Source organism: Sulfuriroseicoccus oceanibius (assembly GCF_010681825.2).
Classification (GTDB): domain Bacteria; phylum Verrucomicrobiota; class Verrucomicrobiia; order Verrucomicrobiales; family SLCJ01; genus Sulfuriroseicoccus; species Sulfuriroseicoccus oceanibius.
In genome coordinates, this window is record NZ_CP066776.1 from 2,362,452 (window position 1) to 2,420,122 (window position 57,671).

A 57,671-nucleotide genomic window follows, 5' to 3' on the forward strand; every position below is an offset into this window, starting at 1 on the left:
AAATTCGCAGCACTGACACTCACAACCCTCGCACTAGGCACCAGTATTCTCTCCGCCGACACCTGGACCCGCGCCAGCGATGGGCGCACCATCACAGCCGACCTACTCGCCTTCAACGCTGAGACAAACCGCGTCACTTTGAAACTCTCATCCGGCAAGGAAAGCACGTTCGACGCCAGCATTCTCTCACCTGACGACCAACAACGCCTCGCTCAGTTCGCCGAAGAAGAAGCCAAGCGCATAGAAGCCTCAAAGCACGGTCGGATGGAATCCCTCACTCCTGAAAATGGAGGCGGCCATAAAATTCACATCTACCGCCCACCCGGCTACATCGACAACTCAGCCGACAGCAAGACCAGACCTGTCGTGTTTGTCTACCACTATCGGGGCAAATCCCAGGACATTGTCGAACACATGAAACTCACCGCCGACGAACTCGGCTGGGTCGTGGTCGGAGTCGACGCCTACACCAACACAAAATCCCTGGAAGATCGTTACGACGAACGCCTCGCACAAACCAAGGCCGCATTCGCCTGCGCCCAGCAAGCCGTCAACTTCGACCCAAACAAGATCGTATTCACCGGCATGTCCGGTGGGTCATGGTGGTCCTTCCAGTCCACCGCCGAAATCGCACCGGAAGCCGCTGGTGTGATCTCCCATGGCGGCTGGATGGGCAATATGTACGACCAATCCTACCCGCGCAAAATGGCGGTCGCTATCATCAATGGCGACAAGGACAAGAACGCCATCTCCTACGAAACCAAGGATACCAACTTCCTGGAGAAGAAAACGCGCGCGAAAGTTCGCGCATGGCACTTCCCCGGCGGGCACGTCATGCCCACACCCGAACTCACCCTCGAGGCCGCCCGATGGATTCATGAAACCAAAGGGTTCTAGCCCAAACAGATCCCCGATCTACGCGTTGGCGCCCCCTCTCCCCCGGCGCCAACCGTATTAGCCCGGCTTTTGCTCAGCCGCCAATTGGCTCATAAACTTCGCAAACCTCCTTTGCCGGGTCTCCGGACGCTTGGCGCTCGTCAATCCGTAGGCAATCGCATACCGACTGGATTTCGTCAGCGTCTCATAGAAACGCCTCGCCACCGGCTCATTCTCCAGCGCTGCGAGGAAATCCTCCGCCACTTCCATTTCGCTCGCCACATAGGCATTCTCCCACCGGCCATCCGCTTGGGCCGCACGCACATGCACCAGACCAGGCTCCTTCATCCGCCCCTCAGCAATTAACCGCTCAACGTGCTCACGGTTCCGCTTCGACCAGTTGCTCTTGGCTTTCCTCGGCGTGATCCGCTGGAGATACGACATCTCATCCAGCGACTTCTTCACCCCGTCGATCCACCCCCAGCACAACGACTCGACGACCACCTCATCCCACGTCACGCTGGCAACCCCAGCCCCCTTCTTGAACATCTTCACCCACAACTCACTCTCACTAGCGTGGTTCACCTCAAGCCACCGCCCGAGATGGTAAGGGGAAGCAAAGGACAGAACTTTCGCAGGATCGGGAACAGGCATGGTTTGGAACCTACAGCCTCCTCGCAATCGGGCAAGGCGCGAACCCCGGCCCCATTGCTCAATGGCAGCACTGGTAAAATAATGACACCCTACCTGCGCCTGCGACGAAGCAACACACTTCCAGCCAGAGCTAACAAGCTCATCGACATAGGCTCAGGAACACTTGCGATAGTGACAGGACCGTTAGACACCCCGCCGCCGCCGGTACCGAACGACAGTCTGAGCGAGACAAAGTCAGCGGACTGCAGAAATGCGATGGGATCCGTAGAGAGAGCCGTGCTATCAGTTGCCGAAAGGTCGGATACCGACTGCATGGTGAAGCTGATACTATTGAGCAGATTCTTGTCCCCGCCCAATCCGCCCGACAAATCGGAGAGAAATGGCGTTGGTGTCTGTGGGTCAGCGTACAAGGAATAACCATCCCTAGTTCCACTCTCGTCTGTGAAATCGTTCCTCACCTGAAGGTTAAGTCGGTTATAGGTGCGGCCATCACCGTCAAAAAACGAAACCGTCTCACCTCCGGCCGTAAGCTCAACTTTGATCGGTTCATACTGACCTAGCGACGACAGCCCGCTCTGATCCAACAATCCGTCATCAAAGGAATAAACCACCCTGACTGCCTCAGTCGCACTCAAGCCCTGGCCGCTAAGATCAACCGTTGTGTCGATTCGGTAACTAATCGTTGCTGCCTGTGCTGCACTAGCAAGTGCGCCTGCGGTAACGATACTGGTGATGAGACGCTTGGATTTCATAGGGAATATCAGGGGCTTTCGCTACAGATTCACTACCTCCGCCCAGCCTAGTCAGCGACGCGGAGTGGCCCACTTTAGGACCATGGCACCGAGTTTCAATCAACAAACTCGACACCCTCATGTCGAGCCACCAGAGCCCCCTTTAAAGCTCGGCTCCTGCTTGAGGCGAGTTATGCTCGATTACGCCCCTATTTCACCCCACCGAAGTGGTTGCCGAATGGGAAATAAACAGCAAAAGCCGGGCCGACGAGGTTCATCTCCGGCACATAGCCCCAGGCGCGACTGTCGAGACTGTTGTTCGAGTTGTCACCCATTGCCACGAAAGCTTTGTTAGGCACTTTGCCGCGATAGTGTGGGTACGGGCGCCCCTCGTGCGGTGAATATTTCACGTAACCTTTGTACTCGCCCTCAGCACCATTGACCCGTGCGATACCCTCTTCTTCAGCAGGCTTGCCATTGATCTCCAGAATATTGTCATCCGTGACTTCAAATTGGTCGCCAGGCACCGCGACGAGGCGCTTGATGTAATGTTGCATGTCCACTTTCGGATCGGACGACTGCAATTCAGGAATGCGCTTGGTTGTGAACACAAACACCTCACCACGCTTTGGCTTGCGGAAGTGATAGGAAATCTTATCGACCAGCAGCTGGTCCCCGGCCTGCGAGTAACCTCGGGCAATCACTTCACCTTCGCGCACCTGCACCGCATGCGCCGGTTTACCATTCGGCCCTTCAACTTTGAAAACTCGAGGCGCGAGTCCAAATCCGGGATCACTCAAAATGGCGCCCGCCGATGTATTGACGGTCATTTTTTCCTCCTGCTTGGTGACAGGATTCACGAAGTGGAGGCTCGCCAGCGAGATCAATGGGAGCGATGTCTTGTCGCTCACCATCATCACCGAATCAAACGGCGCCTTGATTTCGACGTAATTGCGCCCATTCCACAACCGCTCCCACGTACGGGTGGCAAAATTCGGCACCTCTGCCGGGTCGTCCACCGACTTTGCGATCATCCCATTCAACGTGGGATACATCGAATTGGTAGGGATCTTGAATGGCTGGGCAATGTACGCACGGATCCCGACCATGATCGCGATCACCACAAACAACATCTCCACGTTCTCGTAGAGGAAGCCACTGCGCCTCTCCGTGGGTGGCGTCAGTTTGTCAGAAACCTGCTCGACTTCCTTCATCAGTTCCCGCGCCTTATCATCGTCGCGCTCACGTCGGGCGGCCTTCAGATCGGCCTCCAACTGCTCAAGCTGGTCGATTTGCTCGGGCTTGAGCAGGTCGCGCTTGTAGTGAATGAACTTGCGCAACCCTTTGATAGTCAGCTCCGCTTCTTTCTGGGTTTTGGTCTTGAGCATCGGACGGTCTGGGGGATGGAGGAAAATGTCGTGTACGGATGGAGGATGCGCCGATTAGTCGGTCGACTTCAACACTTGAATGAACGCTTCCTGCGGAATGTTCACCCGTCCGATGGATTTCATCTTCTTCTTACCCTCTTTCTGCTTCTCAAGCAGCTTGCGCTTACGGCTGATGTCACCACCGTAACATTTGGCGGTCACGTTCTTACGCATCGCGCTGATCGATTCACGCGCCACGATCTTGCCACCAACCGATGCCTGGATCGCCACGACGAACAACTGACGCGGAATCACCTCGCGCAACTTTTTGGCGAGCTGACGTCCGTAGCTCTCGGCTTTTTCGCGGTGCACGATGGTGCTGAACGCATCCACCGGCTCGCCGGAGATGTTCATGTCCATCTTGACGAGGTTGGCGGCGCGGTAACCGTCGTGCTCGTAGTCCATCGAGCCATATCCACGCGTCATGCTCTTGAGACGATCGTTGAAGTCGATAAGGATTTCGTTGAGCGGCAGCACCGCGGTGAGCATCACTCGCGTGTCGTCGAGAGTTTCGGTATTCACCACCTCGCCACGCTTCTCCATCACCAGCTGCATCACATCGCCGATATTATCGTTCGGGATAAGAATGAAGACCTTCACCACCGGCTCACGGATCTCTTCAATTTCCTGCGGCTCCGGCATCTGGGTCGGGTTGTCGATGGTGATGCTGGTCTTGTTGGTGAGATCCACCTCGTAGATCACGCCCGGGTGGGTCGAGATCACGTCCATGTCGAACTCGCGGCGCAGACGCTCAAGCACGATTTCCATGTGGAGCAGTCCGAGGAAGCCACAGCGGAAGCCGAAGCCGAGGGCGGCCGAGCTTTCCGCCTGATACGAGAGCGCCGCATCGTTGATCTGCAACTTACCCATGGCGAGCTTGAGTTGCTCGAAGTCGTCGGTGGTCACCGGGTAAATACCAGCAAAAACCATCGGCTGGATTTCCTTGAAGCCTGGCAGCGGCTCGGAAGCCGGCTTAATCGAATCGGTGATGGTGTCGCCGATCTTCACGTCGGAGGTCGACTTCACGTTGGCGATGATGTAGCCCACGTCGCCTTCGTTGAGAGCATCCTGCTTGAGCATCTTCGGAGTGAAAACACCCACCTCTTTGACTTCGTATGTCTTGTTGGTGGCAAGCATCTTGATGCGCTGGCCACGGGCAATGCTACCAGACATCACACGGACGTAGGAAATCACGCCACGGTAGGTGTCGAACACAGAGTCAAACACGGAAGCACGCAGGATATCGTCGTCCCACTCCTTCGGTGGCGGCACGCGCTCGACCACCGCTTCCAGCAAATCTTCGATACCAATCCCCGTCTTACCAGAGGTGAGCAGCGCTTCTTCGGCAGGGATGGCAAGAATGTCCTCAAGCTGCTGCTTGCACTTGTCCACATCGGCGCTCGGCAGGTCGATCTTATTGATCACCGGCAGCACGGTCAGGTTTTGATTCAACGCCAACTGCACGTTGGCCACGGTCTGGGCTTCCACGCCCTGAGCGGCGTCGATCAACAACAGCGCACCTTCACATGCCGCAAGGCTTCGCGACACCTCATAAGAGAAGTCCACGTGGCCCGGAGTATCGAGCAGGTTCATGCGGTAGGTTTTCCCGTCCTTGGATGGGAACGCCATGGTCACAGGGTGGGACTTGATGGTGATACCTCGTTCACGCTCCAAGTCCATCGAGTCGAGCAACTGATCCTGCTTCTCGCGCTCGGAAATCGTTTGGGTCAACTCGAGCAAGCGGTCGGAAAGGGTCGTCTTCCCGTGGTCGATGTGTGCAATGATCGAAAAGTTACGTGTCAGCTCTGTGCCCATAATGAATCAAGTTCGTGTCCCGAATGGTTCGGGAGGCTGAAACCTACCCGCGCCGCGCCGAAAGTAAAGGGCTCAAAGACGCCATCTCATTGCCACATTGCCACCGCGTATTCGTCAGCTCCGCTGGTATTCCGCGCCCGCTCGGTCCTTGCGCGCCCTACCTGTCAGAAACCACGTGCGAATTGCCCCCACGCCCTTGAGCTCGATCTCCCCACGCTCATCCAATGAGAATCCATCGCCAAGCCGCTCACGCACCTCGGCACTGACTTGGATCCGGCCCGGCACCGACGACGACTCCAGCCTGCTGGCCGTGTTCACCGCAGCGCCCCACAGATCGTAGATAAACTTACGCTTGCCGATCACTCCGGCCACCACCTCTCCGCTGTGGATTCCAACCCTCAATTCCAGATTCAGATCGTGGCGACGGTTGACCGCGTCGATCACCGGAAACATGTCCAACGCCATGCTCGCAATCTTCCGCGCGCCCTCGGGATCGGCAGTCGGCAGCCCGCCACAAGCCATGTACGCATCCCCGATCGTTTTGATTTTCTCCACCCCATGCGCGTCGGCCAATTCGTCGAAGCCGCTGAAGATCTCATTCAAAACCGGAACCAAGCGGGCTGCGTTCATCTGCCCCGCCAGATCGGTAAACCCCACCAAGTCTGCAAACAAAATCGCCACGTCCTCGTGACGTTCGGCAATCACGGAGTCCCCCGCCTTCAGCCGATCCGCCACCTTCTCGGGCAAGATGTTGCGCAACAACGCATCCGACTTGGCGCGTTCCTCGCGGATCTTGCGCTCCCTGGCCTCAATTCTCCGCTCATACCGCGCGCTCACCCGCCGCGCCGCCACCGATGCCGGAATTGCGATGACGAATGCCAACACAGCACCAACCCCGAAAAACATCGCCCGCGTCGCGTCCATGTTCGCCTGAATCCGGTCCGTGTCCGACGCCGACACCACAACCCACGGCTGCCCGATGACGAATTGGACCATGATCACGTCATTCACATCGTCGGAGACCAAGGCTCCAAAACCAGTCGAATCGACAATATCGTCCCACGTTTCAATCTCCTTCATCGGCATCGGCTTGCCCTTCCGATCCTGCAAGGCATAGCGTGAAATATCCCCCTGCAGCACAAACCCGACAAAGCTCTCGTCTGGATGACACACCACCGTCGATGTGTTGCGGTCAACCACCGCACTGAACCCATTGGCGTCCTTGGCAGCTGTGACAATCCACTGCAATTCCACCAACACGTCCTTCGGGTCGCGTCCATCACTCAACTGCCTCTCGGCAAACCGGGAAAGCGCCCGCGCCCGATGCTCAAGCCGCTGGTGCACCAACGCATGGTATTGCCGCTCATAGCGCTTGAGCATCATCGGGATCACCACCAGCGCCACACCGCCAATCACCACCACGATGGCCACAAACGTCCAGATCGCGAGCGCATACTTGGAGTAGATGGCCCGCGCTTTGGTCATAGTTGCATCAGCTATCGGTTAATCATTTCCGTTCTCTACACGCGGCCCTCGTAAAAGCTCGGCCAACCATCGATCCGCAGTCTCTGCGGCCTCGGCACTCATGAACAAATCATTGTGTCCTACACCCTCTACGATCACGTGGGTCACATTGGTCAGCGATTCTGCCAAGACCTTGGAGTGCGCCACAGGGATAATGGTATCCTCCGCGCCGTGTAGAATACGCACCTCCCCTTGGTAGTCCTCAAGGGCCTTCATGTTGTTGATTTTGTTGCGGATCAAAAATCCTGGAACCCCCATGCGTTTTGCTACCGCCGCCACCGAGTCGAAGGGCGCACAAAGCACCAACGCGTCGACCTCCCGTTCATCCGCGACCAAACACACCATCCCCGAACCGATTGAGAATCCAAATCCAACCACCCGCGGAGGTTGTCCACCCACCTGAGCCTGCGCCCAGTCATACGCCTTGCTCCCTGCATCCCGCATCCCGGCGGCAGTCGGCTTCCCCTCGCCCGCTGCATAGCCCGGCAAGCCGACAATCAACACATCCGCGCCATCACGAGCCAGCGTGCGCGCCGCAGGCAAATGGTCATCCAAAATCTCTCCATTCCCGTGACTGATGACCAATAACGGTGGCTGCGGATCACGCACCCGATGACGTATCAGCCACGCCTCGGCGGTCGCGCCATTGGCCACTTCGTGCAACACACGGGTCTCGTTGGCCGCGATGTTTTCCCGATTCGCGGTTGTTGGCCGCGACGCCCCGGGAAACAACATGGATGTTTCACAAGAACTCAGGATCATCAGATAAACTCCGTACAATAGTGAAAGCCTGAACAACTGGATCATTACTTTTCTCCACCAAGGTCCTTTCCATTTCGCACCAAACAGATTCATAGCCCCATCAATATCCTGGTGCTCTCACCCGACCATCCTCACGGTCATCACGCATCCTGCGCGTGATCCGGTCAGCAACCTCGGTCACCATTTCATCCAATAACATGCGCAGATGACTCCCCCCCCGGAAGTCGGACGGCGCGATGTGCTTGACCCGCTCGGCATGAGCCGCCAGCTGGAAGCACTTGCGGAAGCTCTTTCCACTGCCGTCGTTCGGGTTGTAGACCGCAATCGCATGCCCGCCATAGCGCTTCATCAGCGTAAAACACGGTACATCGGTCGGGCCGTCGCCCACGTAGATCATGTTCTCGAACGGAACCGGCCGCTGCTCCGCGGGCATGTGATCATTCACATCGTCCCGGTGGTCGAGCATTCCCTTGTTAATCCGGAACAAATACTGGGTCTTGGTGGTGTGGCTGATCACACGGCGGGGAAAAGCAATGGCTCCATTGCTGCCCTCGGCAAACTCACATCCGAAAATTGCCTTCACTTGAGGCGCCAGACGACTGCCATCGAGCAACGCCTTCAGCCCACTGGAAACGATATAGTGCTCGACCTCCACACCGGCAATCCGATGCTGATCGGTGAGCACACCGTTGAGCTCGTCGAAAAAGCCAGGCACACCAGGCGAGAAGTGCAGCTTCGCACCAAGCTCCTCCAGATCCCGGTTGGTCGGCCGGTCGATGTCCAGATAATCGAGGATCACCTTCAGGTACGCCAGCTCGTTGTCGTACCCTTCCTCCTCAACCAAAGCATTGCACTGGAGCCAGAATTGCTTCGGATCGATCCCAAAGTGGGGAAACAACACATCGTCCTGCATGTAAAGCGGACTCAGCGTCAGGTCGTAATCGTAGACGATCGCGATTTTGTTTTGCGGTGCGGATGCCATTCACCCGCCACCATGACCAATGCGCCACAAGCGGTGCAAGCGGATAATCCCGCAGTCGCCCATATCCACCAATCTAGCGAACCGGCACCGCCTTGCGATGCGCCCGCACACTTTCAATCGGGAAATGCGGCCCCGGACATGGCCTGCGGTTATATTCCACATGGTCGTGACCGCGCACCTGATCGAGAGCAAACTCACCCAGACGACTCTCAAGCACCGCCAGCAACTCCCGCAATGCGAGCATCTGTGCCTTGGTCGGAGGGTCTTCCGAAAAATCCCCCACCAGGCAGATGTCGATCCGCGGCACCGAAGACTCACGCACTGCTCCGCCTTCCTTCCCCTCGAGCCAGCGACTGCCCACCGCAACACTACCGTCCGCCGCGCCCCGGCCATTGCCGATCACAAAGTGGTAGCCCATTCCCTCGTCAAAACCCAACACCCGCTCGTGATAGTACCTGAATGCAGCCGCACTGCCCGCGGGCTCACCCGATGAATGAATCACCACACCCCGCCAGTCAGGACGCCCATTCAATTCGATTCCCTGATCAATGAGCGTGCGCACCTCAGCCCCCAACATCTCAAAGCCGGTCACCGGCTCGCTCATATCCACCGTCGATTCAACTTGGATGGCATTCTTTTCACGCCCACCCAAGCCGGCGTCTCCATTAACCTTCACCACTTCCGGATACACGGGTGCCACCGTTGCACCACCCTGCGCCTTCTTCCCCGCATCGCCGCAAGACACAACGCCAAACAACACCAGCCCACTCCACACGGACCACCGGAGGCCGGATGCCGCTCGTTTTGCCAATGGAGTCTGTAGAAGGGAAATTTCGCTCGCTTTGATCACAATGAAGACAAACTACGCACGTTCCGGCCACGGATCAATCGCGCGCTCACACCGCTCCCAACAATGCACGAATTCAACGCAGCCGATGATTGCATTGAGCGGATTATCAGTCACACTCCCGTCGGCCTGACTCACCCCTTCCAGTCATTCTGCTGCCCATGCAAACCTCCGCAACCCCATGTCCCAGCCCAGCCCCTGCGGGATCCGGACGCCGTATCCTGGTATTAACCGCAGGTTTCGGCGAAGGGCATAATGCGGCTGCCCGTGCAATCGTTGCTGCCCTGGAAGCCGAAGCCCCGGGCTGCAAGGTCCAAATGCTCGACCCTCTCCATGAAGGACGCCCGCGCATCAACAAGCTGGTAAAAAAGCTCTACCTGCTGACCATTCACCGCACGCCGAAGCTGTGGAAGCAGATGTACACATTGTCGGATAGAACCAGCGACGTCAGTCGCGACCCATTGATGGTTTTGCGCCGACCGAAAAAGATGATCGAGCAAGCCATCCGCGACTTCCATCCGGACACCATCATCTCGACCTACCCACTTTACCCATTCATGTTGCGGCGCGCCGGCCTCTACCGCGAACACGCTGACAACCGGTTCAAACTCATCACCGTCGTCACAGATTCGGTAACCATCAACTCCGTCTGGACCAAGGGACCCGCCGACAGCTTCGTGGTGACCGACCCGCTAACCGCCAAGCACGTCGAGACGGCAGGCGTAGATCCTGCGCGGATCCATCCCTTTGGCTTCCCGGTCCATCCCAGCATTGCCGAGGCAGTGGCCACGCAATCGCCGGAACATGATGCCGCGCCGTCGCCATTCAAGATCGCACTTTTCCCTACGGGTTCGCGCACCCAGGCCTGCGCTTTGGTCGAACAACTCGCCGCCATCCCAGCCTCCATCAATTGGCGCGCCACTCTGGTCATGGGCAAACATGAACCCACGTTGCGCGAGCCTATCGAGGAGCAAATGAGGCTCTCGGGCATCTCGAACCGTGTTGACCTCCTCGGCTGGACCAACCAAGTCCCCGAAATCCTAGCCTCCCACCACCTGCTCTGTGGCAAGGCGGGCGGCGCCACCGTCCACGAAGCCCGCGCTGCAGCATGCCCTATGCTGATCCACTACGTGGTACCTGGTCAGGAAGAAGGAAACGCAATCCTTCTTGAGTCGGAAGGGGGCGGATCCTGCCTCAATGAATCAACCAAACTCAGCGACGCTATCGTTAGCCTCGCGGCAAACGACTTTGAGCTGTGGCACAAACAAAGAGCCGCATTGAAAAAAGTCGCCAAGCCGGATGCCGCGCGCAACATTGCCCGCTGGCTGGTACAATGATCAACCCACCCCATTGCTTTATGGAAAAGACCATCCTCTTTGATATCGGTAACGTTTTGCTCTTCTTCGATTTCCACCGTGCGCTCACCCGCCTGGGAATTCCGGATCCGAACAAAGACCAAGAGCTGATGGAAAAGTTCTACACCTTGCGCGACCAGGTGGAAATGGGTGGAATCGCCCCCGCTATCTTCATCGAAAAGCTCGCCGAGCTGCTCGACTTCAAAGGCACCGCAACCGAGCTCGTCGATGCCTATAGCGATATCTTCATGCCAAATGACGCGATGTGGAAAATCGTGCGTGAAACCAAGGGCAAGTGCCGCCGCATTTTGTTCTCAAACACCAGCGCGATCCACATCGACTACATCTTCGAACGCTATCCGGAATTCTCGCTCTTCGACGATGCGGTCTTCTCTTTCAAAGTCGGCGGTTCAAAGCCTGCTCCCCCAATGTACGTCGACGCCGTCGAACGTCTCAACGTCGATCCCGCCAACACATTCTACATCGACGATGTGTTGGAGAACATCGCGGAAGGCGAACGCCATGGGTTCACCACCCACCACTACCAGCCGTCCACCCACGCCGAGCTGGAATCCGAACTCGCCGAGTTCCTCGCCAAATAATCGAGAGCCAACCAGCCCTCAGCGGGTCAGGTCCCCTTGGAACAACACCTTGTAACCATTGCGTTGCAGCACGTTGATCCCAAACGGGGTGTCCTCAACATGCATCACGATGACCGTGCCCAGCCCGGGACGGTTCATCAGCGGGTAGGAGAAGAGTAGGTTCACTTCCCCTTCCAACAAGGCGGACAAACATCGCCCCAGACCGGCTGCGCCATCTGCCAACTCCACCGCTATCATTTCCAAGCTGCTGAACGGAATCCCCCGCTCGTAAAAGAGCTGCTCGACAATGTCAGGGTCGCTGACCACCACCCGCACCACTGTCGCATCCGTGGAGTCATGGAGGCTCATCCCCAACACCTGCACGTGAGCTCCTTCCAAAAGCTTCACCAAGCGCATCAACGTCCCAAGCTTGCTCGGCAAAAAGACAGAAAACTGCATCACAGGATCACCGGGCTGCTTTACAATGGGCGAACTCATAGCGAATTGATGGAGAATTCCTGACAATCTCGACCCGCCCCCACATCAGGTACGGACCAACAACGGACACACCGTACTCAAATTAGCACGATCGCGCAACCATCGAACTCACAGCCCGCATGATCCCAGATTTCCCATCGGACCGCCCGGTTTTAGCCCTCGCTCCCATGCAAGACATCACGGACCGTGCCTTCATGCGCGTGATCTCACGGCTCGGCGGGCCGGACTACTACGTCACGGAGTATTTCCGCGTGCACCGCGACTCCCATTTGGAAAAGCATATCCTCGCGGCGGTCACCGACAATCAAACGGGTCGACCACTCTTTGCTCAAATGATCGGGATGGATATCCCTGAAATGGTGCGCACCGCCCGCCAGCTCTTGGAGCTCCCTGTCGCCGGCATCGACCTCAACCTGGGCTGCCCCGCTCCTGTCGTTTGCCGCAAAGACGCCGGCGGCGGACTCCTGCGTCTGCCCGAACATACCGACCGACTCATCGGCACACTGCGCGAATCAATCAACGGTAAGTTCACCGTAAAAACCCGGATCGGGTACCATTCGGAAGAGGAATTCCCAGCCCTGCTGGAAATCTTTCGCAAACACGGTATCGACGCCCTCACCATCCACGGGCGCACCGTAACCGAACGCTATCAGTCCCCCGTTCACACCGACTGCGTGAAAGCCGCGGTAGACGCACTCGACTGCCCGGTGATCGCCAATGGCAACGTCGTCAATGCCTGCAGCGGACTGGAATACATCCAACGCACAGGGGCCGCCGGCTTGATGATAGGGCGCGGCGGGATCCGCAACCCGTGGCTTTTCGACCAACTGCGCGCCGCATTCGCAGGACGCCCGATCCCCAAACCAACCCACCGCGACCTGCGCGAGTACATCCTCGCGCTCCACGCGGAACTCGAAGCCGTCGGCCGCCCACCAACACCGGAACGCATCATCCACCGACTCAAGAAATTCCTCGTCTTCATCGCCCAAGGCCTGGATCCCGACTTCGATTACCGCATTCGACGTGTCTCCACCAAGGAGGAATTGCTGGCATGCTGTGACCTGCACCTTGATCACGACACCCCACTGCCAGACCTCCCCCCGGAGAACTCCAAGCTCTTCTGCGGATTCTCGGACCTCCTCCCGCCCAACCGAGGCTAAAGCGCTGCACGGCGATTGCGATACCGATCACGTATGCCATCGCCCACAGTCAGCTTTGCGATGATTCCACAGGGACCGCGCATGAGGTGCGCCCGTCACTCAATCGCACACCCTATGAACGGCTGGCTCGCGCCCCCGAACGAGACCTAGCAATCACACGCCACTAACGTTGCGAGAATATGTTTTAATTTCGAAACAGAGAGCACAATCCGCGTGACAATCCGAGGGGATTGCACCAAAAATCCCTCCGATGACAAACAATGATCTCGAACATCAAGTTCACGTCGCTCTCGATCAGACGCTCGCCATCGTCATGGGCGGCGGTGCTGGCACCCGACTTTTCCCTCTGACCAAAGACCGCTCGAAACCTGCGGTGCCACTCGCCGGCAAGTACCGCTTGGTGGACATTCCAATTTCCAACTGCATCAACTCGAGCGTCCGCAGCATTTACGTGCTCACCCAGTTCAACAGCGCCTCGCTGCACCGCCACATCAGCTCGGCCTATAAGTTCGACCGCTTTTCCGATTCATTCGTCGAGATCCTCGCAGCCCAGCAAACCCCGGGCAGCCAGGCCTGGTACCAGGGCACCGCGGATGCCGTGCGCCAGAACCTGCGCTATTTCACCAGCGGGCGCTACAAGTACTACCTGATCCTCAGTGGTGACCAGCTCTACAGCATGGACTTCCGCAAGATCATGCGCGAACACCTCAAGAGCCAGGCTGAACTGACAATCGCCACCCTGCCGGTCGAGCGCGAGCCGGCCAAGTCGTTCGGCATCATGCTCACCACCGACGACGGAGACATCACCCGCTTCGAGGAGAAGCCATCGGATCCAGCAATTCTCGATGAACTCAAAATGTCACCCCAGCGTTTGAAAGAGAACAACCTCCCAGAAGACAGCGAGCATTACCTCGCATCGATGGGCATCTATCTCTTCAACCGCGACGCCATGCTCGACGCGCTGGACAACGACAAGATCGACTTTGGCAAGGACGTCATTCCAACCACCATCACGCGCAAGAAAGTCTTCAGTTATATCTTCCAAGGCTACTGGGAAGACATTGGTACCATTCGTTCGTTCTTCGATGCCAACTTGGACCTCACCGAGAACGTCCCTGCCTACAACTTCTTCGATTACCTCCACCCGATCTACACCCACGCACGCTTCCTGCCGGCATCAAAGATCAACAACGCCGAAATCAACAAAGCCGTTATTTCTGATGGCTGCATCGTGACCAAAGCGAAGATCAGCCGCTGCGTGATCGGCATTCGCTCGTTCATCGACGAAGGTTCGGAAATCTCCAACACCATCATCATGGGTGCCGACCACTTCGACGATCGAGCCAAGGCCACAGAGAACAACGTGCCGGCACTCGGCATCGGCCGCGATTGTAAGATCGATCACACCATTATCGATAAGAACGCCCGCATCGGCGACCGCGTTCATATCTCACCGGAAGGCAAGCCCGAGACATTCGACGGCGAGAACTTCTTCATCCGCGACGGCATTGTCGTGATTCCAAAAGGTGCGGTGATCCCATCCGACACCTGGATCTAGGATTATTTGTCATCATCTGCGGGAGACCATCCCCACAGACACAAAAAACGCTCCCGTCGCCACATGCGCCGGGAGCGTTTTTTTATTTCAATCCATCTAGGATCTGCTTCCGAGAAGCAAATGCCTACATTCCCTTGCGCTTCAAAAGATCGGAAAGCTCGGCTTGGAACATACGCAAGTCGTCCTGCGATGGCTGATAGCCTTCGGTCTTCGGTACCAACGAAAAGCGCCCCATTTGATCGATCATCCAGGATGCCTGCTCACCGTCACTGAAGCTTACCTTACCACTGACCACAGCCCCTGGGATCACGAGTTCATCCAGGGACACCTGCACGCCTTGAGGCGCGATCACCTCGGGCTCGAGCTCCTCCTCGACCACCTCAGGCTGCGGCTCAGCCGCTTTTTTCGCCGCCTCAATATCCGCAGGTTCCAAGACCTTCAACCCAAGGTCCAATGCGAGAAAACGCGTGTCCATGTACGTCATGCGCACGCCGAACTCGGCTTCAATCCGCTTCTGCATCCCGGAGAGCCCGATACCCTCGGACGCCCAATCGGCGAGTGTCTGCTTCTGTTCGGTTGTAAGAGATTTTGAAAAGCTCATGGCGATGACGGTGGGTCACGGATCACAGTGCGTCAAGAGCGATGAACACGCGTGTCGATCGCCGTCCCTCCAATCTGTAACAGCCTCCTCGCAGTCACCATCTCCTAAGATCTACCTCAAAAAATCATACCCTTCCGGATGATCCAATAAATCCTTGGTCAACCGATAACCCACTCCATCTCCAGGCGCAGACAACTCGGAAAACAACCGCGAAACCCGACGCTTCGCATCCGCCTCCAGGAATCCTACGATACGCTGCAACTCCTCGCGCTCTCTGGACTCGATTCCGCTGCCAATCTGAGCAGCCGCACGCGAAGCAGCACAGCCGAGCACAAACAACTCGGTCGCTATGTCAACGATCCGCCCGAGCATCAACTGCTGGTCCGCAAGCTTCGGCCCGTAACGCGCCATGCCATGAAACAACGAGCGCGACAGCCTACGCGAGCTGCGGCAAATGAACCGATCCACACTGCCAAATGTCGCCCCTACCGACCCCTCGCGCGGGAGCGGCAACCACCGCGACGGGTACCACCACGCATAGTGCGCCGCTGCCTTGGCTCCGGCCATCGCACGCTGGGCCATCGGCAACTGCGAGTTCACCACCGCAGCACCAATTTTCAGATGCGGATCCAAGGCCTCACGCGCGATAAACAAACGCATGATCTCCGACGAGCCCTCAAAGATTGTGTTGATCCGAGAATCCCGGAAGAAGCGCTCAACCGCAAAGCCCGGCTCACCCCGCGCTTTCAACGAATCCGCAGTCTCATACCCTCGGCCGCCACGGATCTGCATCGTCTCATCGACAATCTCCCACGCCACTTCCGTCCCCCACATCTTCGCCATCGCAGCCTCAATTCGAATGTCCGCCTTCTTATCGCGGTCGACCAGCGCACAAACATACGAAGTCATCGCTTCGAGCGCATAAACCCGCGCCGCAATCCTTGCCACCTTATCGGCTATCGCCGCGTGTCCGCCGATCCTGCGCCCCCACTGCTCGCGCTCGCCGGTCCATCGCCGAACCTCTTTCAGACAGGCCTTCCCCATCCCGAGACAAGCCGCAGGAAGCGTCAGCCGCCCGGTGTTCAGCGTGGTCAACGCCACCCGTAACCCTTTGCCTTCCTCGTGCAGAATCGCATCACGGTGCACCTTCACATCGGTGAAGCGAACCACACCGTTGTACAATGCGCGCAGCCCCATGAAATGGCAGCGGTGCGTTACCTCCACCCCCGGAGCATCCATCTCCACGATGAATGCGGTGATCGGCCGCCTTCCCGACTTGCTTCCCTCGGGCGCCGGCGTGCATGCCATCACTACGATCACACCGGCCTTCACGCCATTAGTGCACCACAGCTTCTCGCCGTTGATGATAAAATGTTCACCATCCGGATCAGGCTCGGCCATGGTCTTCATTCCGGCGGGATCAGATCCCACTCCAGGCTCGGTCAGGGCGAATGCGGAGATTTCGCCCTCTCCGAAGCGCGGCAGATATTTCTTCTTCTGCGCTTCGGTACCAAAGGTAAGCACCGGTTGAGGGACCCCAATCGACTGATGAGCAGAAAGCAGCGCTGTCAGGTTTCCGCACCACCCGCCCAATAGCTCGGCAGCCCGCGCGTAGTTGGTCTGGCTCAGCCCGAGTCCGCCATACTCCTGCGGTACTTTGATCGCAAACGCCTTGAGCTCTGCCAATCCAGACAACACGTCATCCGGAATCTCGCCCTCACGGTCGATTGCATCCGGGTCCGTCGTCTCCAAGAACTGCTCCAACCGACGTAGAAATGCATCGCCTTCCTCCTTGTCCGCCGCATGCTGGGTCGGATAAGGCGCTACTTGCGAGAACCGCGGCGACCCGAGAAACAAAGACGCCGCAAATCCGCCGCCGCCAGCCGCCACTTCCTCCCGGGCGGCCTCCGCCGTTTCCAAAGCGGCGCGCTCGCCGGCGTTCATTTTCGATGTATCAATTACGGATCCCATAAGCCTCTCCTGGTTCACGATTTAAAGATGCACGATGTGTTCGCCATCAGTGCACAAGGTTTGAAAATCTCGCGTTCGGTGGACTCGTAAAGTTCCTGCAATTGTTCGGCTGTTTTCGCGACTCCGCGAGTGTCGCAGTGGCGCAGTGGCCCACCTAAAAATGGAGCAAACCCAGTCCCCAGCACCATCGCCAGATCGATTGACTCCGGATCCGCCACCACCTTCTCCTCAAGGCAGTACATCGCTTCGTTGCACATCAGCAACGAGAGCCGGCGCCTCAAAGCCACGTCATCGCTCATCCCACCTTCATCGGGCATCGCACGACACTGCAGAGCCTCCGGATTTACTTCCGGCGGCCGTTTGCCTCGACTCTTGCCATAAAGATAAAAGCCCGCACCGGACTTGCGCCCGAGCGCACCACGGTCCACCAGGCATTGTAAAACACGCGGCACCGAAAACCGTCCAGGCATCGCTTCCGACAAAGTCGCCGCCACATGCAGCGCCACGTCGAGCCCGACTTCATCGAGCAAGCGTAACGGCCCCATCGGCATTCCAAAATCGAGCATCGTCTCGTCGATCAAACGCGCCTCGGTGCCACGCGAGAACAAATGCCCCGCCTCGATCAGGTACGGCATCAGGATACGGTTCACCACGAACCCCGGCCGATCGGCGCACACCACCGCCACTTTTCCAATGCCCTTGATCCAATGGAACGCATCGTTCAACAAATCCGGGTCGGTATGCTCGGTATGCACCAACTCCACTAACGACATGCGGTGAACCGGGTTGAAGAAATGAATCCCGAGCACCGCATTCGGCCGTGACGTCGCCTCGGCGATCTTGGTCACGGGGAGCGCCGATGTGTTGGTCGCCAGAATGGTACCCGGCTCTGTCACGTCCGCCAATTCTTTGAAAATCGCGCACTTGAGATCCAAGCTCTCAACCGCCGCTTCGATCACCAAGTCGGCCGTGCGCATCGACTCGATCCGCAACGATGGCGTGACCCGCGCCAGCGCCGCCTCGCGCTCGGCCCGCGACAAGAGCCTGCGGTTGAATGCCTCATCCACCCGCGCATTCACAGTCCGCATTCCTGCCGCCAACGCCTCGGGTTTGACGTCGCGCATCACCGTGGGATGACCGCGCGTCGCACTCCATTGGGCAATCCCGGCACCCATGATCCCCGCACCAATCACTCCCACCCGCTCCAGCGTCTTCGCATCACGAGTAGGCTCACTGGGCATCTTCGCCTGCTTCGCCCCCTCGCGCAGGAAGAACAAATGCAACAAATTGCGGCAGGCATTGGTAGAGGCGAGATCACACAATGCCTCGCATTCAGCGGCGAGCACTTGTTCGTGGGTCATCGTCAAGCCACCAACCATCACCTCGATCACCCGCTCCACCGCGGGATAGTTGCCCCGCGTCTTCGCCTTCGTTTTGTTGGTCGCAATATTTCCTATCAACGTGCGCACACCAGGCAGGTTGGCCCGCTTGGTTCCAGACCTCTCCCGCTTCCCTCTCGCTACCAGCTTCATCGCCGCCGCATCGAGGTGCTCGCGTTCCACCGCCAGATCGACAATCCCCAGCTTGCGCGCCAGCTTCGCCGGATATTGCTTGCCTGTAGTCGCGGCTGCCAGCGCCCGGTCAATTCCAATCAACCGAGGCAAACGCATGCAACCACCCCACGCAGGTAAGATGCCCAGCTGAGTCTCAGGTAGGCCGAGCTTGGTCACCTTCGCCACCGACGCCACACGCCAATCGCACGCCAATGCCAGCTCAAGCCCTCCGCCCAAACACGCACCGTGCACCATCGCCACCGTCGGCACAGGCAGCTCCATCACGCGGTCAAACAATGCCTGACCGCGCCGGATGAACTGCTTCAAATCATCGCGATCCGTCGCCGGACCATGCACCGACTCCGCCAAGCGCTTGATGTCAGCTCCCGCCACGAAAATGCGCTCGTGCTCAGATCGGATCAATACCGCCGACAACTCACCGCGACCTTCCACCGCTGCGAGCAACTCCTCCAACTCATGGATTGTTTCCTCGTCCAGCCGGTTGGCTCCGCCGTCATCTCGCTTGAACGTGATCGTCACCACGCCATGCGCATCGATCGCGTAATGAACCGTCCGGCGTGTTGCCGCTACATCTTTGCTTTGTTCACTCATTCGCCCCCCCTTTCTCTGCCGACATCAAAACCGCCACGCCCTGGCCACCTCCGACACACAACGATGCCAGAGCCCGCTTGCCCCCTCCACGCCGCAAGGTTTGCAGCGAGGTTAAAAGAAGTCGCGCTCCCGAGGCTCCAACCGGATGACCTAACGCGATCGCCCCACCATTTGGGTTGAGTTGATCCGCCCGCACCGCCAGCCCGTCATTTTCAAGCTCTTTGAGCACCGCAAGCACCTGCACCGCAAACGCCTCGTTGATCTCCACCACATCACAGGCGTCAGGTTTCACCCCTGTCTCTTTGGCAATCTTCCGGATCGCATGCACAGGACCAAGCCCCATCCGCGCCGGATCACAGCCCGTCACCGCAAATGCATCCACCCGCCCGAGCACCGGCCAACCTTCACTCCGCGCCCTTTCCTCGGATGCCACTAACATGACCGCAGCTCCATCGGAGATCTGTGAACTATTACCTGCTGTCACTGAGCCAAAACTCCGGTCAAACACGGGACGCAACCGCCCCAGCCCTTCGACACTCGAATCCGATCTCACCCCGTTGTCCGTCGTCACCGCCTTTCCCTTCGCGGTATAAATCGGCGCAATCTCCGCGGCGAATTGTTCCGCTCCCGCAGCCGCCTTGTGATGTGACTGGTTGGCGAACTCATCCTGAGCTTCGCGGCTGATCCCATACTCTCTTGCCAACAACTCGGCAGTCTGCCCCATCCCCAATCCAGAAACCGGATCGGTCAAGCCCAACTGCAATCCGATCACCGGCGCAAAGTCCGACGGTCGGAACGCAGCCATCCGCTTCAACTTGCCCAACGCTCCCCGCTCCCGCGCCAGCGCCGCGAACTTCTTCGCCGCTTGCGCCCGGAACAACAAAGGCACGGTACTCATTGATTCCACACCACCCACCAAAAACACATCACCACAGCACGCTTGCATCCGCACCGCCGCGGAAATCACCGACTCCATACCCGAGGCACAGTTGCGCTGCACCGTGACCGCCGGACGATCCATCGGCACACCCGCACGCAGCGCCACCACTCTGGCTATGTTCGCCGCGTCAAAGGGCTGGCACACACACCCCAGAATCACTTCGTCCACCACGTCCATCCGGATTCCGGCATCCGCCATCATCGAGCGCATTGCACCCGCTGCCAGGTCCACCGCCGACACAGCAGCCAGATCGCTCCCCATCTTGCAAAATGGCGTGCGCACACCAGCCACCACCACCAATTTCTTACTCTCGTTCATGCCTCCTCCTGTTCTTCGTTGTTCTCACTTCCACCACTTGCGTCATCAAACTGGGGCCGCCGGTCAACCACCCGCTCCTCTTTCAACGCAACCCCTACGCCAAGCCGCTCGCTCAGCTCATCCATTGTCACAAAGCGCACCTCGTTCGGATGAATCTCGGTATCCTTGTCAAAGCGATCATAGACAGCCCGCTCAACAGCCGCCGATTCCTTGCCACCAGCAGTCACGCAATACACAACAATCTCATCCGTCTCCAACGGATCATCGCGATGTTTGCGTAACTCGATCTGCCACGAAGCCAGGCCACTGACATCGTCAAGCAGCACCTCCAGCGCATCGAAGTCTACCAGCGTGCCTTTCACCTTCCCGATTTGCAGGCGTTTGCGGTTGGATACACGCGAAATTGAGCCCATCAAGCGAGGGCAATTGCGTCCGCAATGCGGGCACATCGTGTACTCAATCCCGCCACTGATCAGATCGCCGGTACGATAGCGCACCACCACACTGCCGCGCGCTTGAAGCGGCGTGACCACGATCTCTCCGGGATGTCCTTCCGGCACCGGTACTCCTGACTCCGGATCCACCACCTCAACCAGAACCAAATCCGGTGACAAATGATATCCGGTACCCTCGCTCCCGGGCGCAGCCGGGCACTCGGGCCAAGCCATCTTCGCCTCGGTCATCCCGTAGGTTCCCATGATCCGTACGTCTTCAGCACCCATCGCCTCAAGCATTTCATGCAGCTTGCGGCGCATCCCCAGCGGCACCTTTTCTCCACCTAACACCACCCGCTTAATGTTGGACCAGCGCAGCCCGTTCTCAGACGCCTGGTGCAACAGATGATAAAAGAACGTCGGCATCGAGATCACCGCGTCCGGGTTCACCCGGTCCACCATCTGCAGGTTCTTATCCAATCCGATCGCTTTGCCCCCACCTGTCGATAACATGAACGTGCGAAACCCGGTGCCGGCATAGTGCGCCTGCCAAAACGCCAAATGGGGAGCATAAGGAAACAAATTTACGTGGCGGAACTCCGGGCTCGACTCGCAGATCTCCATCATCCGCGTCCCCGTCACCGACAACAGATCCAAATCCCGTCCGCTGTAGACAAATGGAACCGGCGCTCCCGAGCGGCCCGTGGTCGAAGTCATCATCACCGGACGGAACTCATGTTCCAGATGCGCCTTCGCATTGCGAGGTCCCCGCACCAAGCCACGCGCGATGGTCATGGGACGACGCGCCAGCTCGGCTGGCTCGGGTTGAAGTACAATGTCCCGTGGGTTTTCCAAATCACGCTTGCGGGTAAATGGCAGGCGTTGGAGATCCGCAAAACTCTTCAAGTTGTTGATCGTTCTCGCCGTGATCCGCTCGCGGTAATACGGGGAAAATGGCACCACCGCCTCGCGCAGATGTTTGCGTAACATCGCCATCTGGCGCTCTTCCAGCCCGATCCCGCCTAGGTTCGCCCAATCGCGGAACAACCGCAGCCCATTACCAAAAATCCGACTCATAATTCGTCCCTCTCATCGTCTTGTTTCCGAGCCGTAGCGGCAGGCTGCCACTCGGCGATCACGCGCTTTACTTCATCGATTTTGGCCTCCGCGATAGCGCGTCCATGTTCGATGTAATGCTGGTGGTTGTGGTAGTCGTGCCAATGGTTACCGGTCTCCTTCAGATGCATGCAGACATCCGCCTTTCGCGATGCCTTGTCCGCCAAGCGGATCTGCAACGCCAGCACCGAACGCGACAAGGTGTCCCCAATGTTACCGGGAGCCGCCAGGTTGGCCCACTGCCCCAGCCAACGTCCCAATTGCTCGATCCGCGACTGCTTCGCATCTGGATCACGGTCGACCATTGCCGAGGCACCCAGATCACCCACCGTTGGGATTGTGTTCACAGCCAACACGATGTCACACCCCTCGGTATGGCGCAGAATCGATACCGGCAGCGGATCCACCACCGCACCATCCACATAACGCACACCTCCATACTCGTATGGGCACATGACTCCCGGGATGGAACAACTCGCCCGCACCGCTTGCAACACCGGCCCCTGGGAAAAGACAACCCGCTCCAAGGTCTCTAGGTTCGCCGCCACCACGTACAAGGGCAGCCGCAGATCCTCAAAATGCAATGACTTCAACTCGCGCCTGAAAACATCCTCCACCTTCTGCCCCTTGAGCAGCCCCTTCACCGGAGGCAACTCCACATCCAACACCCCAAGCACTACGTCAATGGTCTTGATCCGGCGCGCCATCAACTCCATTTGCTCACTCCGATACCCTGCTGCAAACAAGGCTCCGATATAAGCCCCCATACTCGTTCCCGCCACCGCATCGATCTTCACCCCCGCCTGCTCAAGCACCGCTATCACGCCCACGTCGGCTAACCCACGCGCGCAGCCGGAAGACAAAGCCAACCCGACCTTGGGCCGGGTGCCCTCGCCACGCCCGCCACCGGATTCCCCTCCGGTACCTTCGCGCCGCATCAACCAACTGGATCCATTCGCTTGCATCGTAATAGCTCGAATACCGGGCGGCCGGAATCTCACGCGCCAACCGCCTCATAACGCACCGCCGCCTCCAGAGACCACGGCACGTCATATCCAATACGCCACCACGTCCAATCCAAGACGCACACCACACTAACACGAATGGGTTCAGCCCTCGCACCGGGACCATTTCCCACGCCCCGGCAATGCGTGGCTGCGCCGCGGGAGTCCTGCCTATCCGCTCCATTCTCCCGGCATCGTCGATGCGAGCCGCCGCATGACTCCGCCGCCCACCGGCGCTCAGTAGAGATTACTCTTCGCCGTCGACCATCAAGGTCTGCACTTCAAGCCGCCGTTGCTCAAACAAATCGGCGTCTTTGGTATTTTCCACAGGCTGCAATGGCCCGATCACCACCTCGACTTTGCTGAACGGCTTGGGGATACGGAACGCATCCCAAGTCTTGAGTTCCCAGCAATTGTCGTAACGCACGCGGAAAGGTAAAAGCGGCGCACCTGTCATCGCCGCCACCTGCACCGCACCCGGATTCAGTCGGTATTTCGGCCCACGCGGACCATCCGGCGTGACGCACAAATCGCACCCACTACGCACCAACTTCACCATCTCACGGAGCGCTGCAGCGCCGCGCTTGTTACTCGACCCACGGATTGCTCCGACACCGAACTTCCCAATCACTTGGGCCAGCACTTCACCATCGCCGCTCGGACTGGTAAGAACCGAGCCTTGCCGCGAACGCAGGTGCTTTTTGTAAACCACCGGCATCACCAGCAAGCGATTGTGCCAGAAAAGCCAGATCATAGGTCCGTGCTCGCCACCCGCCACATTGTCGGGATCCTCTACCCGGATCCTCAACGTGCTGCCGAGCAATTTGATCATGCCGGCAATCAGCGCAGGCATGGCCTTGGCGGCGACCGCGCGGCGCGCTCTTCGGATGGATTTCTTCAAACTCACGGGATGAAAGGAATGGATCGGCTGGCCTATCGTTTTTCGCGCTCGAGTACGACCACATCAGTCGTCCGAGCATCCTCGACCAACACCCGGTTCGGCTCAATGTCAATCACGCGGTAGCGCTTAGGCTCATCTGGGGTCGAGCCAAAGGTATCGCCACGCATCACCTTGAACAATGCCCCGCCCGTGCGCTCGAGGACCGCGTAAGGTTCACCGGCCGTCCCCTCCTCCCCGGCGGTGAGGTGATAGCGCTCACCTGTTTCGATGTTCTCAAAAGTCACCACTGAGGCATCGACCATCCCGCCCCCTTGGCTTGCTTCGCGTTGCACATACTTGCGCTTCACTCCGTAAACCAACAACGGCAGCCTGTCGATACAGTCTCCCTGGGCCGCCACCACCTCCCGCTGGTCGCCGTATAGCAGACGCACTGCCACCGCCCCATCCCGCGTCACGCCCGTGACCATCACCGGCATTGGCTTTTCCCGGTATTCTATCATCTGCAATGCCTCACCCAGCGCAGCATCCTCACTACTCTCCGTAACCTCGGCCACCGCCGACAGCTCACCGCTTCCCTCGGAAGTCACGACCACGCTCGAACTGCCGCCGATCACCGCACCGTCGAGCCGCTCGCCAATGCGCACGCGGTCGTGAAGCTCTGGCGTCTCTTCATAAGGCAAACGACCATCCGGTCCCACGGTCACCACTTCCCGGTGATCAACCAATGTTCCGGCCACCTCGAACCCCACGCCCTCCGGCATTCCATTCAACAATTCAGCCAGTGTCGCCAAATCCGCTACCCGCCTTGCAGCCACCTCTTGCTCGACGGCGTCCCTATGCACGTCCACCGCATAAGCTCCTGCGGTACGCCCAGTCTCAAGCTCCACTGCATAACGGTTGGCTCCATTGTCCATCAACAAACGGGCCATCTCCAAGTGCCCACGCCGTGCCGCATGCATCAAGGCGGTGCGCCCACGAGCATCGCGCGCGAGCACTGATGCCCCCCGTGCCAACAACAAATCTGCGGTCTTAACGTCGCCCAACACAGCAGAAAACAACAAAGCGTCATCCAGCATGTCGCGACTGGCCCGACGCGACAGCAGCTCGACCACCTCGCCATGTCCAGCAACCGTTGCCAATCCCAGCGCGTGGTACCCCTCCTCATCCCGTTCGTTCGGGTCACACACATCACGGGCAAGCAACACCTGCACCACATCATCCTCACCAATGGCGGCAGCCATCATCAACAGATTGCGCCCTCCATTGTCGACCAGCGACGCCCCGTCCGCCCCATGATCGATGAGAAAGGTCACCGCTCCGGCATTTCCGGCCAAGGCCGCGCTAAGCAGCGCTGTGTTCCCCTCCACATTCGTGACGTCCACCGCCATGCCAGCGTCCAAGAATGTCTGCAACGCAGCCACATCCCCAGCGGCTGCCGCACGGTGATACTCTCCCACGGAAAACGCGTAACCACGCGAAGTCAGATCGCCGATCCTCGAGTTCTCACGGTCGCCACAGCCCACAACCATCAGGCAACAACACGCGACAACCACAACTCGCCACCACGAAAAATCTAGAAAATAGGAGGTGGAAAATCGGTCGTCTCGGGGCATCGCCAAAACCCCTACCACCAATCACACCAAGAACGCAACGCCAACCCACAGCGAATCATGCCAATTGAGCCAATCTCAGGCCTCACCACCGCCCCGAATCCCACACCCCGCACAGAGCCACGCCGCCGTGACAGATCCCGCACATTCCCGCTCGTCCGTTGCATCCCGCCCCAATCAACAGTACCCGTAGCCCACTCCCACCCCACGGACCCATCATGACTGACCTCGACCACCTGATCGACCACGACCTCATCGACGCTGTGATTTTCGACTGCGATGGCACATTGGTCGATACCATGCGTGCCCATTTCGCCGCTTGGAACCACGCCCTCGCCGTCAACGGCGCCGAGTTTTCCATCGATTGGGAAACCTTCCGCCAATGGGGAGGCATCGCCGCCACCCAAGTCGTGCGCATGTTGAATGATCAACACGGCGTGATGCTCGATGCCGAATACGTCCGCGTGGCCAAGCAGTCCCACCTGGAGCACGCCCTCGTCAACACAGAGGAAATCGAAGTCATCGCCACGTTCGCTCGCAAGCTCTTCGGCAACACCCCCATCGCCGTCGCTTCCGGTGGGCATCCAGCCAACGTCAGCGCGTCACTCACCGCAGCCGGCCTGCGCCCGCTTTTCCCCGATGAACTAATCATCACTCCATTTGATGTCGAACACGGCAAGCCGGCTCCGGACATGTTCCTGCTCGCTGCCGAGCGTCTGGGCATTGCTCCGGAACGTTGCCTGGTAGTGGAAGACGGCCCTCCGGGAATCGAGGGCGCGAAAGCCGCTGGCATGCATTGGCTCTTCCTCGACGAGCACGGCACCCCGGTGGAAATGAGCGCCGGCCTCCACGCCTAGCTCGACGGGACATTGATCCCCTTTCACCTCACCACAAAAATGCGCCGGAAGGACTGACTCCTGCCGGCGCATTGCTCACATCTGTGATGAATTCACTGTGATGCGCTCGACCTAGCGCGTTGCCTCAGACGGGCATCGGTATTCGTTGGTGCTAGGTGCGATGCGGCTCACTACCACGATCGCCAGCCAGGCGAGCACAAAGCCGGGAATGATCTCGTACACCCCCGGACCACCGAGGAACGAGTCTCCCCAGCCCAGGTTGATCCAGGCAATCACAGTCACCGCTCCAGTGACCATCCCGGCCACAGCTCCAGCGCCAGACATCTTCTTCCAAGTCAGCGCCAGAATGATCATCGGACCAAAGGCCGCGCCAAACCCGGCCCATGCATTGGAAACCAGTCCGAGCACTTTCGAGTTCGGATCGCCTGCCATCAACGCGGCAACAATGCCCACCAGCAAAACGCAGATGCGACCAATCAGCACCAGCTGTTTCTGGCTCGCATCTTTGTTCATAAACAGACGGTAGAAATCCTCGGTCAGCGACGAGGACGAAACTAACAACTGACTCGAAATCGTCGACATGATCGCCGCCAACAACGCAGCGTAAAGGAAGCCTGTCACCAGCGGGTGGAACAAGAATTCCGCCAGCATGATGAAAATGGTCTCCGGATCCTCAATCGACATCCCATTGCGCTCGATGTAGGCACGACCGAAAACCCCAAGACCAACCGCTCCGAGCACTGACACCGCCATCCAGCTCATGCCAATGTTGCGCGCTGTAGCCACCGCTTTGATGGAACGCACCGCCATGAATCGCACAATGATGTGTGGCTGGCCGAAATAGCCCAATCCCCAACAGACCGCCGAAAGAAATCCTACAAAAGTCAGCCCCTCGAACATCGAAAAGAAAGTAGGATCAATCTCACTCAAACGATCGGTCGCAGCTCCCACTCCCTCTCCTTTGCCTGTGGTCAAGATGACAATCGGCATAATAATCAATGCCAACATCATAATACAACCCTGAACAAAGTCGGTGAGACTCACTGCAAGAAACCCACCCACCACTGTATAAGTTAAAACAATCGCCAGCGTAAACCACACACCAAATGCATAGTCACTCATAAAGCTCAAATTGATCAAATCCCCGAAGGCGCTGGAGAACAATTTACCACCTGCAACCAAACCTGACGCGGTGTAAACAATGAAGAATACCACCACAATCACCGCCGAGGTCATCCGCAGCGCCATCGCCTTTGTCGGGAAGCGGTTCGCTAAAAACTCAGGAATCGTTAACGCGTTGTCATAGCGCTCGGTCTGTTCGCGCAACCGCGGCGCCACCAGAATCCAGTTCACCAGAGCGCCAATGAATAGACCAATACCAATCCAGGCCTCCACCATCCCCGTCGCGTACAGCGCACCGGGTAATCCCATCAACAGCCAACCAGACATATCCGAGGCCCCGGCTGAAAGGGCCGCCACCGCCGGATGCAATCTCCGGCCACCTAACATGTATTCCTCTGAGTTCGAAGTAGACTTCTTTGCCGCGTAAAAACCAATCGCGACCATCAATCCAAAATATGCTATTAAACTAATCCAAATCCCTATATCCATGTGTGCTCTTTCTATGTTCTATGTGTTAATTATCGTCAATGAGAGGTGAGCGCCGGCACACTGACACGCGACCCATTGACAAATCAAGTGACAATTTGATCTTTTTTTTTCAGAACACAGAAGTCCACACACACAACAAAGCACACAATCGAAACCGCCAAACAACCTTAAAACAACAACACCAAACTAGAATACACAGAATTAGCCTATCGGCATCAACACATCACCCGATTCAAATACAAGTCGCGCATCTTCCCAAACCATCACTTGGTAATCACCTCCCTGCCCCAGGGCTTCCACCAAGGCATCAAAGTGCGCTCCCCCGCCCACCGCGAAAGCCGTGGCAAAAGCATCGGCTACCGCAGCTCCCTCGCGGCTGACCACGGCCACCACGCGGTTCCCATCGACCATCCGTCCTGTTAATGGATGCAACCAGGGCGCCCCCGGACGTACAGCCGACACCGCCATCCCGGCATCGGCAAACTCCACCAAACCGACCAGCCCGGGTTCGCCAGCGCCGTCCTCACCGCTCACGCCCAGCATCCACGGGCGCCCATCAGGATGCTCACCGATCGCCCGGTTTTCGCCCAACTGCAACAGCGCGGAGCGCACCCCATTACGCTGCATACTCTCAGCCACTCGGTCGGCAAGCAAACCTTGAACCAGCGCGTTGAAGCTCAGCTCGGTGTCCGGGTTGGTCACGCGCACGCTCCGCCCATCGGTTTCCACAAAACGCATATCCGCCGCACGCAAAAGCCCCGCCCGGAGGCTTCGATCGTCGCGTTGCTCCCACGCCTTGCGCAATGCCGGCTGGAACAACCCTCCCGTGCGCTCGACCAACTGCCGACTTTGCGCCAGAACACTCAAGAAGACCGGCGAGGCCGATTCCAATACCCTCGACTGATTGAGCCGACTCAGCTCGGATTGGTCGCTGTACAAACTAAAAGCCGCCTCCAACTGCTGGATCGTACGCTCTATGGTATTACCAACATCCGCAGCCCCGGAGCTGCCCGACCACTGGGCCTGCATCTCGATGCCAAACCCAATCCCGCTCCACTGCCCCCCATCGGAAGCTGCCGCCGCCCGCTCCCGCCTCCCGTGCCGGCAACCGACACCGCCCATCCCCGCAACCAACGCCAGTGCGCCCGTGCGCAGGAAGTGCCTTCGGTTCACAGCTTGAGTCATGCCTTTTGCCCATGTGCTTTGGCGCGGCGCATCGTGCGCACCTGCAACACAAGCCCCGAGCCAATCAGGCACAGCGTACACAACGCCACAAAATCATAAAAGTACGCAGACCACGGACCTAGAAAATGTCCCGCATGCAAGTCGCGCACCAACCGGGCCACCGGGATCCCACCGCCCGACCAGTTTCGGCGTAACTCATCCACTTGATCAGAGTTGCTCAACGCAGCCAACCCGACTTCGTTCGCGGGCTCGTCCATCGCGGTGAACTCAATCCAATCCTCATCGATCACAGACCATCCCTCGGCCGTCGCAACTGCCAACCGCTCGTCCGCCACACCGGCAGCCATCAACGGCGTGCCCGGCAAACTCAACTCATCCAGCCGCTCGACCACCTCGCCATCCAGGCCCACCCGCACGACCGCATCATCATAGACCAACGCAAAAGATCCACTCAATGGCACCGCTGTCACCAGATCGCCATCCCAGGGCATCGCCTGCGAATCCCAAAACACCACGCCATCCCAGACACTTAACCGATGGCCATTACCCGCAACCTCGCGCGGCTCACCCGCCGGACTCATGCCATACATCGAAAGTACCCAGGAAGCACTGACCTTGCGCTCGTTGAGCCCCCAATCCTCACTGTGGTTCAACACCACGCCAGTCAGCAACACCCACACCAACGGCAAGGCCACAATCAGCCCGAAAAACCGGTGCCCCGGCCGAGCCTTGCGCTTTTTGCGCATCGCCGGCTTGCGCCTCACCACATCACACACGGGCGAACACCCGGCTTGAAAGGAAATTTTTGGATCCTGTTCGTTGTTTGTTTCTGACATTCCGGCTCGGCTCTAGTTCCCAACTTGCTGCGTCAGGTACAAGGCCGCGGCCCCCACCTTCTTCAATGCATTGACCGACAACGTCGCGCCGACAATACCATCCACTCGCGTGCTCAATCGGTCGCCCTTCAGCGAGGCTCCCACAAATTGCTTGGTAAAAAACGGCCGGGTCACCTCCCAGCCATGGCTCTCCCGGTAAATCAGCACCTTAAGCTCGCTGATCTTCCCATTGCGCACCACCACACCGGTTGTAATCGGCTCGCTCTTGCCGATCTCCTGCAGGATCCACGCCGTGCGCCCGTTGCCCTGCCAATACCGGATCTTCTTCTCCGGATACTTGTGCCCGAAAATCTTCTTCAACCCCGCCGACTGCTTGGCATTGAGCTTCAACACCTGGGTCTTGGGCACCCCACCGAAATGACGCTTCATGAACGCCGACGGCTTCTCGTACACCTTCTCCTGCGCACCCGCCACGCCCACCGACATCACACACCAACACAAAACAAACGCCCTACCCAAAAGCGGTAGAACGGATCGGCTCAGACGATGGCGCATGCTCACTCCCATACAAAACAACATGGACTGGCTGCCCTGCGACAGCCAGTCCATGAAAGGATTTTTTTAGAAATACCAGCCGAAGCCCACATTGTAGGTCTCGGTGGTACCAGGCTTGCCGGCCTGATCAGCGTTGAGATAGTCGGCCTTGAGGACGATGTTCTCTGTCAGCCAGTAGTTCACACCTGCGTTCAGCTCGGTCACTTCCTTGAGCGCACCGCCGGTGAAGTACTCGTACTGAGATGCACGGCCGAACACACCGATCTTACCCACTGGGGTTTCCCAAGTGTAGGACGGCTCGAGGTATCCCCCCCACTGCTCGTCGGCGGCACCTTCCACGTCCAGGTTCCAGTAAGCGGCAAGACCGACAAACTGGAAGCCGCCCTTGCGGTAGATGCCGTGGGTGGAAAGCAGCAGACCATCTTGGTCGCCGTCCACACTTCCATCGACGTCCGACTGGTACTGAGCCGAGCCAGCCAACTCAACACCGGCGATTCCGGTGTACTTCACACGGGTCGTTGCAGCCCAGCGGTCGCCATTGATCGCGAACTCCTCAAACTCGTAACCGGAACGACCACCGCGGATGCTGTCGCCTTCCATATCCAACCCCGAGTGCACCAAGGCATCAATCTGCCAGCCGGTGTCGTAGGTCTTCACCACGCCACCACCAAGCTCGGTCCAAGTGGTCGGCAAAATGTATTTCTCCACGTTCGGGCGCTCCACACCGAAGAAGGTTGTCGGCTCGTGCACCTCGTTGATCACGCCCACAGGCAGGATGATCAAACCAGCCTTGGCAGCGAGCTGGTCGGTCAGCGCGTAGTTGAAGTACGCTTGCTCGATCTTGAATTCCACGCCATCGGCAGTCCAGCTGGAGCCTTCCTTCTTGCGCACCAGGTGCTCGATCTCGGTCTCGGTGACCAATTCAAGCTTATCGGTGAAGTGGACGTCGGCAAAAAGCACTGCGCGATGCAGGTCGAGCGTCTCGGTTCCGTCGCCAAAGTTGGCGTGAAACTCACCATAAGATCCAAACGAAAAATGATCCCAGAACGACTTCTCCTTGGTGAAGGAGGCGTCGAGATCTTCGCTCGCCGTGCCGGCAACCGCCGATCCAGCGATCCCCATTCCTGCTGCCACTACTAGTGCCTTGTTCATCATATCGTGTGCTTGATTTGCCCCGCTCAAATTGGGGAGCGGACAGATAGCGAGACTGAATCTCAATAGCAAGGTGTTTTTTGTCCGTTTTGCCACATTGCCCCCGTCTCCAATTCCTCCCTGCCAAATCGCCCCAAACCAATCCCAATGCACCCGCCGCCGATCACCGCCCCCGAACTCAAGAACGCAATCGACCTCATCGTACCAGCCGAAGCACCCCACAGTCGGACCTCCTGCGCGTTCTGTGCTCATCCCTCTCTTGTATCCGCGGTCATCAACTGCCATGATCCGCATCCCGTAGATGAAGCATCTGATTTCCTTACTTCTCACCGCCCTTGTGGCATGCACAATCGCGCCCGCGCAAATTACTATCGCCACTCGCGGCGAGCCGGCCGACTATACCATCGTTCTTCCCGCTCAGGCCTCCCCAGCACAACATCACGCGGGACGCGAACTACAACGCTTCACCGAAGAGATGACCGGAGTGCGGCTCCCCATCATCTCCGACGCACACCCCCTCCCGGAGCATGCCATCGTACTTGGCTCAACCCGCCACACGGAAACCATCCTCGAAAGTTCCTCCGATCTGGCATCACTCGGCCCCGATGGATTTCGCATCACCACCAAGCCTCCCCATCTCTTGATCATCGGAGGTCCTGAACGAGGCACGCTTTACGGAGTATACGAAACACTCGAACAATTTGCCGGATGCCGTTGGTACAGCAGCTGGCATCATGTCATCCCGCAGCTGGAATCCTGGACTCTGCCCGAGATTGATCAAACCCAACGCCCGGCATTCTCCGTGCGCGAGCCTTTGTGGTTCGATTGTTTTCATGGTGACTGGGCGGCCCGTAACAAAATCAACGGCAGTAGAATGGAGCTGGGTGCCCATCACGGCGGCAAAGTCCGCTTTGGCCGAGGACTATTCGTTCACACTTTCAACACACTGTGCCCACCATCCGAGTTCTTCGACCACCATCCGGAGTATTTCAGCGAGGTCGACGGCAAACGTATTCATCACCGTACCCAACTCTGCCTCACCAACCCGGCCGTCGTACGCATCGTTACGCAGCGTCTATTAGAACACATCCGCGAGGATCCCGAGGCCAAGCTCTTCAGTGTCAGCCAAAACGACTGGGGCAACCCATGCACCTGCAGCTACTGCAAGGCGATCGACGACCGAGAGGGCTCGCACGCGGGGTCGCTGATCCACTTCGTCAATCAAGTGGCAACCGCGGTGGAAAAGGAATTCCCCGACGTATGGATAGAAACCCTAGCTTACCAGTACACCCGCACGCCCCCAAAGACGGTCCGCCCACGCCACAACGTCGTGCCCCGGCTGTGTTCTATCGAGTGCGACTTTTCCCAACCGCTGGCAGTCAGCAACTACCCGCAGAATGAGAGTTTCGTCTCCGATCTTCGAGGCTGGAGCAAAATCTCCCACCAGCTCTTCATCTGGGATTACACCACCAACTACCGCCACTATCTGGCACCATTTCCCAACGTCCTCAGCCTCCAGAAGAACATCCAACTCTTCCGCGATCAAGGCGTCGTTGGATTGTTGGAACAGGGAGCCTACCAAGGTAGGCATGCCGACTTCGCAGAGCTCAAAGGCTGGCTGCTCTCAAAGTGGATGTGGAATCCTGACCTCCCCGCAGAACCGTTGATCGACGACTTCTTCAGTGGCTACTACGGCGCTGCAGCCCCATTTGTTCGCCGCTACTTCGACGAACTCCATAGCTTCTATGACAATCCAAAATCCGCACCTCTTCGCATTTACTATCACATCTCCGACCGCGTGATCCCTGATGCTTTCTACGCCCGCGCCGCGAAACTCTGGCAACAAGCCGAAGCTGCTGTCCATGATTCACCGGCGCATCTCTACAACGTGCGGATGGGTGCCTTGCCTGTGCTCTATACCCAGCTCATGCGGATGCCCAACCCCGACCAGATCAAAATTTGGGTGACAGAGGCACCTCAGCTCTACCAAGCACCAGCCACCCGCCACGCCCTCGCCACAGAAGTACTCAAGCGCATGGACGAAGCCGGTGACATCCGCCTCTCGGAAGCCTGGCACTTGGAACAAAAATCCCTGAATCAGTGGCGACACTGGGCCGCCACACCGAAAGCGCCGTCGGTCCCAGCCCCTCAAACCAAAGCCCTCGTGGAAGACACCGTCCTGGACCTCACAAACCGCGGCGTCTGGGGAGACACCATATCCGACAACCGCACCAACGACGGCTACGCCCTAAAACTCTTCAACTCATACGGCAAGCGCCCCGCCACCCTCGACTTCCATCACGTCGCATTCGATCACGGCAAAACCTACCGTCTCCGGATCCGGCTGCGGGGGAAAAATCACTCGCAACAAAACGCGCCGGCATTCACAGCTGGGATCTATGACCCAAGGTCCAAAAGCGCGATTGTCGAACTAAAGCCCGAGTCTTCAAGCACCGACTACGCGTGGTACCAACTCGAAGACTGGATACCAGAGGACCACCACATATTCTGGATCGCCCCCGCTCGTGATCCCGCCGACACGACAGCCAGGCCTGCCGTGTATCTCGACAAAATTGAGATCCTCAGGGTCGATTAGCACGAACCTCCGACAACTCATTACAAAGCGGCAACAAGCCTTTGCTTTTCCGCTCATGGCACATTAGAACGGATCAGACCACAGTCTGACAGCCCTAAGATTTATCATGCGCACGTTTCCGTCCTTCTTCCGCGCCCACTGGTTGCTCACCCTTTTGTTGAGTCTCATTTGTGTTGGAGGGCTCAGGGCGCAGACTCCGGTGTCGCGTGATGTGCCTGACGTTTACCGGGAGCTAATTGACCAGCGCCTCACCAAGCTGGACGATCTGCTGGAAGGCGGTCATCCCGAGAGCAAGGAGTCCATCGATGGCGAGGTGCTCCTACGCGAATACCTTTATTGGGTGGACGAGGACGGCAAGTCCCACCGCATTTTCCACACTGTTTACCACGCCCACACCCAGGACGGCGTCGAGGCCATGGCTCAGGACCGCTTCGCCTTCGATGCCAAATTAACCCGGGTGCATCTGGCGGCCGCGCGCACCATCGGCGCCGACGGCACAGTCAAAGAAGTCGCGGATAACGCAGCCTTCATCGAACGAGGACGTCAGGAAAATGCCACCCAACTCTACAACTCCGACCACTCGGTGGTCGTGATCTACCCGGATGTGAAAATGGGGAGTCTGGTCGAAACCATTCTCGTCTATGAAGAGGTCGAACAACAAATCCCCGGTGAATTCACCACCGTCCTCGGCTTTTCCACCGGCTGGCCCGTAACCCACGACCGCCGCGAGATCGATCTCCCGACCCCGCTCTTCGAGAAGCTCAATCAGGACCAGCTAGGCGACGACGTCCCTCAGATGGAAATCGTCAGCCAAATGGCCGGCCGCACACGTCTGCGTTGGAGCGCCGACCACCTCGATCGCGGGTTCAGTGAGCGCTCGGAAGCTCCCAGCTCGCAGACCGGGCCTTGTGTGTTCCTTTCCACCCTCCCCGACTGGGATGCCTTCACTACGTGGTACAGCGGCGTGCTGGCGGAGCGCTCGACACTCTCGGATGAGCTCAAACAACAAGTCGACAGCTGGACCGAAGGCCTCGACTCCGACGAGCAGATCCTACGGGCACTCTTTGAAAAGGCCGCCAACGATGTGCGCTACACCGGACTCGAATTCGGCTTCTCAGGCCTTCGTCCCTATGCCTGCAACACGGTGTGGGACAACCAATATGGCGACTGCAAAGACAAGTCCAACCTCCTGCGTGCCATGCTCGCCCACAAGGGGATCAACGCCTACCTGACGCTCGTGCAAACCAGCCACGCCGGCCTGGTGCCAAAAGGAGTAGCGGACTTCCGCCGCTTCGATCACGCGATTCTCGCCGTTGAGCTCAAACCGGGGAAATGGATCTTCTGTGACCCAACCATCGAGCACGGCCGCCCGGGCACGCTCAGCCCGTCGAGCTCGGACCGCGAGGTGCTGGTAGTGGTGGGCGAACGTGCCCAGTGGATGCGCACGCCACCAGCCACCGGGTTGAAGTACCACTACGCGCTCAGCTTGGACTTGAGCGACAGCTACCAAATCACCGGCACACTCGAAAGCACCGGCTCAGGCTACTACTCGATCAGCGAACTCAGACGCCACAGCGGCGCCGGCCGCGACGCAGCTTTGGGCAATCTGCACGACCTCGTTGGTGCCTTCTTCCCCAGTGCGTGGGCCATCGATTACCAAGAGCCGGAAACCGACGTCATCACCGCGCCTGACACGTTCACCAACCGCAGCTATCTGATCACCCCGTCGCTGCAAACCGATTCGGAGAACCGCATCCACCTTCCGTTCCCGATGCCGCGTGGACTACTCTACGATTACGGCCACACGGAAAAGCGCCACACTAACTACTTCCAATGGCCGGAAACCACCGAGATCACGGTCACTTTGCGCCTTCCAAACCACCTCACCCCGGCCTCGCTCCCGGCACCTCTGGAATCGATCAACCCATACTATGCTGCCCGGGGACAGTGGACATTCGATAAAGCCACCCATACTCTGGCGGCCACATTGACCAACACCACCGGCCGCTCGGTGATCCCGAAAAACCAGGTCGCCACGGCATTGGAAACCACACGCGCATTGACCACCTGGGTACAGGCACCGGTTATTCTGGAACCGAAAGAACCAGCGGACACTGCCGCCGACCAGCGCCAGACGCTGAAACTTCCAACCGCCAAGGGACAGCTCGCCTACATCGACGCGCGCTTCCCCATCCACGGCGATCGCCACGCACGCCGCGACCAACTCACCGCCGTGCGTGCCGCCTACCCTGACGATACAGCCACCCAGTATCAGGTGCGTCACGAACTCGCGATGCTTGATTTCTACGCCAATCGGTTTGACCAAGCCATCACGACATGGAGCGAACTGGTCGCAAACCGCCCCGCCGACATCCCTGACTCAAGCGCGCATTTCTCCCGCTACATGCTGGCGCAAGCCCACGCCGACAACGGTTCCCATGACGAGGCCTTCGCCGCGCTGCGCCCGTTGCTGGAGACCAAAGGAGTCAGCGACTACCGCCTGGGCTGGAGCCTCACGTGTGCCGGTGAGTTCGCGATCCATGGAGCCACCGTTGAGAACGCCGATGAGTACCTGCGCCGCGCCTTGGAGATCGACGGAGCGCACCGCGACCAAGCGAACGCCCTGTTGTTTGTGCTGCATTGCTTCGAAGCGAACGAGGAAGCGGCAACACAATGGCTGACGAATGCTCTGCGCCGTCCACTGGCCGAGTTCGAGCCGGTCATGCGTGCGGCCTACACTGTTTTTGACGAGTTCCGCCCCGAGGAAGATGCGCAGGACGCGCTGCTGCTGGCGGCCCGCGTGATCGACTCGGTCTGTGCAGCCCCCGCAGGTGATGAAATCGAGGAATCGCAGAACTTCGCCACCGCCTACCCCGCGTTCTTCAAATCAATGCACGCCGCGCGCCACGCAAACCTGGTGCTTGGACCACAATTCCAGAAGTTCGTCGCATCAAACCGTGAACGCCTCGTCGCCTACGCTCCGGATTTGGACCCACTGGCCAACGCCAGCGCCGATGAGCACAAAGCCCGCATCGAGAAGCTGATGACTGCCGACGACAAACAGATCGTCGCCGCGATCGCCCACTACGTGAGCCAACACCCATGCACCGACCTGCCTGAGCAACTCTGGCGCATGGCAGCATTTGTGAGCTCGGAAGAACTCAAACAATCGCCTGCAACCCCGCTGACACCACAGCTGATTGCTCTCGGCGAGCAGATCCCGTTCAGCAACAGCAATCGTTGGGAGTTCGACTTCATTCGCGCCAAGTGGCTGTTCCACGACAAGAATTGGCAGCAAGCCATTGAGATGTTCCAAGCCCAGCGCGCCCATCCGGAGTTCAACACCGACTTCCGCTCCTCCTCCATCTACCAGGAAGGCCAATGCCACGAATTTCTCGGAGCCTGGGATAAGGCGATCGACTGTTATCTCCAGCTCAAAGGCTCCCACACCACGCTGCCAACCGCAGCCACCGCGGTGATGCGCGCCGGTGTGTTGCAAGCGCGCGAGGGACGCCACGACGAGGCGTTGGCGACGTGGACATTGTTGCACGACGTACCGGAATCAGTGATCACCCGCTCCAGCGCTGAAGTGGACTTGAAGGAGGCGATCAAGCTGAGCAAACGCCCGGAGGCGCTGCTCAACTACTGGAAGGCAGCAGAACAATGGTGGCAGAAAGTAGCGCGCCGCCATCTCGGGGCCTGTGGAGTTTCAGTCAAAGATCACCGCATCGAGCCTTATCTGAGCGCTACCGCACCTGCCCTTGAGTCCGCGATCATGAGAAGCGCGCAAGGCAACGACGGAGAGGCCTACCTGACCGCTTTGCTGCCGCTCATCGACTACCTGCGTTGGTCGCCAAATGGGCTTGAGCTGATCTACAATCAGTTCCAGATCGCAGCGATCGACAACAACCCGAGGCTCAAAAAACACACCAACGTAATCGCTCAATCGATCGCTGGCGCAGTGGTTGACTTCGGCGATCCGGAGCTGATCCCCTACGCCCAGCGCCTGAACGTCGCGCTTCTCATTGATGGGGGGCAATCGGATCAGGCGCTGCCATTGGCTCGCACTTACGTCGAGCAAATGCAACGCTACGACAGAAACCACATCGAACGTCTGATCTGGCTCTACATGATGGCATCCGTCCAGTCGGGAGAGAACTTGGAGGAGTCCTCCGCCGAGGGCCTGAAGGTGTGGCAAAACGGGATCAGCCAGATGGATCCCCACCAGTTTGGCAATTCGCTGGGCTGGGCATTGAGGGAAGCCGGACGCAACGACGACGCTCTCGCCGTGGCACAAGCAGCTCTCCAATTACAGACGAACACACCGGCATACACCAACCTCTTGAGAAAACTGGTGACCACCATCCAGGCGGAAGCCAAATCATCGGGCGAGCTGAACACCGCATTGCTCGATTGGGCACAGCAGAACCGCCCGGTCTGGTACGACTTGGTGGAGGCCCCGACTCCAGACTCGTTGGAGTTCGCCCCAACCGCAGCGAGTCTCAAGTTCCACCTCCAGTTGGTCGCAGACGAATCTGCTCCTGCCGCACAGCGACTCAAAGCGTGGCAGGACGCCGTGCTCACCATTGCCGAGCAGGAGCCTCAGTGGGCAGGTTTTGTCGACGTCGTCAGCCAGGCCGCTCGACTTGAAGCCATCCCCGCCACAACGAAAGCCCAGGCCATTTGGCGCGCATACACCTACGCTTGCTATCAAGGGCACCCCCGCGCCGCACGCAAATTGCGCAACCTGCCCGCCTTCCAACAGCTCAACGCTCACATCCTGACCGATCTCTCGCCACGGCTGATGGACCACGCCGCCGCCGTGCGCTACCGCGACGCTGACCAGCACCTAGCCAATATCGACAGCCTCACGCAAGTGGATGAAATCGATGATGCGCTGCGTGAACTCATCAGTACCGAGTTGCGCGGGCTGTGGATCCTTGGAGAAGTGGAAGCTGCCGAGGAAGTCATCAAGTCGGTGAAGTCATGGAAGCTCAGCGATGACTCGTTTACCTTCAAACTAGGTCTCCAGATGGGGCTGCGCAAAGCGAGTCATCAACTCCAGCACGAAATGGCGCTGGCAGATGAATGGACTACGCTGCTCCAGCCTCAACTGGAGCTCGCTGCCACCAAGGCACCGCGTGACTGGCGGGAATGGCGCTCAAGGACCACCATGCACAGTGGTCTCCCCTTCACCGGTCTGGATGAAGCCGCTATCGACGGCATCCTGGCAAAGCGGATCCTCGAACGCTCGATGATTCACTCAACCCCGCATCTCTCGCAATTCCTCATGTCCCCAAGGCTGTGGCCCGCCGCCAGCGACGAAGGTGCAGCGGAAACCTACGGAGCCGCAGTGAAGGCAATGATGGAATCAAAACTCGAATCCGACCTTAAAGCCGACTGCCTGATCCGATTCTACAGTCTCGTGCCGCGCGACCGTGCGATGCGGAAGCACATCGCCGATGTGCTTGAGCCGCACACCGAATCACCACACAAGCACCTGCGCGCCATGGTGACTTGCATTCGGACCGGTTTCCTGGCATCCGCTGGAGAAAAGCCCGCGCCTGGATCTCTTGATGCACAAGAACTCAATGCGTTCAGGGAAGCCATCGCCCACTTCTTCCAGCCGACTCTGGCTTTGGCTTACGGAGACGAGGCCACCCGCTCAGCCACGCTTGAGACGGTACGCAATACGGAGGCAACATCCACAGAGCCGGAACTCGGAAAACTCATGGCGTTGGCTCTTCTCACCGACTCCCCGGTCGCTGACGTTGCGAAGGAACTGAAATTATCCGTGCTGGATCAGAACATCGACCGCTGGTGGTACGAAGCCCCTGGAGCGATCAGATCACAGATCGCCTCGCTTATTCTCACCGGCCGCAGCGAAGAGATCCCCGCCGAGCTTCTACCCTGGCTGATCTCCCGCACCAACGCCACGACTGCCCACACGCTTCACGCGCTCGACGCTTGGCGCCGCGGTGATTTCAAGACCATGCTCAAGCACACTGCCAAGGCCCAACTCCACGACCAGGAAACCGCTACCTTGCTCCACGCCATCGCGCTGGCAGGCACCGGCCAAAAGCAAGACTCCCGTGTACTTTTGCAACACCTCACCTCCGACCTCTACCTCGACAACGACGTCTGGATGGCCGCCAAACTCGTGCTGCGATCACTGAGCACACAGGAAACCGCCGCAGAATAATCCAGCGTCGATCCGTCCGATCCGTCCGAGCCGTCCGAGCCGTCCGAGCCGTCCGCCCATCCGCCCATCCGCCCATCCGCCCATCCGCCCATCTGCACGACTGCACGACTGCACGACTGCACGACTGCACGACTGCACGACCGCGCCGGAGGCGCTCCCCAACGCAGCCCATGGCAACGCCATGGGGTCCGCCGCAACAATCTCACAGAGCCCTGCAAGGGCGGTCCAACCTACCGCAAGTACGGGTTGCTCGTCTTTTCGGTCCCAACTGATGTCTCCGGCCCGTGCCCTGGAAGAAAGCGGAAATTGTCCGCAAGCGTCAGCAGATGCGTCTGGATCCCGTGAATAAGCAACGGATGCGATCCCCCCGGAAGGTCAGTACGCCCAATCGACCCGGCAAACACGGTATCCCCCGAGAACACGACCTGGCGCCCCTCGCTGACGAAACACATGCTGTCGGCCGAATGCCCCGGCACAAACTTGAGCACAAATCGCTCACCGGCGACCTCCACCGCAGATTGCCCGGCCAAAACATTCTCCACCTCAAATGGCTCCACCTCCACCGGCATGCCCGCCGCGCGCAGCATCGGCTCAAGCGTCAGTGTGCTGTGGTAATCCGAATGCGCATACACCGGGCACCCGTGCGCCTCGGCCACCTTTGCCGCATCCATCACGTGATCATAGTGCTGGTGGGTCAGCACCAATGCCTGCAGCTTGATCCCTTTCTGCTCGAGCCACGCGGCGACGCCCTCCGGCGCGTCAAAAAGCACCCAGCCATCGGGAGCTTCAATCAAATAACCATTGGTCTGGGCAATGCCGCCGGTGAATACGTCGATCGCTTGTGTCATGCTGGCAACATGCACCATCGCATTCAAAGCTGCAACGCCTGGCTGGACACGACATGGCCTCGTTAAACCCAGCAAAGATTCCGATGATCCGCGCAGCATCGCGTGTCCTATCCCCCGTTGGGCGACGTACTAAATGCCCGCGAGCGTAACATTTTTCCTTTTTACAACCGAAGGCCTTGCCCGTCTCGCTTGAATTTGCACATCATTCCCATTAGCACGGACATTCTCTCCCCCCTGCCCGACTTGCATCAGCCCATGGCGGAAAGCACCACACCACCCAGCAACTCATCCTCAGGCATGAAGAACTCGGGATTGCTCCCGAAGAAAGGCTGGCCTGAACGCAACTATCGCTTCCTGCGCCACCAGATCGTTCCCGGTATCTTCCGCAAACGCAGCGGCAACACGGTCCGCCCCGACTTCCATCCCGTGGCGGGAGAATCCGTGAGCATCACTTGGATCGGCCACGCCTCGTTCCTCATTCAGTTCGAGGGCATGAACATCTTGATCGACCCCAACTGGGCGCTGTGGCACGGTATCGTCAAACGCACCCGCATGCCAGGCATCCCGATCGACCACCTGCCGCCGATCGACCTGATTCTCGTCAGCCACGCGCATTACGACCACTTGCACAAGAAGTCACTGCGCATGATCGACTCGCGCTACGGCATCATCGTACCCAATGGACTGCGCCCGCTGGTCAACCGCCTTGGGTTCCCTGCGGTCTTTGAAATGGACTTGTGGGAGGAACTGCAGCTCGGTGGTGTGACCATCACCCACACCCCATCCCACCACTGGGGCGCACGCATGATTCACGACACCCACCGCAACTTCGGTGGGTTCATCCTCAACGCAGGCGGAAAGATCGTCTACCACGCCGGAGACTCCGCCTATTTCGACGACTTCAAGACCATCGGTGCCCGACACAATATCGACATCGCGATTCTCCCCATCGGCGCGTACGACGCCCCAAGCGGCCGCGACGTGCACATGAACCCGGAAGAAGCACTCCAAGCTTTCCAAGATCTCGGTGGCGAAACCATGATCCCGATGCACTACGGCACCTTCCCTCTGGGCAACGAAAGCGCCCTCGAGCCCGAGCAACGCCTGATCGCCAACGCCCACCACAGGGGCATTCACGAACGGGTAGTGGTGATGGAAGAAGGGACTCCCATGGTTTTTTAGCCCGAGCCCACACCCGACGCACAGCATCCCTCCTCAGCGACGCTATGCAGTCATCCAATTTCCCAAAATTTACATGTAAATCATCGACTTGAGCCGGGGATTCCGGCATAAGTCCCAACCCAGCGGCTGCAGGCCCAGCGCCTCTGCCCATAATTCCCAACCATTCATGAGATTGAGATTTCCTAGGATCCGCACCGCCATCGCCTGCGCCTTGGTGGCGATCACCAGCCTGACCGCGCCAAGCAAAGCGGTCGCGGCAACCAACTACAACGAAGTGGGCCGGCAGCTGCTCATCATGCTGCGTAACATGCACTTCGAGAAGCGGCAGTTCACCGCCGATTTCCAGCGCGAGCTGCTGACCTCGTATCTTGAGTTTGTCGATATGAACAAGCTCTACTTCCTTCAGAGCGACGTCGATGAGTTCCAGCGCAAATACGGCGGGCAGATCCTCGTCAGCCTGCTCAAGTCCGAAGGCGTTGACGCCGCGGCCGAAATCCACGAACGCTTCGTCAAACGCGTCACCGAGCGCAACGACAAGATAACCGAATTGATCAAGAATGGTGAGTTCAACTTCGATGGCAACGAAACCATCGAACTCTCGCGCGAAGACGCCGATTGGCCGGCGGATGCTGCAGAAGCCGACGCCATCTGGCACAAGCGCATCGAGGAAAGCATGCTCGAAGAGGTACTGCGCCAGCTCGACCAATCCGTCGGTAAGGAGAGCGATGACCCAATTGACCCGGCCATCGCTGAGTCGGGCGAATGGAAGGAACACGTCGATCTCGCCGATGCTCGCGAAAAACTCCTCAACCGCTACCGCCGCATTCTCGAGAACGTCCAAGACACCAACCTCGAGGACGTCGCTGATATGTTCTTCTCATCCATCGCGGGCATGTACGATCCGCATTCGGACTACTTCTCGTTCTCTGAGGAGGAGCAGTTCCGCACCAGCATGGAGAACAAATTGACCGGTATCGGTGCGCTGCTCCAGTCCAATGACGACGGCAGCACCCAGATCAAGGGCATCGTCGTTGGCGGCCCGACCGACAAGGCAGGCGCTCTCGAACTCGATGACAAGATCATCGGCGTCGACCACAACAATACCGGCGAAATGGTCGACATCACCTACATGAAGATCGACAAAGTGGTCGAACTCATCCGTGGCGACCAGGGAACCACCGTCCGCCTCAAGGTCATCCCTGCCGCAGACGAAACCACCATCAAGGAAGTCACCATCGTGCGTGACACCGTCGAACTGAAAGACAACCTCGCCACCGGTGAACTCATCCATTGGCAAGGTAGCGACGACAAACCAATCAACGTCGGTTGGATCACCGTCCCATCGTTCTACCGCGATTTCGACAACGGCACCACCAGCCTCACCCGCGACGTCCATCAGATCCTCAAACGCCAGATGGCCGAAGGGATCGACGGATTGGTCATCGACCTGCGCGGCAATGGCGGCGGCTCCCTCGACGAAGCTGTGGAGATGACCGGTTTGTTCATCCCATCGGGCCCGGTGGTCCAGGCCAAGAACACATTCGGCCACGTCGAAGTGCGTCGCTCAAGCAACCGCTTCCCCGTCTACGATGGTCCACTCATCGTGCTCACGGACAAAACCAGTGCCTCGGCATCCGAAATCTTCGCAGCCGCCCTGCAGGACTACAACCGCGCACTCATCGTGGGTGACAAGTCCACATTCGGTAAGGGCACCGTGCAAACCGTAGCGCCGATCAAGCGCGCCATGCCGCTTTTGGCCCACGGCGACCGTGCCGGCACGCTGAAAGTCACGATCCAGAAGTTCTACCGCATCGCCGGTGGATCGACCCAGCTCAAAGGCGTGGAGCCGGACATCGTCCTGCCATCCCGACTCGACGCACTGGAGATCGGGGAAGACGCACTGACCAAGCCGCTGCCTCACGACAGCATCAAGCCACAAACCTACAAGGCCTACGACCCGAGCTCCCTCGCCCGCGACCTGCTCGCCAAGCGCAGCGCCGAGCGCATCGCAGCCAGCCAGGAATTCCAGTACATCGTCTCGGACATCGACCGCCTGAAATCGAAGGTCGAGGAAAACGAACTGGTCATCAACCTGCGCGAGCGCCTCGAAGAAAAGGCCGAAATGAAGGAGCTGCGTGACGCCCGACGGGCCGAGCAAAAAGCACGCTTCGCACAACTTCGCGCCCACCTCGAGAAGTCGATGGTCATCAAGGAAGTCTCGCTCGACACCCTCAAGGAAGACGAGCTCCCGGTCGTCACCGACTTCACCACCGGCACCCAGACCATGCGTCAATCGCCCACAGAGGATGCCGACGACGCCGAGAAGCTCGAGTATCCGTTCGGACTCAGCCCTGCCAAGCGCGAGGCGCTCTTCATTCTTTCCGACATCCTCAAGCTCGGTCAGAAACAAGAACTGCCACCGGTCACGGCACAGCTGACCGCTCACATCGTCGACAAGGCCAACTAGGCCACACCGGCCCGCTATCTGAAAATTATCGACAACCCGCGCAACCGGACACCGGTTCGCGGGTTGTTTGCTGCATGACTTCGACGGCCGCCGCGCAGCCTGCCTCCCATTCCCCGGCGATCAGGCATTGCCACGCAACGTCGCCATCCAGTACCCTCGCGACCAACGTGGCCCCCAAACAAGACGCAATTCCTTCGCACCGCAGCGGCGAGCTCACAGACGATGAGCTCGCAGCCCGCGAGAATGCGATCGACCTTGCCTTGATGCAGCGGATTGCCAACGGCGACCACGGAGCCTTCGCTGAACTCATGGCGCGCCACCAACGCGCGGTCATCGGCACCATCGCCAAGATGCAGGGCGACTCGGCGCTGGCCGAGGACCTCGCACAGCAGGTCTTCCTTCGTGTCTGGAAGTCCGCGCCTCGCTACCAGCCTACCGCCAAGTTCACAACCTGGCTCTACACCATCGTCAGAAACCTCGTCTTCAACGAGTCCCGCCGCGCTTGGCGACGCAATGAGTTCTCCGTAGTAGACGACGACGGCTCGACACCCGATTTTCACGACACCCGCCAAGCATCACCACAGGACGACGCCCTACTCCACGAGCTTGAAGGGAAAGTCGACGCCGCACTCGAGTCGCTGCCGGAAAAACAACGCCTCGCCGTGATTCTCCGCTGGCGCGAACATCTCGCCTACGAGGAGATCGCCGACATCCTCGAAGCCTCGGTCTCATCAGTAAAAAGCCTCCTCTTCCGCGCCCGCACCCACCTCCGCAACCACCTCGACGGCTATCTAGCCGATGAACCGGAGGGCAACTAGACCGCCGATCACCCCGGGCCGGCTAGTGAATAATGCTTGCATGATCGCCCCACCCGCAGTCTCCTCCTCGCATGTCGAAATCATCCCGATACGGAGGCGAAAAGGTGCTGGTGGTCAAACGCGCGCTCTTTGACGAGCTCGGCGCATTCAACGGCTTCGAGCCCGACAGCGGCCGATACTTCCACACGCTGCTCTCCGCAGAAAACAACTTCTTCCTCGACCGCGACGACGCCGAAGAGGACCCAAGCCACAAGCAGCTCATCCCATACTGCATCTTCACCCATAAAGGGAAGATCCTCCACTACACCCGCGGCGGCTCCGGCGGCGAAGCCCGCCTGCATGCCAAGGGCTCGATCGGAGTCGGCGGCCACGTCAACCTCTCCGATGTCGATGCCGAAGACGGCCACCTCGGTGAAGCCACTTACAACGCCGGAGTCGACCGCGAGATCCGCGAAGAACTCGCATTCGACGGCGACTTCACCCACAAGGTCATCGGACTGATCAACGACGACACCAATGACGTCGGCAAAGTCCACCTCGGCATCGTTCACCTGGTCGAATTCACCGCCGACTCACCAAACGTCAAAGCCAACGAAGATTCGATCGCCAACCTCGCATTCCACGACCCAGCGGACCTGGCCGGCGACGACTTCCCTCTCGAAACCTGGTCACAGCTCTGCATCGAAGCCCGCGACCAGTGGCTGGCAAACTAACACCCAGCCCAGAACAATCATCCCAACGCCCGCAGCATCACCGGCTCGCGGGCGTTTTTTTGTATCCTCCTGACACCCCAACCATGCGGAGCGATCCACACGATCGCCACCACTCGCCGTGGCTTTGAGCGATCCGCAGATTGTTGTGACTTTTACGCAAGCACGCTCGGGCGGATGCGTGAGATGCCTACCGATCTGCAGGACGGCTTGATGTTTAAATTGAGATCTCCCACCGCCCGAGACACTCAGCACGTCCGACGGCTGACCGACATTCTATTCCAATCCAGCTCTCTGAGCACCGGGGCGCTAGAGGATCTCCACCACCACCGCCGTTGTGTTGTCTTTGCCATCGGTCTGGACCGCTTCTGCCACCAGTCGCTCGGCTGGGTTTCCCTTGTGGAATGGTGACGGCTTGCGCGCCAAGCGCTCGATGCCGCTGTCCCACAGCCCCTCGACCAAGCCGTCCGAACAGATGACAAACTTATCCCCGGCCTCGTAGGCCACGGCTCCGACTTGTGCGTTCAAGTGCTGGTTCTTGCCACCGATGGCTTGTTGCAATCCATTCCGCCCCGGATGACTGCGGGCTTCCCGTTCATTGATCTTCCCCTCGCGGAACATCCAGCCCACGTGCGTGTGATCGTGGGTCAACTGCTCGATCCCACCATCCTTCGGCAGATAGTAAATCCGGCTGTCACCGACATGCGCGAAGTACATCCAGCCCGGACGCAACCAACACAGGCTCAAGGTGGCACCCATGCCCGACAACTCGGGGTAGCACTTGCCCAAATACGTGACCTCCTCGTGGATCTCGTCGAACAACTGGGGCAGAATATCCTGGAAACCCACTTCCATCCCCATCGCCGATGCCTGAAAGCTCTTTGGAAACAACTTGGTAATCCGGTCCACCGCGATCTTGCTGGCAAACTCACCAGCGTTGGCACCGCCCATGCCGTCGCTCACCGCGAAGACAAAGTCATTCGAATCCAGACTCCCCTCACCGTACTTGCCGAGGTAGCGCACCTCGTGGGCATCCACGGTCAGCGCCAGGAATGCGTCTTCGTTGTTTTTGCGGTAGCGGCCCACATCCGTGATGCCCGACCACTCCACGCCCTTTGGCCTGTTCGTCGATTCCGATCCTTCGTTTGAGCTCATGAATTGTAGCGGTTACTGCGGTTGGCGTGCCGGAACATCATCCTCCGGCACTGCACGCATTACATGAACTCACTCCGGTCCGGATGCGAGAGCATTTTTGGCGACGGCGGGTAACCCGGCTCAAGAATTGTGGCGAACTCAAAATCGATCACATAAAAGCGTCCGTCACGGTGATTGTAGGTGATGTTGCGCACCTCTGCGTCGTCATGCCGTACGCCGAAGCTCTCAAGTTCGGCGAAGATCTGCTGCTTTTTCTCGCCGCTCATCTTGTCCACCCGTGCACCACAGTTTGAGGTCACCAGATAGAGCGTTTCATCATCCGAATCGAGGATCTTTGGCACGAACTGACACCCCTTCTCCTCCAAATAGCGAAGCACCCGCACTTCATTCTCGTAGCGCTCCTTGGCTTGCGGACCTTTGAACGTCTTGTGTACGCGGCCGTCGTAGCCAATCTTAACCGTCGCCCTTACTGTGTTCTTCGCTTCCTGCATCGCCTCGCATCATCCCTCGATGCGGCCCCAAATTGCAAGACGACATCACCCGATGATGGGCGATTCCCGAGATCTTTTCAAAACCCTCTTGTATCGATCAATCTGGCATGCATCTTGCTTTCACCGGAATTGTCTTGTGCTTTCCTAAGCCTCGCTCTAGGTAAGCGCCTCAGACATTGCTTAACTCAGCGAATACCTGAACACCCGAACCAATTATGGCTAAAATCAAACTCGAATACATCTGGCTCGACGGTTATGAGCCTGTTGCCAACCTCCGCAGCAAGACCAAGATTGCTGAAGGCGAAGTCGATTCCTTCACCCTCGAAGACTGCCCAGAGTGGGGCTTCGACGGCAGCTCGACCCGTCAGGCAGACGGCAGCGACTCGGACTGCATCCTCAAGCCGGTTGCTCTCTACCCAGACGCCGCACGCATGGACGCATTCCTCGTGATGTGCGAAGTCATGCTTCCAGACGGCACCCCACACCCATCGAACGCACGTGCCACCATCCCTGACGACGAAGGTCTCTGGATCGGCCTCGAGCAGGAGTACTTCCTTCAGAAGGACGGCCGCCCAATCGGCTGGCCACAAGACGGCTTCCCATCGCCACAGGGTGAATACTACTGCGGTGTGGGCTACAACAACGTCGGCGACATCGCTCGCGAGATCGTTGAAGAGCACCTCGACCTCTGCCTCGCTGCCGGCATCAACCACGAAGGCATCAACGCCGAAGTGGCCAAGGGCCAGTGGGAATTCCAGATCTTCGGCAAAGGATCGAAGAACGCATGTGACCAGGTTCACGTCGCTCGCTACATCCTCCTCCGCCTTTGCGAACAGTACGGCGTTGATGTAGAGTGGCACTGTAAGCCAGTCCTCGGTGACTGGAACGGTTCCGGTATGCACTGCAACTTCTCCACCGACTACATGCGCGAAACCGGCGGCAAGGAGTACTTCCTCAAGCTCATGGACGCGTTCGAAAAGTACAAGGACGAGCACATCGCTGCTTACGGCCCAGACAACCACTTGCGTCTTACCGGTCTCCACGAGACCCAGTCGATCGACAAGTTCAGCTGGGGTGTTGCAGACCGCGGCGCTTCGATCCGCGTGCCTCACTCGTTCGTCAAGAACGACGCATACCGCGGTTACCTCGAAGACCGTCGTCCAAACTCGCAGGGTGATCCGTACAAGATCGTCTCGCGCGTTTCCCGCACCGTTGCTGAGGTCGAAGCTGAATACAAGTAAGCTTCCCTCGCGATAGCGCGAACCAATTAAGAAGCCGCCGTCCGGATCCCTGGGCGGCGGCTTTCTTTTTATACCGGCAGCGACACAAAGATGGACCGCTCCACCACCATCATTCGCGCCCACGATAGGGATCAGCAACCCGAACCTGCCAATCACGCAGATACCGCTTGAACGCAGCGATCCGCTCTTGATGCTCCCCTTCATCAACAAGATTGCGCAACTCGTTGGGATCCTCCTTCAAATCGAAGAACACATAGCGGTCACTACCGATCCCCCGAGCCTCATCACGATAATAGCGCACCAACTTGTAGCGAGCATCCCTTACCATTCGCTGCAAGTTCGCATTCGCCCCGTAGATAAACTCACGCGCATCAGCCTTTTCACCACGAATCACTTCACTGAAGTCCACACCCTCCACCGACTCGGGAACTTCCACGCCAACCATCGCCGCAGTGGTAGGAAACAGATCGTAGAGATACACCAACGCATCACGCACACCACCTTGCGGAACGCCCGGCCCCGCAATGATCAGCGGAGTGCGCACGCTGTGGGAGTACATCGACATTTTGCCGAGCAGCCCGTGATTTCCTACCGCCAGCCCATGATCCCCCAAGTAGATCACGATGGTGTTGTCCGTCTTTCCCGCATCGCGCAACGCTTGGAGGATCCGGCCAATCTGCGCGTCCATTTGAGTGATCATTCCATAGTAAGCCGCAATCTCACCACGCACGGCTCCCTTCGTCCTCGGACGTGGAAGCAGCTTTTCATCACGGATCCCAAAGTAGCCGTCGTCAAACGGATGCTCCGCAAGGTACGCAGGCGGCAATGAAACCTCACCATCCGGGTACAAAGCCCGGTATTCAGCAGGAGGTGTCCGCGGATCATGCGGAGCGGTAAAGGCAACGGTGGCAAAAAACGGCCGGTCATCGCCGGATGTGGACCGCAGGAAGCGAATCGCAGCATCCGCAAACAAAGTGGAGCTGAATCCACGAACAACCTCACCTCCCTCATCAAAGCTCAGCTGGTGCGAGCCCATCCCCCCTTTGAAAACACGGGACGTCTCCGAGACACCAAAGTCGGACGGACTGCCCCACGTGTTCCACTTACCAGTCCAAAACGTCCGGTAGCCGGCCTGACGAAAAACCTCGGTCCAGCTGTTCGGGGCCAACGGCCGCCGGAACGACTCCGTGTACCGCGGGTGCATCACCCCATGGGTAAAGGCACTGCATCCGGTCAAAATCGATGCGCGACTCGGCTGACACGTCGGAATCTCAGCATGCGCATTGCGAAAGACAACCCCTTGCTTCGCCAACTGGTCGAGGTGAGGCGTGATGATCTCGTCACACCCCATCGCCCGCACCGCGGCATCCTGGTGATCATCGGAAAACAAGACGAGCACATTAGGGCGCGTTGCGCCATCTGCATGACCGTTGGCCGACAGAAGCGCCGACAGCGCGGCGACACACACAGGAAGAAATATCTTTGCAATCATACGGATTCACCAATTGGAGCCCCTACCTCAGAAATCAACACCACTGCACAGAATGTTGCAGCAGATAGACAACAATCTACGGCACCGGATCCTTAAGCATTTCGACAAAGTCGAACCAATTCTCGATCCCACTGCAAAAAAAATTGGCCGCTGCCCGGACATTCCGAGCAGCGGCCAATGAATGAGACTCTATCGAAGCAATCCCCCCCCCCTAGGCACCGCGCATCAGCGACACCTCAGCCAAGCTGAGAATACGGCCTGCAAGGCTTTCACGGTTGGCAGTCTTAAGCTCTTCAGCGGTCACCACTTTCTCGTGGTCCACGGAGAACTTACCGCTGCGTGTACGGCGCAACGCAGAGAGGTGCGCCCCGCACTCCAACTCCTGACCAATGTCGTGAGCATAGGTGCGAACATAGAACCCCTTGCTGCAAGCAACTGCAAAATCGATCTCAGGCGACTCAAAACGACGGATGGCATACTTCAGCACGCGCACAAAGCGAGGCTCACGCTCAACCGTCTTGCCCTTACGCGCCAACTTGTACAACGGAACACCGTCTTTCTTGATCGCTGAGACCATCGGCGGCGTCTGATAGAAGTCGCCATTGTACTTGTCAAAAGCAGCCGTCACGTCATCCAGAGTCAATGGAGGAACCGGCCGCTCTTCCACGATCTCGCCCTCTTTGTCCTGCGAATCAGTCGTCGCACCGAGCGTCATCGTTGCCTCGTAGACCTTGTGCTCCGCCATCAGCAGATCCTGGAGCTTGGTCGCCTTGCCGAGCAACAAAATCAGCAAACCGGTCGCCATCGGATCCAATGTCCCGCAATGACCGATCTTCTTCTGGTTGAGCGCTCGACGAGCGATCGCCACCACGTCATGCGATGTCATATCAGGGCCTTTGTCGATTAACAAAACCCCGTCCACATTCGGAAGCTGCGGGCGCTTCTTGCCCTTAGGAATTGGATGCCGCTGCGAGTTCATCATCAACTGCTGCTAAAAACTTGGTTCGAGCTTCTTCGATCGGCCCAGCCATGCGGGCACCGGCAGCCATGGCATGGCCACCACCACCGAACTTCAAACACACATTGCACACGTTCACCTTCGGATCCTTCGAACGACTGCTGACACGGATCTTTCCATCCGGCAACTCTTCGAAGAACACAGCCACCACCACTGAATCAATGGAGCGGATGTGATCGATCAGATCTTCAGAATCATCAGGAAGCAACTCGAGTCGCTCTTTGGTTGAATTGAGCAACGACCACGAGGCAACGCGGTCACCGGAGCTCAATTCGAGACAGTTGAGCAAATCCTGCAACAAACGCACCTTGCGCAATGGCTGGCGATGATAGGTCAACGATGAGATCTCCCCGATGTTCAATCCATCGCGAGTCATCGCCGCGACGACTTCGAACGTGCGCGCCGTGGTCGATGGAAACTGGAACGATCCCGTGTCGGTGGAGATTGCCACGAACAACGCATCACGCGACCCGGCCGGCACTCCAAGCCCCTGGCTCTTCAGCAAGTCATAGACAATCTGCCCTGTCGCCGGAGAGTGGGAATCAATCAGATTGATGTCGCCGTACGCCGGATTGCTGATGTGGTGGTCGATGTTGATCACCTGCATCCCCTTGTCGACAAACAACGCATTCACACCCTCGCCAAGGCGCGGTTGGGTTGCGGTGTCCAATGCAACCATCACCTCAAGGCCCTCAAGCATCTCGGGCGTGACGTCTGGGACGTGCACCACTTTGTCAGAGCCCTTAAGGAACTCCAAACTCGCAGGCACACCGTCCTCACTGACCATCAACACGCGCTTGCCCATCGCTTCGAGGGCGAGCCCAAGCCCCAGCACCGAACCAATCGCATCGCCGTCCGGTCGCACATGAGCCGACAGCAAGAAGCCATCGCGCTCCTTCAGAACATCTCCAATCTGCTTGTACAGCAGTTCAACAGAATCACTCATAACAAATCTACACCCCGCGGAACCGGTTACTTCTCCTGTTCACCCTTTTCTTCGTCCTCGGCATCTTCAAGCGGCGCGGTCGGCAGCTCATCGACAGCTTGCAGCGCGTTCAAAGTTTGCACCCCGCGCTCGATCGAGTGGTCGATCTTGAAATGCAAAATCGGCGTGTAACGCAACACGACACGCTTGCTCAGACGGCTCTGCAACAAACGTCGCTTCTTCTCGAAGATTTCGAGGACTTTGGCCTCGTCCCGAGGGGAACCAATCACCCCAATGAACACGTGGCACTGCTTCAAATCCGGCGTGATATCCACCCCTTGGATCGAAACAAAGACCCCGTGGAAATCGATCTCCTTCTGGACAATCTGGCCGAGCTCACGGTGGATCAGCTCACAAACTCTTTTGACGCGCTTACTCATAACTAGTGAACGAAAATCATCTCCGGGGGCCGGAATCACCAGTCACTGATGACACCCCGACCACCCGGAGATCTAAATTATCAAACGGTTGGGAAATCCCGACTTAGAGCGACTGCTTGAGCTTCTCCAAGTGGTAGCACTCGATGATATCGCCGACCTCGTAGTCGTTGTAGTCACCAAGACGGATACCACATTCGACACCAGTCTTGACTTCCTTGACGTCGTCCTGGAAGCGACGCAGCGTTCCGAGATCGCCATCGTACACGACCATGCCATCACGCAGCAATCGAGCGTGACCGGTGCGGTCCATCTTGCCGTCGATGACCAAGCAGCCTGCTGCTTTGCCCTTCTTCGACTTGAAGACCTGCTTGACCTCGGCGTGCCCCACCACATTCTCGCGGGTCTCCTGGTCGAGCATTCCAAGCATCGCGTCCTTCACCTGATCGATGAGTTCGTAAACGATCGAGAAGATCTTCACCTGAACGCCTTCGCGCTTGGCAACACGCACCGCGCTGCTCTCGAGCTTGGTGCTAAATCCGAGCACAATCGCGTCGGAGGCACTGGCGAGGAGCACGTCGTTTTCCGAAATCGGGCCGGCACCACTGTGGATGATGTCCAGATCGATCTTGTCACTCTTGATGTCGCCGAGGGCGTTGCAGATCGCTTCCACCGACCCCTGAACATCACCCTTGAGGAGCACCTTGAGGCGCTTCTTCTGGCTAGTGTCCTGAATGTTGGAGAAAATATCTTCGAGGCGCGTACGCTTCGGCGATTCGAGCTTCTGACGGCGAGCTTCTTCCAAGCGCTCGGCGGATAGCTTCTTCGCATCGCGGTCGCTCTTCATTTCGACCAGCTCGTCACCCACGTGTGGCGTCTCGCTGAAGCCGAGCACTTCGACAGGCATCGCAGGTCCTGCCTCTTTGACCTTCTCGCCGCGATCGTTAATCAACGACTTGATCTTACCGTTGTAAGGTCCGCAGATGAATGGCATGCCCGGACGCAAGGTACCGGAATCCACAATCACGGTCGCAGTTGCACCACGCCCCTGCTCAAGACGTGCTTCAATCACAGTGGCACGAGCATTGGCCTTCGGATTGGCCTGGAGTTCAAGCACCTCGGCCTGAAGCGCCATCATGTCGAGCAACTCGTCGATCCCCTCACCAGTCTGGGCGGAAACCGGCACACAGATGGTGGTTCCACCCCAATCTTCCGGCGACAAGTCGCGCTCTTGCAGCTGCGCCTTGATACGGTCCGGGTTGGCTGCCGGCAGGTCCATCTTGTTGATCGCCACAATGATCTCAACCCCAGCCGCCTTGGCGTGGTTGATAGCCTCTTCGGTTTGCGGCATGATGCCGTCATCCGCAGCCACCACGAGCACCACGATATCGGTCACACCAGCACCGCGTGCACGCATTTCGGTGAAGATGGCGTGACCCGGAGTATCCAGGAATGTGATCTTCGAACCGTTGTGATCCACGCTGTAGGCGCCGATGTGCTGGGTAATTCCACCAGCCTCACCAGCCACCACCTTGGCATCGCGGATGCGGTCGATCAGCGAGGTCTTGCCGTGGTCGACGTGACCCATGAAAGTAATAATTGGCGCACGCAGGTGAAGCTGCTCCTTCGGCTCTTCTTTTGGAGCTTCCGGTTCTTCGATCACCTCTTCCACCTTGTGCACACCGCCGCCCTTCTCACGCTTCTCGCGCTCAAAGGCAAATCCGTGCTTTTCGCACAGCTTCGCTGCCACGTCCGGCTCAATGCTCTGATCCGGGTTGGCAAACACATCCATCTCCATCAAGTCCTTGATCAGATAGAGCGGCTTCAAGCCCATCGCAGCCGCCAAATCTTTAATCACCACCGGCGGTTTCAGGCTGATCAATTTCTCATCACCCGCTGCAGCGGACTCCTCAACTGGAGCGACCTCGGCTGCCTTCTCTGCAGCTGGTGCTGGAGCATCCTTTTCAGCTGGCTCATCAGTCTTCTTCTCAGCACCAGGTGCGATACCGGCGCTAGCCAACACAGCAGCAAGTGTGTCGCTCGACGACGCTGCTTCAGCCTTCTTGGCTTCCTCTTCTTTCAGCTTCGAAATCGGAGGCAGCACATTGGCCTTGCGTGCCGCACCACCGCGCTTCTTCTTCGGCTTGTCATCGCTGAACAAATCCAACGCGTTCTTTTTCTGTTCCTCAACCGAGTTACGCTTACGCTCCTCCTCTGCAGCTTCCTCCTGCTCAAGCTGAGCACGACGACGCTGGCGGCGGGACGCAATCTTAGACTTGTCCTCGAGCAGGTCGAGCACTTCCTTCTTCTTCGGCTTTTCGCTTCCGTTGGATTCTTCAGGCATGAATTATTCGATGGGACAACCGTCAGGCGGTCTTTAGAGATTGCCGCTCCCCCGGGGATCATTCTCCCTCGGTAGGATCGACATGGTGGTAGTGATGAAAATTTCTAGAATGGGATTTCTGTCGTGCAGTGTCGGTCATTCCCGCCAGTAATCAAGTGACACCAGCGAGGATCACGATCACTCGTCCGAAGCCGCATCATTCGCCGCCTTGGCAGCCAATGTTTCGAGGATGCTCTGGGCTTCCTCTTCTCCGAGCGAGGTCATCATCGTGATGTCCTCGGCATCGGCGGTGGCGATCACACCGATGGAGTTCAATCCACCGCGGACGAGCTCCACTGCCCACTCAAGTTTGATACCGAGCTCGTCAGCAATTGCCTGGGCCGCCTCGAGCACTTTGCGCTCGAACTCCTCGTGCTGGCTCTCATCCTTGAGCACCTGCACATCCCAGCCAAGCAGACGCGAGGTCAGACGCGCGTTCTGTCCGCGACGCCCCACAGCTTTCGGCAACTCTTCCTCGTCGACACGCACTTCGATTTTGCGCTCGTCTTCGAGGATTGTAACTTTGTCGTCCTGAATCTGAGCCGGCTTGAGTGACTCCTTGACGAATTCACGCAGATTGTCACTCCAGTGGATGATGTCGACTTTCTCGTTGTTCAGCTCGCGCACAATATTCTTCACGCGGGCACCGCGCAAACCAACGCAGGCACCAACTGGGTCGATCTTCTCATCGGCACTGAACACAGCGATCTTGGTGCGGTAACCCGCTTCACGCGCCACACCGCGGATCTCCACGGTACGGTCCGCCAGCTCGCTGACTTCAAATTCAAACAAACGGCGCACGAAGTTCGGATGCGAACGCGACAACACGATCTCTGGTCCGCGCTGTGTGTTCTCAACCGCCACAACGTAAAAACGAAGAATGTCGCCAATGTTGTAAGTCTCGGTCGGAACCTTCTCACGCGAGGTCATCACACCCTCGAACTTACCGAGGCTGACAACCACATCGCCACGGTCCAAGCGACGCACTTCGCCCTGAACGATGTCACCGGCGCGGTCCTTGAACTCTTCGTAAATCATCTCCTTCTCCGCCTGACGCAAACGCTGCATGATCGCCTGACGTGCTGTCTGCGCGGCAATACGACCGAAATCCTTCGGCGTCACCTCAACGTCGATCTCGTCGCCGATCTCAGCATCTTCCTTGATGCGGCGGGCCACTGGCAGCGCGATCTCCTCGTAGGGCTTGGTCACCTTCTCAGCCACGACCAATGTCGCCAGGGCTTTGATCTTCCCTTTAGCCGAATCGATATCGACACGCAGCTCACGGGCTGGCCCCACGCTCTTGCGGGACGCGGTAAGCAATGCGCCTTCAATGGCCTCCACCATGGTTTCACGGTCGATTCCTTTTTCTCTTTCGAAGTATTCGATGACGGCTAAGAGGTCGCTGGTCATGGTGGTGGGTATAAGTCTGAGGAAATTGGGATAATGCCGAGTAGCGCCAAAAAAAGGAGTGGGCACTAGCGTCCCACTCCCCAATCCAGTTTACGGCTTGGAGTAATCTGCGGCAAAGTAGTCTCCCAAGGCCGCCCTATCAAGCGAAAATCAGCCAGATTTCCGACGCGCACTCCAACACTCCAAGACTGCTACCAACCCGCCCCCCGCGCCACCGGCAATCGCCACAACCTCATCGTGGTCAAGGTTCGCCCCGTCCAGGCCCGCAGC

The 57,671-nt window shown here is 58.3% G+C and carries 45 protein-coding genes (2 of these 45 cut by a window edge); 13 read left to right on the forward strand and 32 right to left on the reverse strand.

Annotated features, from left to right (window positions below; genetic code table 11):
• Window positions 1-897, forward strand: the 3' portion of a protein-coding gene (locus G3M56_RS09510) for a dienelactone hydrolase family protein (RefSeq protein WP_164362528.1). 3 nt of this gene lie to the left of the window's left edge; 897 of the gene's 900 nt are visible here — the last part of the coding sequence; its start codon lies off the left edge, out of view; the stop codon is at window positions 895-897.
• 57 nt (window positions 898-954) lie between these two features.
• Here the strand turns inward: G3M56_RS09510 and G3M56_RS09515 are convergent, their stop codons facing one another.
• From G3M56_RS09515 to G3M56_RS09550, 8 genes are all read right to left on the reverse strand, one after another.
• Window positions 955-1,530: a YdeI/OmpD-associated family protein gene (locus G3M56_RS09515; RefSeq protein ID WP_164362526.1), complete on the reverse strand. Its 576-nt coding sequence runs from the start codon at window positions 1,528-1,530 to the stop codon at window positions 955-957.
• Window positions 1,531-1,619: 89 nt separating this feature from the next.
• On the reverse strand, window positions 1,620-2,282 hold the full coding sequence (locus tag G3M56_RS09520; protein WP_164362524.1) for a PEP-CTERM sorting domain-containing protein: 663 nt from the start codon (window positions 2,280-2,282) through the stop codon (window positions 1,620-1,622).
• Between the two features lie 188 nt (window positions 2,283-2,470).
• A complete protein-coding gene (gene lepB / locus G3M56_RS09525; RefSeq protein WP_164362522.1) occupies window positions 2,471-3,649 on the reverse strand; it encodes a signal peptidase I in 1,179 nt (392 codons plus the stop codon).
• 54 nt (window positions 3,650-3,703) lie between these two features.
• Window positions 3,704-5,503: a translation elongation factor 4 gene (gene lepA, locus G3M56_RS09530; protein WP_164362520.1), complete on the reverse strand. Its 1,800-nt coding sequence runs from the start codon at window positions 5,501-5,503 to the stop codon at window positions 3,704-3,706.
• 114 nt (window positions 5,504-5,617) lie between these two features.
• Window positions 5,618-6,988, reverse strand: a complete 1,371-nt coding sequence (locus G3M56_RS09535; RefSeq protein WP_164362518.1) for an adenylate/guanylate cyclase domain-containing protein — start codon at window positions 6,986-6,988, stop codon at window positions 5,618-5,620.
• 18 nt (window positions 6,989-7,006) lie between these two features.
• On the reverse strand, window positions 7,007-7,762 hold the full coding sequence (locus G3M56_RS09540) for an alpha/beta hydrolase (RefSeq protein WP_235203360.1): 756 nt from the start codon (window positions 7,760-7,762) through the stop codon (window positions 7,007-7,009).
• A 127-nt stretch (window positions 7,763-7,889) separates the two neighbouring features.
• The gene (locus tag G3M56_RS09545; protein WP_164362514.1) at window positions 7,890-8,771 is read right to left on the reverse strand and encodes a haloacid dehalogenase-like hydrolase; all 882 of its coding nucleotides are present in this window, start codon (window positions 8,769-8,771) and stop codon (window positions 7,890-7,892) included.
• A 73-nt stretch (window positions 8,772-8,844) separates the two neighbouring features.
• Window positions 8,845-9,582, reverse strand: a complete 738-nt coding sequence (locus G3M56_RS09550; protein WP_235203361.1) for a peptidoglycan recognition protein family protein — start codon at window positions 9,580-9,582, stop codon at window positions 8,845-8,847.
• Window positions 9,583-9,779: 197 nt separating this feature from the next.
• Between G3M56_RS09550 and G3M56_RS09555 the strand changes: the two genes are divergently transcribed.
• Window positions 9,780-10,955, forward strand: a complete 1,176-nt coding sequence (locus G3M56_RS09555; RefSeq protein WP_164362512.1) for an MGDG synthase family glycosyltransferase — start codon at window positions 9,780-9,782, stop codon at window positions 10,953-10,955.
• 20 nt (window positions 10,956-10,975) lie between these two features.
• A complete protein-coding gene (locus G3M56_RS09560; RefSeq protein WP_164362511.1) occupies window positions 10,976-11,575 on the forward strand; it encodes an HAD-IA family hydrolase in 600 nt (199 codons plus the stop codon).
• 18 nt (window positions 11,576-11,593) lie between these two features.
• Here the strand turns inward: G3M56_RS09560 and G3M56_RS09565 are convergent, their stop codons facing one another.
• Window positions 11,594-12,052: an acetolactate synthase gene (locus tag G3M56_RS09565; RefSeq protein ID WP_164362509.1), complete on the reverse strand. Its 459-nt coding sequence runs from the start codon at window positions 12,050-12,052 to the stop codon at window positions 11,594-11,596.
• Window positions 12,053-12,219: 167 nt separating this feature from the next.
• Between G3M56_RS09565 and G3M56_RS09570 the strand changes: the two genes are divergently transcribed.
• Window positions 12,220-13,212, forward strand: coding sequence for a tRNA dihydrouridine synthase (locus tag G3M56_RS09570; protein WP_235203362.1), 993 nt, complete (start codon window positions 12,220-12,222; stop codon window positions 13,210-13,212).
• Window positions 13,213-13,462: 250 nt separating this feature from the next.
• On the forward strand, window positions 13,463-14,770 hold the full coding sequence (locus G3M56_RS09575) for a glucose-1-phosphate adenylyltransferase (RefSeq protein WP_164362504.1): 1,308 nt from the start codon (window positions 13,463-13,465) through the stop codon (window positions 14,768-14,770).
• 124 nt (window positions 14,771-14,894) lie between these two features.
• Here G3M56_RS09575 and G3M56_RS09580 read toward each other — a convergent pair whose 3' ends face one another.
• From G3M56_RS09580 to G3M56_RS09615, 8 genes are all read right to left on the reverse strand, one after another.
• Entirely contained in the window at window positions 14,895-15,371 is a 477-nt protein-coding gene (locus G3M56_RS09580; protein WP_164362502.1) for a hypothetical protein, read from the reverse strand.
• A 111-nt stretch (window positions 15,372-15,482) separates the two neighbouring features.
• The gene (locus tag G3M56_RS09585; protein WP_164362500.1) at window positions 15,483-17,342 is read right to left on the reverse strand and encodes an acyl-CoA dehydrogenase family protein; all 1,860 of its coding nucleotides are present in this window, start codon (window positions 17,340-17,342) and stop codon (window positions 15,483-15,485) included.
• 14 nt (window positions 17,343-17,356) lie between these two features.
• Window positions 17,357-19,507 carry a 3-hydroxyacyl-CoA dehydrogenase NAD-binding domain-containing protein gene (locus G3M56_RS09590; protein WP_164362498.1) on the reverse strand — a complete coding sequence of 717 codons (2,151 nt, stop codon included), beginning with the start codon at window positions 19,505-19,507 and terminating at the stop codon, window positions 17,357-17,359.
• Window positions 19,500-20,765, reverse strand: a complete 1,266-nt coding sequence (locus G3M56_RS09595) for a thiolase family protein (protein WP_164362496.1) — start codon at window positions 20,763-20,765, stop codon at window positions 19,500-19,502. The genes G3M56_RS09590 and G3M56_RS09595 overlap by 8 nt, the downstream gene beginning before the upstream one ends.
• Window positions 20,762-22,276 carry a phenylacetate--CoA ligase family protein gene (locus G3M56_RS09600; protein ID WP_235203363.1) on the reverse strand — a complete coding sequence of 505 codons (1,515 nt, stop codon included), beginning with the start codon at window positions 22,274-22,276 and terminating at the stop codon, window positions 20,762-20,764. Before G3M56_RS09600 ends, G3M56_RS09595 begins: the two co-directional genes overlap by 4 nt.
• Entirely contained in the window at window positions 22,273-23,280 is a 1,008-nt protein-coding gene (locus tag G3M56_RS09605) for a patatin-like phospholipase family protein (protein WP_164362495.1), read from the reverse strand. The genes G3M56_RS09600 and G3M56_RS09605 overlap by 4 nt, the downstream gene beginning before the upstream one ends.
• 286 nt (window positions 23,281-23,566) lie before the next feature.
• The gene (locus tag G3M56_RS09610) at window positions 23,567-24,220 is read right to left on the reverse strand and encodes a lysophospholipid acyltransferase family protein (RefSeq protein ID WP_164362494.1); all 654 of its coding nucleotides are present in this window, start codon (window positions 24,218-24,220) and stop codon (window positions 23,567-23,569) included.
• A gap of 32 nt (window positions 24,221-24,252) precedes the next feature.
• Window positions 24,253-25,677, reverse strand: a complete 1,425-nt coding sequence (locus G3M56_RS09615; RefSeq protein ID WP_164362493.1) for an ankyrin repeat domain-containing protein — start codon at window positions 25,675-25,677, stop codon at window positions 24,253-24,255.
• Window positions 25,678-26,048: 371 nt separating this feature from the next.
• Between G3M56_RS09615 and G3M56_RS09620 the strand changes: the two genes are divergently transcribed.
• On the forward strand, window positions 26,049-26,687 hold the full coding sequence (locus G3M56_RS09620; protein WP_164362492.1) for an HAD family hydrolase: 639 nt from the start codon (window positions 26,049-26,051) through the stop codon (window positions 26,685-26,687).
• 111 nt (window positions 26,688-26,798) lie between these two features.
• Here the strand turns inward: G3M56_RS09620 and putP are convergent, their stop codons facing one another.
• The 5 genes from putP to G3M56_RS09645 all read right to left on the reverse strand — a co-directional run bounded on the left by putP (window position 26,799) and on the right by G3M56_RS09645 (window position 32,029).
• On the reverse strand, window positions 26,799-28,298 hold the full coding sequence (gene putP / locus G3M56_RS09625; protein ID WP_164362491.1) for a sodium/proline symporter PutP: 1,500 nt from the start codon (window positions 28,296-28,298) through the stop codon (window positions 26,799-26,801).
• A gap of 201 nt (window positions 28,299-28,499) precedes the next feature.
• On the reverse strand, window positions 28,500-29,483 hold the full coding sequence (locus tag G3M56_RS09630) for an FAD:protein FMN transferase (protein WP_164362490.1): 984 nt from the start codon (window positions 29,481-29,483) through the stop codon (window positions 28,500-28,502).
• Window positions 29,480-30,319, reverse strand: coding sequence for a PepSY-associated TM helix domain-containing protein (locus G3M56_RS09635; protein ID WP_164362489.1), 840 nt, complete (start codon window positions 30,317-30,319; stop codon window positions 29,480-29,482). The genes G3M56_RS09630 and G3M56_RS09635 overlap by 4 nt, the downstream gene beginning before the upstream one ends.
• A 12-nt stretch (window positions 30,320-30,331) precedes the next feature.
• The gene (locus tag G3M56_RS09640) at window positions 30,332-30,874 is read right to left on the reverse strand and encodes an FMN-binding protein (protein WP_235203365.1); all 543 of its coding nucleotides are present in this window, start codon (window positions 30,872-30,874) and stop codon (window positions 30,332-30,334) included.
• A 66-nt stretch (window positions 30,875-30,940) separates the two neighbouring features.
• The gene (locus tag G3M56_RS09645) at window positions 30,941-32,029 is read right to left on the reverse strand and encodes a hypothetical protein (RefSeq protein WP_235203366.1); all 1,089 of its coding nucleotides are present in this window, start codon (window positions 32,027-32,029) and stop codon (window positions 30,941-30,943) included.
• A gap of 334 nt (window positions 32,030-32,363) precedes the next feature.
• On the opposite strand from G3M56_RS09645, the gene G3M56_RS09650 reads away from it, so the two are divergent.
• Together G3M56_RS09650 and G3M56_RS09655 are read left to right on the forward strand one after the other, a co-directional pair.
• Window positions 32,364-34,622: a DUF4838 domain-containing protein gene (locus tag G3M56_RS09650; RefSeq protein WP_164362485.1), complete on the forward strand. Its 2,259-nt coding sequence runs from the start codon at window positions 32,364-32,366 to the stop codon at window positions 34,620-34,622.
• A gap of 106 nt (window positions 34,623-34,728) precedes the next feature.
• Window positions 34,729-40,824 carry a transglutaminase family protein gene (locus G3M56_RS09655; protein ID WP_164362484.1) on the forward strand — a complete coding sequence of 2,032 codons (6,096 nt, stop codon included), beginning with the start codon at window positions 34,729-34,731 and terminating at the stop codon, window positions 40,822-40,824.
• 230 nt (window positions 40,825-41,054) lie between these two features.
• On the opposite strand, the gene G3M56_RS09660 is transcribed toward G3M56_RS09655, so the two are convergent.
• Complete coding sequence (locus tag G3M56_RS09660) at window positions 41,055-41,672, reverse strand: MBL fold metallo-hydrolase (protein WP_164362483.1); 618 nt, start codon at window positions 41,670-41,672, stop codon at window positions 41,055-41,057.
• Window positions 41,673-41,969: 297 nt separating this feature from the next.
• On the opposite strand from G3M56_RS09660, the gene G3M56_RS09665 reads away from it, so the two are divergent.
• From G3M56_RS09665 to G3M56_RS09680, 4 genes are all read left to right on the forward strand, one after another.
• Window positions 41,970-42,854, forward strand: a complete 885-nt coding sequence (locus G3M56_RS09665) for an MBL fold metallo-hydrolase (protein ID WP_164362482.1) — start codon at window positions 41,970-41,972, stop codon at window positions 42,852-42,854.
• Window positions 42,855-43,020: 166 nt separating this feature from the next.
• On the forward strand, window positions 43,021-45,321 hold the full coding sequence (locus G3M56_RS09670; RefSeq protein ID WP_164362481.1) for a carboxy terminal-processing peptidase: 2,301 nt from the start codon (window positions 43,021-43,023) through the stop codon (window positions 45,319-45,321).
• Window positions 45,322-45,488: 167 nt separating this feature from the next.
• On the forward strand, window positions 45,489-46,139 hold the full coding sequence (locus tag G3M56_RS09675) for an RNA polymerase sigma factor (protein WP_235203368.1): 651 nt from the start codon (window positions 45,489-45,491) through the stop codon (window positions 46,137-46,139).
• A 71-nt stretch (window positions 46,140-46,210) separates the two neighbouring features.
• A complete protein-coding gene (locus G3M56_RS09680) occupies window positions 46,211-46,852 on the forward strand; it encodes a hypothetical protein (protein ID WP_164362480.1) in 642 nt (213 codons plus the stop codon).
• A gap of 306 nt (window positions 46,853-47,158) precedes the next feature.
• Here G3M56_RS09680 and G3M56_RS09685 read toward each other — a convergent pair whose 3' ends face one another.
• Both G3M56_RS09685 and G3M56_RS09690 read right to left on the reverse strand, forming a co-directional pair.
• Window positions 47,159-48,004, reverse strand: coding sequence for a PP2C family protein-serine/threonine phosphatase (locus G3M56_RS09685; RefSeq protein ID WP_164362478.1), 846 nt, complete (start codon window positions 48,002-48,004; stop codon window positions 47,159-47,161).
• 59 nt (window positions 48,005-48,063) lie between these two features.
• Window positions 48,064-48,495, reverse strand: coding sequence for a BUD32 family EKC/KEOPS complex subunit (locus G3M56_RS09690; RefSeq protein WP_164362477.1), 432 nt, complete (start codon window positions 48,493-48,495; stop codon window positions 48,064-48,066).
• A 215-nt stretch (window positions 48,496-48,710) separates the two neighbouring features.
• Between G3M56_RS09690 and G3M56_RS09695 the strand changes: the two genes are divergently transcribed.
• The gene (locus tag G3M56_RS09695) at window positions 48,711-49,736 is read left to right on the forward strand and encodes a glutamine synthetase beta-grasp domain-containing protein (protein ID WP_164362475.1); all 1,026 of its coding nucleotides are present in this window, start codon (window positions 48,711-48,713) and stop codon (window positions 49,734-49,736) included.
• 109 nt (window positions 49,737-49,845) lie between these two features.
• Here the strand turns inward: G3M56_RS09695 and G3M56_RS09700 are convergent, their stop codons facing one another.
• The 7 genes from G3M56_RS09700 to G3M56_RS09730 form a co-directional block, all read right to left on the reverse strand.
• Window positions 49,846-51,228, reverse strand: a complete 1,383-nt coding sequence (locus G3M56_RS09700; RefSeq protein WP_164362474.1) for a sulfatase family protein — start codon at window positions 51,226-51,228, stop codon at window positions 49,846-49,848.
• 211 nt (window positions 51,229-51,439) lie between these two features.
• A complete protein-coding gene (gene truB, locus G3M56_RS09705; RefSeq protein ID WP_164362635.1) occupies window positions 51,440-52,207 on the reverse strand; it encodes a tRNA pseudouridine(55) synthase TruB in 768 nt (255 codons plus the stop codon).
• Window positions 52,179-53,192 carry a DHH family phosphoesterase gene (locus G3M56_RS09710; RefSeq protein ID WP_164362473.1) on the reverse strand — a complete coding sequence of 338 codons (1,014 nt, stop codon included), beginning with the start codon at window positions 53,190-53,192 and terminating at the stop codon, window positions 52,179-52,181. The genes truB and G3M56_RS09710 overlap by 29 nt, the downstream gene beginning before the upstream one ends.
• Before the next feature lie 26 nt (window positions 53,193-53,218).
• Complete coding sequence (gene rbfA / locus G3M56_RS09715; RefSeq protein ID WP_164362472.1) at window positions 53,219-53,611, reverse strand: 30S ribosome-binding factor RbfA; 393 nt, start codon at window positions 53,609-53,611, stop codon at window positions 53,219-53,221.
• Between the two features lie 103 nt (window positions 53,612-53,714).
• The gene (infB, locus tag G3M56_RS09720) at window positions 53,715-55,952 is read right to left on the reverse strand and encodes a translation initiation factor IF-2 (protein WP_164362471.1); all 2,238 of its coding nucleotides are present in this window, start codon (window positions 55,950-55,952) and stop codon (window positions 53,715-53,717) included.
• 177 nt (window positions 55,953-56,129) lie between these two features.
• The gene (gene nusA / locus G3M56_RS09725; protein WP_164362470.1) at window positions 56,130-57,401 is read right to left on the reverse strand and encodes a transcription termination factor NusA; all 1,272 of its coding nucleotides are present in this window, start codon (window positions 57,399-57,401) and stop codon (window positions 56,130-56,132) included.
• 150 nt (window positions 57,402-57,551) lie between these two features.
• Window positions 57,552-57,671: the final stretch of a purine-nucleoside phosphorylase gene (locus tag G3M56_RS09730; protein ID WP_235203370.1), read on the reverse strand. 687 nt of this gene lie beyond the right edge of the window; only the last 120 of its 807 coding nucleotides appear in the window; its start codon lies off the right edge, out of view; the stop codon is at window positions 57,552-57,554.

Bases quoted from the DNA above. Each gene is read 5' to 3' on its own strand.
- G3M56_RS09605 (WP_164362495.1), bottom strand. From the start codon at position 23,280: ATGCAAGCGAATGGATCCAGTTGGTTGATGCGGCGCGAAGGTACCGGA.
- G3M56_RS09655 (WP_164362484.1), top strand. From the start codon at position 34,729: ATGCGCACGTTTCCGTCCTTCTTCCGCGCCCACTGGTTGCTCACCCTT.
- G3M56_RS09585 (WP_164362500.1), bottom strand. From the start codon at position 17,342: ATGGGATCCGTAATTGATACATCGAAAATGAACGCCGGCGAGCGCGCC.
- G3M56_RS09545 (WP_164362514.1), bottom strand. From the start codon at position 8,771: ATGGCATCCGCACCGCAAAACAAAATCGCGATCGTCTACGATTACGAC.
- nusA (WP_164362470.1), bottom strand. From the start codon at position 57,401: ATGACCAGCGACCTCTTAGCCGTCATCGAATACTTCGAAAGAGAAAAA.
- G3M56_RS09535 (WP_164362518.1), bottom strand. From the start codon at position 6,988: ATGACCAAAGCGCGGGCCATCTACTCCAAGTATGCGCTCGCGATCTGG.
- G3M56_RS09515 (WP_164362526.1), bottom strand. From the start codon at position 1,530: ATGCCTGTTCCCGATCCTGCGAAAGTTCTGTCCTTTGCTTCCCCTTAC.
- G3M56_RS09520 (WP_164362524.1), bottom strand. From the start codon at position 2,282: ATGAAATCCAAGCGTCTCATCACCAGTATCGTTACCGCAGGCGCACTT.
- G3M56_RS09580 (WP_164362502.1), bottom strand. From the start codon at position 15,371: ATGAGCTTTTCAAAATCTCTTACAACCGAACAGAAGCAGACACTCGCC.
- G3M56_RS09645 (WP_235203366.1), bottom strand. From the start codon at position 32,029: ATGATGAACAAGGCACTAGTAGTGGCAGCAGGAATGGGGATCGCTGGA.
- truB (WP_164362635.1), bottom strand. From the start codon at position 52,207: ATGAACTCGCAGCGGCATCCAATTCCTAAGGGCAAGAAGCGCCCGCAG.
- G3M56_RS09685 (WP_164362478.1), bottom strand. From the start codon at position 48,004: ATGAGCTCAAACGAAGGATCGGAATCGACGAACAGGCCAAAGGGCGTG.
- lepA (WP_164362520.1), bottom strand. From the start codon at position 5,503: ATGGGCACAGAGCTGACACGTAACTTTTCGATCATTGCACACATCGAC.
- G3M56_RS09540 (WP_235203360.1), bottom strand. From the start codon at position 7,762: ATGTTGTTTCCCGGGGCGTCGCGGCCAACAACCGCGAATCGGGAAAAC.
- G3M56_RS09565 (WP_164362509.1), bottom strand. From the start codon at position 12,052: ATGAGTTCGCCCATTGTAAAGCAGCCCGGTGATCCTGTGATGCAGTTT.
- G3M56_RS09590 (WP_164362498.1), bottom strand. From the start codon at position 19,507: ATGAGTGAACAAAGCAAAGATGTAGCGGCAACACGCCGGACGGTTCAT.
- infB (WP_164362471.1), bottom strand. From the start codon at position 55,952: ATGCCTGAAGAATCCAACGGAAGCGAAAAGCCGAAGAAGAAGGAAGTG.
- G3M56_RS09640 (WP_235203365.1), bottom strand. From the start codon at position 30,874: ATGCGCCATCGTCTGAGCCGATCCGTTCTACCGCTTTTGGGTAGGGCG.
- G3M56_RS09695 (WP_164362475.1), top strand. From the start codon at position 48,711: ATGGCTAAAATCAAACTCGAATACATCTGGCTCGACGGTTATGAGCCT.
- rbfA (WP_164362472.1), bottom strand. From the start codon at position 53,611: ATGAGTAAGCGCGTCAAAAGAGTTTGTGAGCTGATCCACCGTGAGCTC.
- G3M56_RS09635 (WP_164362489.1), bottom strand. From the start codon at position 30,319: ATGTCAGAAACAAACAACGAACAGGATCCAAAAATTTCCTTTCAAGCC.
- G3M56_RS09665 (WP_164362482.1), top strand. From the start codon at position 41,970: ATGAAGAACTCGGGATTGCTCCCGAAGAAAGGCTGGCCTGAACGCAAC.
- G3M56_RS09575 (WP_164362504.1), top strand. From the start codon at position 13,463: ATGACAAACAATGATCTCGAACATCAAGTTCACGTCGCTCTCGATCAG.
- G3M56_RS09700 (WP_164362474.1), bottom strand. From the start codon at position 51,228: ATGATTGCAAAGATATTTCTTCCTGTGTGTGTCGCCGCGCTGTCGGCG.
- putP (WP_164362491.1), bottom strand. From the start codon at position 28,298: ATGGATATAGGGATTTGGATTAGTTTAATAGCATATTTTGGATTGATG.
- G3M56_RS09630 (WP_164362490.1), bottom strand. From the start codon at position 29,483: ATGACTCAAGCTGTGAACCGAAGGCACTTCCTGCGCACGGGCGCACTG.
- G3M56_RS09660 (WP_164362483.1), bottom strand. From the start codon at position 41,672: ATGACACAAGCGATCGACGTATTCACCGGCGGCATTGCCCAGACCAAT.
- G3M56_RS09680 (WP_164362480.1), top strand. From the start codon at position 46,211: ATGTCGAAATCATCCCGATACGGAGGCGAAAAGGTGCTGGTGGTCAAA.
- G3M56_RS09690 (WP_164362477.1), bottom strand. From the start codon at position 48,495: ATGCAGGAAGCGAAGAACACAGTAAGGGCGACGGTTAAGATTGGCTAC.
- G3M56_RS09595 (WP_164362496.1), bottom strand. From the start codon at position 20,765: ATGAACGAGAGTAAGAAATTGGTGGTGGTGGCTGGTGTGCGCACGCCA.
- G3M56_RS09570 (WP_235203362.1), top strand. From the start codon at position 12,220: ATGCAAGACATCACGGACCGTGCCTTCATGCGCGTGATCTCACGGCTC.
- G3M56_RS09600 (WP_235203363.1), bottom strand. From the start codon at position 22,276: ATGAGTCGGATTTTTGGTAATGGGCTGCGGTTGTTCCGCGATTGGGCG.
- G3M56_RS09620 (WP_164362492.1), top strand. From the start codon at position 26,049: ATGACTGACCTCGACCACCTGATCGACCACGACCTCATCGACGCTGTG.
- G3M56_RS09560 (WP_164362511.1), top strand. From the start codon at position 10,976: ATGGAAAAGACCATCCTCTTTGATATCGGTAACGTTTTGCTCTTCTTC.
- G3M56_RS09555 (WP_164362512.1), top strand. From the start codon at position 9,780: ATGCAAACCTCCGCAACCCCATGTCCCAGCCCAGCCCCTGCGGGATCC.
- lepB (WP_164362522.1), bottom strand. From the start codon at position 3,649: ATGCTCAAGACCAAAACCCAGAAAGAAGCGGAGCTGACTATCAAAGGG.
- G3M56_RS09710 (WP_164362473.1), bottom strand. From the start codon at position 53,192: ATGAGTGATTCTGTTGAACTGCTGTACAAGCAGATTGGAGATGTTCTG.
- G3M56_RS09670 (WP_164362481.1), top strand. From the start codon at position 43,021: ATGAGATTGAGATTTCCTAGGATCCGCACCGCCATCGCCTGCGCCTTG.